Annotated in this window: 60 protein-coding genes, 1 riboswitch and 1 other annotated feature (1 of these 62 only partly in view); of the genes, 13 read left to right on the top strand and 47 right to left on the bottom strand. The window is 45.3% G+C overall.

Going from position 1 to position 57,420, the window contains the following annotated elements; all coding sequences use genetic code 11:
* The 7 genes from rpsA to prsW form a co-directional block, all read right to left on the bottom strand.
* A protein-coding gene (rpsA, locus tag HMPREF0083_RS06065) for a 30S ribosomal protein S1 (RefSeq protein ID WP_021620263.1) crosses the window boundary here: on the bottom strand, positions 1 to 561 show its beginning. Its footprint begins 621 nt before the window's first position; the window shows 561 of its 1,182 coding nt (coding positions 1-561); the start codon lies at positions 559 to 561; the stop codon falls past the left edge of the window.
* 212 nt (positions 562 to 773) lie between these two features.
* Positions 774 to 1,385, bottom strand: coding sequence for a lysophospholipid acyltransferase family protein (locus HMPREF0083_RS06060; RefSeq protein WP_021620262.1), 612 nt, complete (start codon positions 1,383 to 1,385; stop codon positions 774 to 776).
* 3 nt (positions 1,386 to 1,388) lie between these two features.
* Entirely contained in the window at positions 1,389 to 2,060 is a 672-nt protein-coding gene (gene cmk / locus HMPREF0083_RS06055) for a (d)CMP kinase (protein WP_021620261.1), read from the bottom strand.
* 191 nt (positions 2,061 to 2,251) lie between these two features.
* The gene (locus HMPREF0083_RS06050; protein WP_040301663.1) at positions 2,252 to 2,443 is read right to left on the bottom strand and encodes a hypothetical protein; all 192 of its coding nucleotides are present in this window, start codon (positions 2,441 to 2,443) and stop codon (positions 2,252 to 2,254) included.
* Between the two features lie 59 nt (positions 2,444 to 2,502).
* Positions 2,503 to 3,852 (bottom strand): germination protein YpeB, encoded by a 1,350-nt coding sequence (gene ypeB / locus HMPREF0083_RS06045; RefSeq protein ID WP_040301662.1) that lies wholly within the window; start codon positions 3,850 to 3,852, stop codon positions 2,503 to 2,505.
* A gap of 134 nt (positions 3,853 to 3,986) precedes the next feature.
* Positions 3,987 to 4,154, bottom strand: a complete 168-nt coding sequence (locus HMPREF0083_RS28670; protein ID WP_167331543.1) for a hypothetical protein — start codon at positions 4,152 to 4,154, stop codon at positions 3,987 to 3,989.
* Positions 4,151 to 4,849, bottom strand: a complete 699-nt coding sequence (prsW, locus tag HMPREF0083_RS06040) for a glutamic-type intramembrane protease PrsW (RefSeq protein ID WP_021620256.1) — start codon at positions 4,847 to 4,849, stop codon at positions 4,151 to 4,153. Before prsW ends, HMPREF0083_RS28670 begins: the two co-directional genes overlap by 4 nt.
* Positions 4,850 to 5,239: 390 nt before the next feature.
* Between prsW and HMPREF0083_RS06035 the strand changes: the two genes are divergently transcribed.
* Together HMPREF0083_RS06035 and HMPREF0083_RS06030 are read left to right on the top strand one after the other, a co-directional pair.
* Positions 5,240 to 5,650 (top strand): hypothetical protein, encoded by a 411-nt coding sequence (locus tag HMPREF0083_RS06035; protein WP_021620254.1) that lies wholly within the window; start codon positions 5,240 to 5,242, stop codon positions 5,648 to 5,650.
* Positions 5,651 to 5,717: 67 nt separating this feature from the next.
* Positions 5,718 to 5,897 (top strand): hypothetical protein, encoded by a 180-nt coding sequence (locus HMPREF0083_RS06030; RefSeq protein WP_040301660.1) that lies wholly within the window; start codon positions 5,718 to 5,720, stop codon positions 5,895 to 5,897.
* Between the two features lie 135 nt (positions 5,898 to 6,032).
* Here the strand turns inward: HMPREF0083_RS06030 and HMPREF0083_RS06025 are convergent, their stop codons facing one another.
* The 14 genes from HMPREF0083_RS06025 to HMPREF0083_RS05965 form a co-directional block, all read right to left on the bottom strand.
* Positions 6,033 to 6,992, bottom strand: a complete 960-nt coding sequence (locus HMPREF0083_RS06025) for an asparaginase (protein ID WP_021620252.1) — start codon at positions 6,990 to 6,992, stop codon at positions 6,033 to 6,035.
* A 219-nt stretch (positions 6,993 to 7,211) separates the two neighbouring features.
* Entirely contained in the window at positions 7,212 to 8,516 is a 1,305-nt protein-coding gene (locus tag HMPREF0083_RS06020) for a Glu/Leu/Phe/Val family dehydrogenase (protein ID WP_021620251.1), read from the bottom strand.
* 60 nt (positions 8,517 to 8,576) lie between these two features.
* On the bottom strand, positions 8,577 to 10,103 hold the full coding sequence (locus HMPREF0083_RS06015; RefSeq protein ID WP_021620250.1) for a DnaB-like helicase C-terminal domain-containing protein: 1,527 nt from the start codon (positions 10,101 to 10,103) through the stop codon (positions 8,577 to 8,579).
* A gap of 155 nt (positions 10,104 to 10,258) precedes the next feature.
* Positions 10,259 to 10,855, bottom strand: coding sequence for a genetic competence negative regulator (locus tag HMPREF0083_RS06010; RefSeq protein WP_021620249.1), 597 nt, complete (start codon positions 10,853 to 10,855; stop codon positions 10,259 to 10,261).
* Between the two features lie 199 nt (positions 10,856 to 11,054).
* The gene (locus HMPREF0083_RS27910) at positions 11,055 to 11,192 is read right to left on the bottom strand and encodes a hypothetical protein (RefSeq protein WP_155847225.1); all 138 of its coding nucleotides are present in this window, start codon (positions 11,190 to 11,192) and stop codon (positions 11,055 to 11,057) included.
* A 129-nt stretch (positions 11,193 to 11,321) separates the two neighbouring features.
* On the bottom strand, positions 11,322 to 12,122 hold the full coding sequence (gene yjbM, locus HMPREF0083_RS06005; protein ID WP_040301658.1) for a GTP diphosphokinase: 801 nt from the start codon (positions 12,120 to 12,122) through the stop codon (positions 11,322 to 11,324).
* Positions 12,123 to 12,363: 241 nt separating this feature from the next.
* Complete coding sequence (locus tag HMPREF0083_RS06000) at positions 12,364 to 14,679, bottom strand: thiamine pyrophosphate-dependent enzyme (protein ID WP_021620246.1); 2,316 nt, start codon at positions 14,677 to 14,679, stop codon at positions 12,364 to 12,366.
* 23 nt (positions 14,680 to 14,702) lie between these two features.
* Positions 14,703 to 15,707 (bottom strand): 2-oxoacid:acceptor oxidoreductase family protein, encoded by a 1,005-nt coding sequence (locus tag HMPREF0083_RS05995; protein WP_040301657.1) that lies wholly within the window; start codon positions 15,705 to 15,707, stop codon positions 14,703 to 14,705.
* Between the two features lie 442 nt (positions 15,708 to 16,149).
* Positions 16,150 to 17,055: an NAD(P)/FAD-dependent oxidoreductase gene (locus HMPREF0083_RS05990; RefSeq protein WP_021620244.1), complete on the bottom strand. Its 906-nt coding sequence runs from the start codon at positions 17,053 to 17,055 to the stop codon at positions 16,150 to 16,152.
* A 149-nt stretch (positions 17,056 to 17,204) separates the two neighbouring features.
* Positions 17,205 to 18,875 carry a DNA repair helicase XPB gene (locus HMPREF0083_RS05985; RefSeq protein WP_021620243.1) on the bottom strand — a complete coding sequence of 557 codons (1,671 nt, stop codon included), beginning with the start codon at positions 18,873 to 18,875 and terminating at the stop codon, positions 17,205 to 17,207.
* 169 nt (positions 18,876 to 19,044) lie between these two features.
* Positions 19,045 to 19,698, bottom strand: coding sequence for a LysM peptidoglycan-binding domain-containing protein (locus HMPREF0083_RS05980; RefSeq protein WP_021620242.1), 654 nt, complete (start codon positions 19,696 to 19,698; stop codon positions 19,045 to 19,047).
* The gene (locus HMPREF0083_RS05975; RefSeq protein WP_021620241.1) at positions 19,679 to 20,344 is read right to left on the bottom strand and encodes a CPBP family intramembrane glutamic endopeptidase; all 666 of its coding nucleotides are present in this window, start codon (positions 20,342 to 20,344) and stop codon (positions 19,679 to 19,681) included. Before HMPREF0083_RS05975 ends, HMPREF0083_RS05980 begins: the two co-directional genes overlap by 20 nt.
* Before the next feature lie 27 nt (positions 20,345 to 20,371).
* Positions 20,372 to 21,940: a RecQ family ATP-dependent DNA helicase gene (locus tag HMPREF0083_RS05970; protein WP_021620240.1), complete on the bottom strand. Its 1,569-nt coding sequence runs from the start codon at positions 21,938 to 21,940 to the stop codon at positions 20,372 to 20,374.
* Positions 21,937 to 23,013 (bottom strand): YpbB family protein, encoded by a 1,077-nt coding sequence (locus HMPREF0083_RS05965; protein WP_021620239.1) that lies wholly within the window; start codon positions 23,011 to 23,013, stop codon positions 21,937 to 21,939. Before HMPREF0083_RS05965 ends, HMPREF0083_RS05970 begins: the two co-directional genes overlap by 4 nt.
* Positions 23,014 to 23,220: 207 nt before the next feature.
* Here HMPREF0083_RS05965 and HMPREF0083_RS05960 point away from each other — a divergent pair, with 207 nt between their 5' ends.
* Complete coding sequence (locus tag HMPREF0083_RS05960; protein WP_040301656.1) at positions 23,221 to 23,430, top strand: ferredoxin; 210 nt, start codon at positions 23,221 to 23,223, stop codon at positions 23,428 to 23,430.
* A gap of 86 nt (positions 23,431 to 23,516) precedes the next feature.
* Here the strand turns inward: HMPREF0083_RS05960 and HMPREF0083_RS05955 are convergent, their stop codons facing one another.
* Positions 23,517 to 24,950: a magnesium transporter CorA family protein gene (locus HMPREF0083_RS05955; RefSeq protein WP_021620237.1), complete on the bottom strand. Its 1,434-nt coding sequence runs from the start codon at positions 24,948 to 24,950 to the stop codon at positions 23,517 to 23,519.
* Positions 24,951 to 25,101: 151 nt separating this feature from the next.
* Positions 25,102 to 25,271, top strand: a riboswitch (M-box (ykoK) riboswitch).
* Positions 25,272 to 25,400: 129 nt separating this feature from the next.
* Between HMPREF0083_RS05955 and HMPREF0083_RS05950 the strand changes: the two genes are divergently transcribed.
* Positions 25,401 to 26,369: a magnesium transporter CorA family protein gene (locus tag HMPREF0083_RS05950; protein WP_040301655.1), complete on the top strand. Its 969-nt coding sequence runs from the start codon at positions 25,401 to 25,403 to the stop codon at positions 26,367 to 26,369.
* Between the two features lie 269 nt (positions 26,370 to 26,638).
* Complete coding sequence (locus HMPREF0083_RS29705) at positions 26,639 to 26,764, top strand: hypothetical protein (protein ID WP_262360657.1); 126 nt, start codon at positions 26,639 to 26,641, stop codon at positions 26,762 to 26,764.
* Positions 26,765 to 26,809: 45 nt separating this feature from the next.
* On the opposite strand, the gene HMPREF0083_RS05945 is transcribed toward HMPREF0083_RS29705, so the two are convergent.
* A complete protein-coding gene (locus tag HMPREF0083_RS05945; RefSeq protein ID WP_021620233.1) occupies positions 26,810 to 27,601 on the bottom strand; it encodes a DUF92 domain-containing protein in 792 nt (263 codons plus the stop codon).
* A 109-nt stretch (positions 27,602 to 27,710) separates the two neighbouring features.
* Between HMPREF0083_RS05945 and HMPREF0083_RS05940 the strand changes: the two genes are divergently transcribed.
* Positions 27,711 to 28,208 carry an inorganic diphosphatase gene (locus tag HMPREF0083_RS05940; protein WP_040301653.1) on the top strand — a complete coding sequence of 166 codons (498 nt, stop codon included), beginning with the start codon at positions 27,711 to 27,713 and terminating at the stop codon, positions 28,206 to 28,208.
* A gap of 73 nt (positions 28,209 to 28,281) precedes the next feature.
* On the opposite strand, the gene HMPREF0083_RS05935 is transcribed toward HMPREF0083_RS05940, so the two are convergent.
* On the bottom strand, positions 28,282 to 28,710 hold the full coding sequence (locus tag HMPREF0083_RS05935) for a DUF1284 domain-containing protein (RefSeq protein ID WP_081696012.1): 429 nt from the start codon (positions 28,708 to 28,710) through the stop codon (positions 28,282 to 28,284).
* A 316-nt stretch (positions 28,711 to 29,026) separates the two neighbouring features.
* Positions 29,027 to 29,269: a binding site (T-box leader), on the top strand.
* A gap of 102 nt (positions 29,270 to 29,371) precedes the next feature.
* Here HMPREF0083_RS05935 and serA point away from each other — a divergent pair.
* On the top strand, positions 29,372 to 30,955 hold the full coding sequence (gene serA / locus HMPREF0083_RS05930; RefSeq protein ID WP_021620230.1) for a phosphoglycerate dehydrogenase: 1,584 nt from the start codon (positions 29,372 to 29,374) through the stop codon (positions 30,953 to 30,955).
* Positions 30,956 to 31,018: 63 nt separating this feature from the next.
* Here serA and HMPREF0083_RS05925 read toward each other — a convergent pair whose 3' ends face one another.
* Entirely contained in the window at positions 31,019 to 31,498 is a 480-nt protein-coding gene (locus HMPREF0083_RS05925) for a glutathione peroxidase (RefSeq protein WP_040301650.1), read from the bottom strand.
* A 128-nt stretch (positions 31,499 to 31,626) separates the two neighbouring features.
* Complete coding sequence (locus tag HMPREF0083_RS05920; RefSeq protein ID WP_021620228.1) at positions 31,627 to 32,754, bottom strand: HAD family hydrolase; 1,128 nt, start codon at positions 32,752 to 32,754, stop codon at positions 31,627 to 31,629.
* Positions 32,755 to 32,913: 159 nt separating this feature from the next.
* On the opposite strand from HMPREF0083_RS05920, the gene HMPREF0083_RS05915 reads away from it, so the two are divergent.
* A complete protein-coding gene (locus HMPREF0083_RS05915; protein WP_021620227.1) occupies positions 32,914 to 33,636 on the top strand; it encodes an SDR family oxidoreductase in 723 nt (240 codons plus the stop codon).
* A 24-nt stretch (positions 33,637 to 33,660) separates the two neighbouring features.
* Positions 33,661 to 34,368, top strand: coding sequence for a peptidylprolyl isomerase (locus tag HMPREF0083_RS05910; RefSeq protein WP_021620226.1), 708 nt, complete (start codon positions 33,661 to 33,663; stop codon positions 34,366 to 34,368).
* Positions 34,369 to 34,457: 89 nt separating this feature from the next.
* Here the strand turns inward: HMPREF0083_RS05910 and HMPREF0083_RS05905 are convergent, their stop codons facing one another.
* The 5 genes from HMPREF0083_RS05905 to HMPREF0083_RS05885 all read right to left on the bottom strand — a co-directional run bounded on the left by HMPREF0083_RS05905 (position 34,458) and on the right by HMPREF0083_RS05885 (position 39,456).
* Positions 34,458 to 34,838, bottom strand: a complete 381-nt coding sequence (locus tag HMPREF0083_RS05905; protein ID WP_370952929.1) for a hotdog fold thioesterase — start codon at positions 34,836 to 34,838, stop codon at positions 34,458 to 34,460.
* A 41-nt stretch (positions 34,839 to 34,879) separates the two neighbouring features.
* The gene (locus tag HMPREF0083_RS05900) at positions 34,880 to 35,290 is read right to left on the bottom strand and encodes a MarR family winged helix-turn-helix transcriptional regulator (RefSeq protein WP_021620224.1); all 411 of its coding nucleotides are present in this window, start codon (positions 35,288 to 35,290) and stop codon (positions 34,880 to 34,882) included.
* A gap of 141 nt (positions 35,291 to 35,431) precedes the next feature.
* Complete coding sequence (locus HMPREF0083_RS05895) at positions 35,432 to 36,883, bottom strand: sensor histidine kinase (protein WP_245191317.1); 1,452 nt, start codon at positions 36,881 to 36,883, stop codon at positions 35,432 to 35,434.
* The gene (locus HMPREF0083_RS05890) at positions 36,871 to 37,584 is read right to left on the bottom strand and encodes a response regulator transcription factor (protein ID WP_148315885.1); all 714 of its coding nucleotides are present in this window, start codon (positions 37,582 to 37,584) and stop codon (positions 36,871 to 36,873) included. Before HMPREF0083_RS05890 ends, HMPREF0083_RS05895 begins: the two co-directional genes overlap by 13 nt.
* Positions 37,585 to 38,085: 501 nt before the next feature.
* Entirely contained in the window at positions 38,086 to 39,456 is a 1,371-nt protein-coding gene (locus tag HMPREF0083_RS05885) for a gluzincin family metallopeptidase (protein ID WP_021620221.1), read from the bottom strand.
* A gap of 135 nt (positions 39,457 to 39,591) precedes the next feature.
* Between HMPREF0083_RS05885 and HMPREF0083_RS05880 the strand changes: the two genes are divergently transcribed.
* Positions 39,592 to 39,996 carry an acyl-CoA thioesterase gene (locus tag HMPREF0083_RS05880; protein ID WP_021620220.1) on the top strand — a complete coding sequence of 135 codons (405 nt, stop codon included), beginning with the start codon at positions 39,592 to 39,594 and terminating at the stop codon, positions 39,994 to 39,996.
* 88 nt (positions 39,997 to 40,084) lie between these two features.
* On the opposite strand, the gene HMPREF0083_RS05875 is transcribed toward HMPREF0083_RS05880, so the two are convergent.
* The 3 genes from HMPREF0083_RS05875 to HMPREF0083_RS05865 are packed head-to-tail and all read right to left on the bottom strand — an operon-like array spanning position 40,085 to position 43,803.
* Positions 40,085 to 41,290, bottom strand: coding sequence for a DEAD/DEAH box helicase (locus HMPREF0083_RS05875; RefSeq protein WP_021620219.1), 1,206 nt, complete (start codon positions 41,288 to 41,290; stop codon positions 40,085 to 40,087).
* Positions 41,287 to 43,089, bottom strand: coding sequence for a sensor histidine kinase (locus HMPREF0083_RS05870; RefSeq protein WP_021620218.1), 1,803 nt, complete (start codon positions 43,087 to 43,089; stop codon positions 41,287 to 41,289). The genes HMPREF0083_RS05875 and HMPREF0083_RS05870 overlap by 4 nt, the downstream gene beginning before the upstream one ends.
* A complete protein-coding gene (locus tag HMPREF0083_RS05865) occupies positions 43,090 to 43,803 on the bottom strand; it encodes a response regulator transcription factor (RefSeq protein WP_021620217.1) in 714 nt (237 codons plus the stop codon). It abuts the gene before it with no gap.
* Between the two features lie 183 nt (positions 43,804 to 43,986).
* On the opposite strand from HMPREF0083_RS05865, the gene HMPREF0083_RS05860 reads away from it, so the two are divergent.
* Positions 43,987 to 44,217 (top strand): hypothetical protein, encoded by a 231-nt coding sequence (locus HMPREF0083_RS05860; RefSeq protein WP_021620216.1) that lies wholly within the window; start codon positions 43,987 to 43,989, stop codon positions 44,215 to 44,217.
* A gap of 60 nt (positions 44,218 to 44,277) precedes the next feature.
* Here the strand turns inward: HMPREF0083_RS05860 and ccsB are convergent, their stop codons facing one another.
* Genes ccsB through HMPREF0083_RS05845 form a run of 3 tightly spaced genes read right to left on the bottom strand, consistent with a single transcriptional unit; the run spans position 44,278 to position 47,665 of the window.
* Positions 44,278 to 45,468 (bottom strand): c-type cytochrome biogenesis protein CcsB, encoded by a 1,191-nt coding sequence (gene ccsB / locus HMPREF0083_RS05855; RefSeq protein ID WP_040301673.1) that lies wholly within the window; start codon positions 45,466 to 45,468, stop codon positions 44,278 to 44,280.
* Positions 45,469 to 45,494: 26 nt separating this feature from the next.
* Complete coding sequence (gene resB, locus HMPREF0083_RS05850; protein WP_021620214.1) at positions 45,495 to 47,117, bottom strand: cytochrome c biogenesis protein ResB; 1,623 nt, start codon at positions 47,115 to 47,117, stop codon at positions 45,495 to 45,497.
* A 23-nt stretch (positions 47,118 to 47,140) separates the two neighbouring features.
* Positions 47,141 to 47,665, bottom strand: a complete 525-nt coding sequence (locus HMPREF0083_RS05845) for a redoxin domain-containing protein (protein WP_021620213.1) — start codon at positions 47,663 to 47,665, stop codon at positions 47,141 to 47,143.
* Between the two features lie 323 nt (positions 47,666 to 47,988).
* Between HMPREF0083_RS05845 and HMPREF0083_RS05840 the strand changes: the two genes are divergently transcribed.
* Positions 47,989 to 48,183, top strand: a complete 195-nt coding sequence (locus HMPREF0083_RS05840) for a hypothetical protein (protein WP_040301647.1) — start codon at positions 47,989 to 47,991, stop codon at positions 48,181 to 48,183.
* Positions 48,184 to 48,250: 67 nt separating this feature from the next.
* On the opposite strand, the gene HMPREF0083_RS05835 is transcribed toward HMPREF0083_RS05840, so the two are convergent.
* The 10 genes from HMPREF0083_RS05835 to HMPREF0083_RS05790 all read right to left on the bottom strand — a co-directional run bounded on the left by HMPREF0083_RS05835 (position 48,251) and on the right by HMPREF0083_RS05790 (position 56,608).
* Positions 48,251 to 48,964: a pseudouridine synthase gene (locus HMPREF0083_RS05835; protein ID WP_021620211.1), complete on the bottom strand. Its 714-nt coding sequence runs from the start codon at positions 48,962 to 48,964 to the stop codon at positions 48,251 to 48,253.
* Positions 48,965 to 49,056: 92 nt separating this feature from the next.
* Entirely contained in the window at positions 49,057 to 49,590 is a 534-nt protein-coding gene (locus HMPREF0083_RS05830) for a spore maturation protein (RefSeq protein ID WP_021620210.1), read from the bottom strand.
* Positions 49,590 to 50,174 carry a nucleoside recognition domain-containing protein gene (locus tag HMPREF0083_RS05825; protein ID WP_021620209.1) on the bottom strand — a complete coding sequence of 195 codons (585 nt, stop codon included), beginning with the start codon at positions 50,172 to 50,174 and terminating at the stop codon, positions 49,590 to 49,592. The genes HMPREF0083_RS05830 and HMPREF0083_RS05825 overlap by 1 nt, the downstream gene beginning before the upstream one ends.
* A complete protein-coding gene (locus HMPREF0083_RS05820; protein WP_370952927.1) occupies positions 50,175 to 51,278 on the bottom strand; it encodes a D-alanyl-D-alanine carboxypeptidase family protein in 1,104 nt (367 codons plus the stop codon).
* Between the two features lie 295 nt (positions 51,279 to 51,573).
* Positions 51,574 to 53,049: a PH domain-containing protein gene (locus HMPREF0083_RS05815; protein WP_021620207.1), complete on the bottom strand. Its 1,476-nt coding sequence runs from the start codon at positions 53,047 to 53,049 to the stop codon at positions 51,574 to 51,576.
* Entirely contained in the window at positions 53,036 to 53,521 is a 486-nt protein-coding gene (locus HMPREF0083_RS05810) for a PH domain-containing protein (protein WP_040301645.1), read from the bottom strand. Before HMPREF0083_RS05810 ends, HMPREF0083_RS05815 begins: the two co-directional genes overlap by 14 nt.
* A 107-nt stretch (positions 53,522 to 53,628) precedes the next feature.
* Complete coding sequence (scpB, locus tag HMPREF0083_RS05805) at positions 53,629 to 54,216, bottom strand: SMC-Scp complex subunit ScpB (protein ID WP_040301669.1); 588 nt, start codon at positions 54,214 to 54,216, stop codon at positions 53,629 to 53,631.
* Complete coding sequence (locus HMPREF0083_RS05800; RefSeq protein ID WP_021620204.1) at positions 54,216 to 54,971, bottom strand: segregation and condensation protein A; 756 nt, start codon at positions 54,969 to 54,971, stop codon at positions 54,216 to 54,218. Before HMPREF0083_RS05800 ends, scpB begins: the two co-directional genes overlap by 1 nt.
* A gap of 15 nt (positions 54,972 to 54,986) precedes the next feature.
* Entirely contained in the window at positions 54,987 to 55,628 is a 642-nt protein-coding gene (locus HMPREF0083_RS05795) for a site-2 protease family protein (RefSeq protein WP_240961185.1), read from the bottom strand.
* Between the two features lie 542 nt (positions 55,629 to 56,170).
* Positions 56,171 to 56,608, bottom strand: coding sequence for a hypothetical protein (locus HMPREF0083_RS05790; RefSeq protein WP_021620201.1), 438 nt, complete (start codon positions 56,606 to 56,608; stop codon positions 56,171 to 56,173).
* 265 nt (positions 56,609 to 56,873) lie between these two features.
* Here HMPREF0083_RS05790 and HMPREF0083_RS05785 point away from each other — a divergent pair, with 265 nt between their 5' ends.
* Positions 56,874 to 57,368, top strand: coding sequence for a hypothetical protein (locus HMPREF0083_RS05785; RefSeq protein WP_021620199.1), 495 nt, complete (start codon positions 56,874 to 56,876; stop codon positions 57,366 to 57,368).
* Positions 57,369 to 57,420: the final 52 nt, after the last annotated feature.

The following is a 57,420-nucleotide window of genomic DNA, read 5'->3' as shown; positions in this document are numbered from 1 at the left end:
CACCGTCTGCTTTTGTTTGTCTGCTTCGTCTTCAAGCACGGCGCGATGGGAAAGAATCACTTTGTTTTTCTCTTTATCGAGTTCAATCACTTTAATGGAAAGCGTTCTTCCTTTATAATCAGAAAAATCCTCTACAAAGTGGCGCTCCACATGTGAAGCCGGGATAAAACCACGAACGCCCAAATCAACCACAAGGCCACCCTTCACATTGTCGGCAATCGTTGCCTCAAACACTTCACCGGATTCAAACTTGCCAGCAAGCTCATCCCATGCCTTTTCAGCGTCAACCGCACGTTTGGAGACGATCATCTCATCCTTCTCTTGATCAAGACGGATGACCTTTACTTGGATTTCCTGGCCTTCGGAAAGAACATCAGCTACCTTTTCGATATGAAGGCTGGAAACTTCACTAATCGGAAGAATGCCGTCATACTTATAGCCAACATCAATCAAGGCTTGTTTTTCATCCACACGAGAGACAGTGCCGGTTAACACCTGGTTAACCTCAACTCCGCCCAAACCTTGTTGACCATTCATTTCGTTTTGATTTTCCTCTACCATAGACCATACCTCCTTGAAATAAAAGCCATTCAAACAATAAATGCTTCTTACCTCTAAAAGAAACAACAAGCATTTATAGCAAACAGCAGCATATTTATCTTAGCTTACCAAAGTTATATGTACGAATGCTAGTGCCAAACCTGCTAATTTCTGGACTATATATACCCTGATAAGCAAAATACCTTACACTACACAGAAAATAGCACTGAAAGCTACACCTGTGGTTTATGTATATCTAGAATTTTCTGGATTTCACTCCGGATAATTTCGGCGGCGGCCTGTGTACGTTCTGCAGTTTCTTTACCCGCTACCGCCGCGGTTAAATCAATCGGCTGTCCATAAATTATAGTGACGCTGCGAAAAAGGCGATAGGGTCCAATAATCGCTACAGGTACAACCCGTACACCAGATTTCAGTGCAATCATCGCAGCGCCTGGCTGGATGTTGCCTACATTGCCCTGACTTGTCCGATTGCGCTTACCTTCCGGAAAAATGCCAAGCACTTTGCCTTGTTTAGCAAGTTCTAACGATGTACGAATCGCTTGGCGGTCACCGGCCCCACGCTTAACCGGATACGTACCGAAATCCTTAATTAGACTGGAGATGACCGGAATACGAAACAACTCAGCCTTGGCCATAAAATGCACCTGACGCTCTATCCCACAGCCAAGCAGCACAGGATCCCAATTACTGATGTGGTTTGCACAAAGCACAAGACCCTCTCCATCCGGAATATTCTCCTGTCCAATAACCTTCCAACGATAGAAACCTTTAAAAATTCCCCGGAACAATCCGCGAAAAAACGGATATGTTTTACTTTCCATATCTTACGCCCTCTCCCCGATTTTTTCCCGATATAGCGTGACGATGCGATCCACTACTTCATCGATGCTACGTCCGGTTGTATCGAGCCGTATGGCGTCTTCTGCCTGTTTCAGCGGCGCGATTGCCCGCTTACTGTCTTTGCGATCCCTCTCTTCAATATCTCGCAGCAATTCAGCGTAATCAGCATGTACGCCTTTCTTTTCGAATTCTTCCATCCGACGGCGTGCACGCTCCTCGATGGATGCTGTCAAAAAGATTTTCACCTCTGCATCCGGCAACACCGATGTTCCAATATCACGACCGTCCATCACCACATCTTTGTGGCTGGCAATTCGCCGCTGCATATCTACCAGTCTCTCACGCACAAGCGGATAAGCGGCTACTGTCGAAACATGCCTGGTCACTTCCCGGGAACGGATGGCCTCGGATACGTCTTTATCGTCCACGTATACATGCTGTACCCCATTTTTGATTTCAAGCATCAAATCAATTGCATCAAGCATCTCCCGCAGGCTGTGCTCATCTTCTATAGAACATCCGCGGACAAGCGCAGTAAGCGTCACTGCCCTATACATCGCCCCGGTATCCACGTACAATATGCCAAGCCGCTTTGCGACCTGCTGTGCTACGGTGCTTTTACCGGCTCCTGCCGGTCCATCAATTGCAATTTTCATCGTACCATCACATCCCAACTAGGCAAAGAAGAAAGCTAAAATACATCATGCCAGCTTCTTGCTTTCAACCTTTTCTCTCTATGTTTTTTCAAAAAAAAAGCAGGTTGTGCCTGCTTCTTTTTTTGCATATTTGATTCAAAGCGCAGATTTATCCACCAGTGTACTTATTACCTTCATAGTATCATAGGGCCTTAAGGTGATGCAACGCCTTCCATCCGTACCGTGTCGACTAGCCAATATCGGACAGGATCATACGTAAGTAAAGCCTGGCTGACGATAAGCAGCACCCATCCGGCCACAATGGTGATAATCAAGCATGCCTCTACTCGACGGGCCAGGCTGGTAAAACGTTTTTCGTAAGCAGATTCTTCAGCTCGTCTCAAAAGAAATCCTCCCTTCGTTTTCACCAGTATCGCCTGTCCCGCCCTCCCCTTATTCTTCGTTACAATGCATGCGCTTTAATTTTTTCTGCTTTTACCTCTTCGCCAGTAAGCGCATTAATATAAATACGATACCTGTCCTTATCGAATCCGCCGTAGAACTCATAAGAGAATACTTCCTGACCTCTTTCGTCTTCAATTACTGCAAGGCGTGCCTCTTCGACTTTCAAGCCCGCATTCACCTTCTTGCGAGCCTGCGCCTCGGTTATCTTCGGCTTCGGCAGTACACGCGCCTTATGGTTTAGCACATAGCTTTCACTCTGGAATCCTGATATATTTCCTTTATCAAGCGCTACCTTTACCGTAATCGTATCTGGATATACGCGGACATTACCCTGCCTGTAGGCGTACGTAAAGACGGCAAGATTTTCATACTCGCTATAGGAAACGGCTTCCATAGATCGATATCCCCGTTCGTTCAGATACGCGTCTGCATGGCGTTTGGCTTCCTCGATTCCAAGCTTTCGGCCATCGATTTTACGCTCGTCGAGCATCCAGACGACCTGACCACCCTTTTTGGCCACATCTACGTTAATGGGGGCTGAATTATCCTTGCGCACAATATGGACGCTGAACGATTGATAATCTCGTCCATTTCCGTTATCCACTACTTTTGCTTCTTTTATTTGCTCAGGTTTCAGTTTTGCAAATGCAAGTGCTTTACGCTTGGCTTCCTCAGCGCTAATTGGCGTCCCCTTAATGGACTGGATTTTTAGCTTACGAGACGTATTCAGACTTCCGATTCCCGAGCCAAAATCGACATCTTTGTACCTCCCTACGCTGTTATCAACCACTTTAAGGCCATCAATAATCACGTTATCCTGTTTCTTTTCTTCAGTAGCTAATGCTGTCTCTACATCCATCCATCGTAGTTGTTTGTCGAGAATGGCCGTCTGTACAGTCTGCAGTTGACCCTGCATATCCTTGGAATGGCGATAAAGCGTCTGCAGCGTTTTATACTCCTTGTCCGTTAGCGGCTGCTTATCCAAATCACGAACAGCAGTCTGGTAACTGAAATCGGCTACATTAGCAAGAAACTTCTCCGTCTCATTGAACGGCATCAACGTCAAGGGCAGCTGACCTACGTCATTTTGCGCCGAATAAGCGAGGCGCCAAACATTCGTTAAGCTTGGGGTAAGCTGTTGGCGGGAATTGACGGCAATTGTTTTACCAAGCTCGTCCTGAAGCTTATCCATGTGATAGTTCAAATTATGGAATGCCCGCTGATACTGATTTTCCGCCTTAATAAGCACGGAGTTTTTTTCTTGATTTTCCTGGTAGCCCCACATACCTGCTCCTATAACTCCGACCGCAAGAATGGGCGCCAACACGCCTGCCACTTTCCAATACATATCTGCATCACCTTTCCTCTTGTCTTCCAAGCTTACATACGTGTTGGTAGTAGTGTGAGGAAAGGCTTGCCCGTTTATGCAAAAAAAGCGAAAAGGAAGTATCCTTTTCGCTTTCTTTTTTATTTCCGTCCACTCTACAGTTGTTCGGAATAAATATGAAAGTTACGGTCATTGCTGCAAATGCACTGCTTAAATCCTGTCTCGATCCTTCCGTTTTTCTCGCGGCTTCCACGCAGGACATAACGTTCGCCGCACACCGGGCAGTAAATCGTTACTTTATATCGCTCATATTCGGTCGTCATATTTTTTCCGCCTCCTCCTGTTCATAGTGTCGCCTAAAGGCAGCGGCAATAGACCTGTCTAGCGCGTCACTGCTACGTCGAATAGCAACGGACCATAAAATTACCATAAAAGGAATAATTAACCAAGGCCAAATGTTGCTGCCTGCCGTAAGAATAAAATCGTACGTACCATGCAAAAGGATCGGAATCCCCAAACTCATTCCTAAATATATACACTTTCTGTGCGGATCAGCTACAAACTTTGCTTTGCCAAGATAATATCCCATTAACACACCAAACAATCCATGACTTGATACCGGGAGCAACGCTCGGAAAAACGCTGTGGATAATCCATGCGACAGCAGGTAGAAAAAGTTCTCCAATGTCGCGAATCCAAGCGATACCGCCGCCGCATATACGATACCATCGTACGGTTCATTAAACTCTACATGCTTATATACCGTATAATAAATCATAAACCATTTAAAAAATTCTTCGAGAAATCCTGCAAGGAAATACGATTGTGCAAACACGCCCAAATCCAGTTCTTCTTGAAAACCAAACTGAATGACCATTACAGGAAAAACAAGTAAAATACCAGTGATAAAGCTTTTTACCACCATATGTAATGGCTCTGTTTCATATTTGTCTTTTAAATAAAAGTAGCTCAAAATAGCAATACCAGGAGCAAGCGCTGCTCCTAAGGTCGATATCATAGCATTCGACTCCCTTTGTTCTTCCGATTCTCCTTGTTTTATCGTACCATGGAATATGGATGAAAGAAATATTATTACTGAAGGTTATGGTGAGAAATATGCAAGGAGCCACAAGAAAAGTCATCATCCTCAATACAAGTGGGACGATCGCCATGTCCGTTGACGATATTACATACGATTGAACCGTTGCTTCTGACAAATCAGCAATCGTTACCAAAGCGATGTGTTCAAACAACAACCTAGGTGCTGATGCAAATACTGGCAGACGCGTGCATCTTATTTTTTCTAAATAGATGGGTAATCAACAGGCGGGCTCTATGTATTCTTGTTTCAGCGACCAATAATGTTGCTTACGTTAATTGGTGAATCGGGGTAAAGGAGTATACAATTATGCGTAGCATTAACTGGATTCGCATCCTTGCCATCCTTATTTCTTTTCCTATTGGTTTATTAGCTTACTATGTGGCTTTGGAAATGATATATAATCAACCTGTTCATGATGTAAAATCCGTTGCTTTATATGGAGGCATTATTTATTTGATGTTTGGAATACCACTGTATATCGGTCTTTTTGATTTCCTTAAATCGAAAGTGCCTCCATCATCTTTAGGTGTTGTTTATATAAGTTGTATAATTTTGAGTGGAGTTCTGCTAACTTTACTTGTTGTTTTCTTAGCTGACGGAAACGTAAAACAAATTATAAGCCCAGAAGGTAATTTGTTTGGAATTTTATATATTGTAACAGGTGTTGCCTTTGGCTCTATGTGCTTATTGGAAAGGAAAATATACAAAACTATCTGATTGCTTTTTCAAAGCCTCTTTTATCGTAAAAAATAAAATGATTTTAATACAGAAAGGAATGGATAGCATGACGCATAAGAATAAAAACACAGATGCTAAACAAAATACACCTACCATGGTCAATGAGTTAGAAAGAACCATTACTGCAGATGAGCTGGCCAACTCTGAAAATACAGTAATTGGAGACGAAAAAGGAGCTTCTGAAAAAAAAGAGGATGATTGTGGAACTTGTAGATCTGGCCTTTAAATTAAAAATATACGAATCATAGAAGATGGCGGCTTCTTATTGGGCCGTTCTCTTGTTTATATTTCTAACATCCATCTTTCGTAAAGTTCAATAATACATAAAAAGGGAGGATTTAACCTCCTCCCTTCTCGCTAATTAGAACACTTCTTTAATATCATCTATATCACTCGCCAGAAGCACAGCAAGCCTCATTCTTGCTTTTTTGCTATCATAATCCTTTCCTAACATTACCCCTTTTGTATACAGGTCATATGCGCTTCCCGGATAATCATAAGTCGTGTAAACATGGCCCTCTTCTGCGCTTGTAGTAATAACCACTTGCACACCATTCTTTATAGCCCGCTCAATACCGTCCATCATTTTAGGAGCAACCTGTCCCCTGCCTACGCCTTCAAGAACAATTCCTTTTGCACCACTTTGAATTGCTGCATCAATAAATTTACTATCCGCTTCAATGTAGCACTTTATGATATCAACTGGAGGGATTTCTTTAACAATGTTAAAACTTTCATTGCATACAGGTTTTTGATAAATTTTTACTACATCATTATCAATAATGCCAAAATATCCAAAGCCAAACACATCAAATCCCTGAATATTGGATGCATGAACTTTCTTTACATATTTAGCGGAGAATATACGCTCATTAAATACAACAACCACTCCTGAACCTCTTAATGTTTCATCACAGGCAGTGTAAATAGCGTGCCTGATATTTATATACACATCATTACTTAAATCCTCTAGTGATCGTTGTGAGCCAGTTAAAACAACGGTTCTTTCGTCGCTAATAACTAAGTCCAAAAAATATGCCGTTTCCTCCATAGTATCCGTACCATGAGTGACAACAATGCCATCAACTGATTCATCCTTAAAGATTTTTTCAATATGACTTTTTAATTCCAACAGTTCATTAAACCCTATGTGCATAGAAGGTAATTGAAAGGCCGAATCAACGACAACTTCTATATTTTTGGGCAAATTGCACATATCAGCTAATTCTTGACCAGATAATTCTCCAGAAGATAACATTCCTTTTTCATTTGCCTTACTTGCAATTGTTCCACCTGTGGTTAACAAAACTACTTTACGCATTTAATCCTCCATTAATTTGAAAAAGATTATTATGGTTTTATGCGAATTTATTGTATCATTATTTTAGTTTCAAGATAGAACTTTATCGGTAATATCATGCTCATTCTTAATATGTAATACACTTTATCACACCTGTTGATTATCCATAAAATAGAAATTCAAGGATAAAAAATCCCCTACAAATGATATTGTAGAGGATTTTTTCGTTTATTTTAACGGTTATACCCAGCCGCGGAACTGGCTTGCTTCCGCCATCTTGCGTACGCCCACCATATAAGCGGCTAGACGCATGTTTACATCGCGGGACACGTGCGTATTATATACATTTTCAAACGCACGTACAAGCACTTCGCGCAGACGGCTTTCCACTTCTTCTTCCGTCCAGTAATAGCCCTGGTTATTCTGCACCCATTCAAAATACGATACGGTTACTCCACCTGAGCTTGCCAGCACGTCTGGAACAAGCAGAATGCCCCGCTCAGTCAAGATGCGTGTCGCCTCCAGCGTTGTCGGTCCATTTGCCGCTTCAACTACGATGCTCGCTTTAATGTTATGTGCATTGGATGCCGTAATCTGATTCTCGATTGCGGCTGGTACCAGAATATCGCAGTCCAGCTCAAGTAATTCTTTGTTGGAGATTGTGTTGCTGAACAGTTTTGTTACCGTACCGAACGAATCGCGACGATCCAGCAGGTATTCGATATCCAGTCCATTTTCGTCGTGCAATGCACCATATGCATCAGAGATAGCAATAACTTTTGCTCCGGCATCATGCATGAATTTCGCAAGGAAACTACCCGCATTACCGAAACCTTGTACGACAACACGCGCACCTTTCAAATCAATGCCTTTTTTCTTAGCTGCCTCTGCAATACAAATCGTTACGCCTTTAGCGGTTGCCGTTTCACGACCTTGCGATCCGCCGAGCACAATCGGTTTACCTGTGATGAAGCCTGGAGAATCAAACTCACGGATGCTGCTGTATTCATCCATCATCCATGCCATAATTTGCGAGTTAGTGAATACGTCCGGAGCAGGGATGTCTTTTGTTGGTCCTACAATTTGGCTGATAGCGCGTACGTATCCACGGCTTAAACGCTCCAATTCACGGAACGACATCTCACGCGGATCGCAGATGATGCCACCTTTACCGCCACCATACGGCAAATCAACGATACCGCACTTTAAACTCATCCAAATCGAAAGCGCTTTTACTTCGCCTTCTGATACTTCTGGATGGAAACGAACACCACCCTTTGTTGGCCCAACCGCATCATTATGCTGAGCCCGGTAACCAGTAAACACCCTCGTCTCGCCATTGTCCATCCGCACCGGGATACGTACAGTGAACATGCGCATCGGTTCCTTCAAGAGCTCATACATCTCTTTCGGATATCCCATTTTGTCAAGGGCTTCAGCAATCACCGTCTGTGTTGACTTCAGCACATCCAGGTTCTCTTGCTGCTGCTCTGCGCTCCCATTCGCAGAAGCAGTTGATTCGGTTACCACGTCTTTTTCTCCCATTTTTTACCACCTCGAAAAATTCATAAGTCTGTCAAGACATAGCAAGTATAACTCTTTCCTCTACGTTTTGGAAGGCGTAAAGCTGGCTTTTTCTTTATTAAATAAAAATGGAAGCTTGCCCAGCGAGCCATTGCGGTTTTTATTCATACGAATAACAATCTCCTCCTGCTTATGCTCCCGTTCGCCTTTACTTCGCTCAAATACGAGCAGAACATCAACCGAAGCTTCCACCGTCCCCGGCATTCTGTCTCCCTCACCGTTGCTTTTTAACGAGGAAACCACAATGGGAATATCCCATTTTCGCGACCACTGATGAAGCATGTATGCCACTAATGCTTCATTTTCTCCTGGCATTAAGCGTCCGTCTTTGTCACGCACCGGCACACGCTGAATATGATCAATAAATACTACCGGGGCCGTACCAAGCGATTTCGTTATTTGTTCCACACAATCCTCAATATCATACAGAGACGTATCAAATTTGCCTTCGATCGTGAATAAATGGTTAGCAATCTTTTTGTATTCTTGATTTGCCTGCTGAACTTTCTCTGCTTCCACTTGTCCTGTCAATACTTCTTCCGTAGATACATCAAGGAAGCGAGCCATCGAACGGGCCCACAGCTCAAACGCTGTCATATCCCATGTCACATAAACAACCGGAACCTCATGTTGCGCAATTTGATCTGCCATCTGGCGCATAAACATGGACTTGCCGCTTGATACGTACCCTTCAATCATATACAATCCGCCACGCATACCTCCAAGCAGCAGATCGTCAAGCTCCGAAAAACCGGTTTTTATTCCGTTCCCTTCATGTTTATAGCGCTGACAATATTCTTCCATAAACACAACCAAATTTTTTGCATCAGAGGCGATGGGTTCCTTAATCGTCTCCTCTACCGCCTGCCTTAAAAGTCGCATGAACTTTGGCTTCGGTTCCTTGATTTCATTAAAAAACATATTGATATTACGAATACCTTCCGGCAAATATGGAATATATACTTCTTCCGCCTTACCTTGTAGCATGCCCTGAATTCGCTTGCTCTCACGTCGGCTTGATTCATCATTCGGATAACAGATAAATACTCGTTTTCCTTTTAAAAGGTGGGCATGAGCTTCCTTAAACACATTGTACTCTGGCACACATATAGCAGCAACTTCGGCCTGCTCAAGCGTTAGTACATCAAACACATCACGGCACAATATCACCTCATCAGCTTCTTCGATGACAGCCTGATTGAAAAAAATATCCGTTTTTCCAAGCAACATTTTATTATGCGGCTTCACCTCCTGAATCGGCTGTCCCAATAAATCAACTACATGACCCGCCTCGTTATAAATCGGAAATACAAGATGATTGATGAAATAGCCGCTCAGTTTGCTCTGCGAGGCGTTAAATCCGATTTGGGGACCCTCAAAGCCAATATGGTATTTCTCCGCCGTTTCCAGTTCAATTCCTTTACGCTTCAAAAATGAGATAGCATTAGGTGACAAGCTTTTTTCATAATAGCTGACAAGCTCTTCAAGATTCACATTAGACAGACTTGGTGCAAGGTTCGTTCCTTCTATGCTTTTCAATCGTTCCACTCTCCCTCCCCCCTGCTATTGTGGTGCCATTGATGAAATTTTGCATATTCTCTATTCCTTACCACTTCTGCCCTGTCTCGTAACCCAAAAGCCGCAAGTCTCTATAATAATAGAAAAGCGCATGGCAATATGCCACACGCTTCATACTATGCGAGTTAGTCGAAATAACGGCAAAGAACCTTTACCGCATCACTATCCACAACGACTTTACCATACTCTTGCAGAACATGCTTAGTCAGTGTGGAAGCTTCACCGTATTCAGACAATACTGCTATAAAGTCGTCATACTCATCTTTCGCTAAATCGACTTCTTCAAATACGAGGTAATAACGCCCATTATAAGCATATGCGCTTCCCCCGTCGATTACCTTAGCATTGATTCGATGGGCTAGTTCGATTAAGTGTTCAAAATCGTAGAACACATAAACCACATCATCGCTCTCCTCTAGTGTAACCTGCATTTCATATATGTCATCGTAGTCCAGATCCTCAGCGTCATCATGCGCTTCGGTCTTACCCCGTGTTACGATTACAACCATGCCTTGAGCCGGCAGGGAGAAAACTTCGACGGCTACGGGTCCGTTCACTGTAAAACCCACTTCGTCTTGAGCCTGATCCATCATGTCATTGAAAAGTTCATGCACTTTTGGTATATCGCGCCACATATCATCCTTTTCAATTCCCCGTTCAATCAGGTCATCGAAAGTTAAGAAAATCCTTATTTTATCCTGATTTAGACGTTCAACGCGCATTATGACCCCTCCCTCCGCAAATTCGGTGGTAGTATTAGAATACGTTACAGGATTGTTTTTTGTTCAAAAAATAGTGGGATTTTTTTAATGATAACACGGAGTGAAAGCAAGGTACAAGGTATTAAAAACAAAAAGACCGTCTTCCATAATCGGATGCACGGCCCTTTCTGACTGCACCTGTTAGACGTCGTACTACACCTTATACCTTAAGCATAGAGATGCCCCATACCATCACGATGGCGATGATGGCCCCAATAATGAAGGAAAGTAGCATGCCCGCACCGTAGGAATTCGGTTCATCCTCACAGTATTCCTTGATCTCATCCCGATTCAACATGTGCATTCCCTCCTCTGTCGACTGTATCACCTTCATAGTATGGACACTTCACTTACATGCTATGATTAAGAAAAAATCGCGGGTATTGCCGCCCGTCCTTTTTCCACAAAAAAGCCGGAGCACGTACTCCTACTCGCGTGTCCTAACCTCCTGAATCTTTGCCCGGATCGTACGCGAGAGCTGACGGAGCTCGCTTACGTCGCCACGCGCCCGCATCTGACGAAATTCATTTTGGAACTCTGTTGCTTCTACGACAAAGCCGCGCTGATATAGATTCTGAATCCCTTGCAAAATCCGCGAAACAATATTCGACTTATATTCGAACATTTGTTGGGCATCACGGATTTCGTCACGAATTTCCGACATTTCTGTATCCAGCAAATACGCAGCTTCGGCCGTCGTACGCAAACGTTCTCTTATATCTTCGGGAATATTGCCTTCATACTTATAATTCAAGGAATGCTCGATGGTCGCCCAGAAATTCATTGCTAGCGTTCGTATTTGGATTTCGGCCAGTATTTCTTTTTCTCCCTGCGCAGTATGCACAGGATATTTAATGATAATGTGATGGCTGCGGTAGCCGCTCGGTTTTTCGTTTTTTATGTAGTCTTTCTCGTAGACGAGGGTCATATCTTTACCGCTACGCTGGCGGACCAATTCCGCTACTCGGTCGATATCCTGGACGAACTGGCACATAATCCGAATACCCGTAATATCTTCGACTTCCTCAAGCCGGTCCAACGGAATGCCTAATTTGTTCGCCTTTTCCAAGATGCTTGAAATCTTTTTGATGCGACCTGTCACGAATTCAATGGGCGAATATTCATTTCTCTTTTTTAATTCTTTACGAATACCCCTAAATTTCACCTTCAATTCCTCGACCGCTTGTTCATAAGGGATCAGGAATTCTTCCCAGCTTCTATCATCCACCAGACTGCTTCCCCCTTCAACTGCCGCTATCCTTCTGTATTTTACCATACTCTACTTAAAAATAAATTGTGAAATTCGCTTCATCATCCTCCTTTCTACTATATAAATAAAGGATAAAGAATATTACAGACAAACAAAAAAAGACTCGTCACTTGTATGTGTCGAGTCTTCCTCATATGATATTTTCTCACTTAACGAAAAGAATAAAGCAGTTGCGCTATGATATGCTATCCTGATTTCCTTACAAATATTCGCTCTCATGCTTCGCTTTTAAACGGCGCCATCTGCGATCGACTTCTCCGGCGAAAGAGGCTAGCATCTCTGCGTACTCCGGCTTAGTCATGTGCTTTGTTTTACCCATCAGCGAAAGCCAATCTTGTACTTCAATCCGCTTGTTCTTCGCTTCTGGATCGTACGTAATATTCGTAATACCATTTTCTATTTCATACAGCGGGAAGAAACAAGAGTGAACTGCAGCTTCAACAATATTTTGGCCCTGCTCGTCAGCCGACTTCCAATTAAGCGGGCAAGCAATAAGAATTTTTCCGTATACCATACCGACATTTTGCGCATACCATTGAGCTTTGGCCGCTTTCTTCAACAAATCCTGCGGGAATGCTTCCGTACCTGTGAATACATATGGAATGTTAGTGGCTGCCATTATTTGAGCCGTATCTTTATGGTGAAACGCTTTGCCCCCTTGTGTCTTGCCGACACCTGAAGTCGATGTCATATGCCCCATTGGCGTAGAGTACGATAACTGACTGCCTGTATTCATGTATCCTTCATTATCATACTCCAGCACAATCATTCTATGATTACGGAGAGCTGTACCGATAGCCGGTCCCATCCCAATATCCATACCACCGTCTCCGGTTACCATAACGAAAGTAAAATCATCTGCTACTTGGATCTCGCCCCGGCGCTTGCGCTCATAGAACATCTCGACAGCACCTGATAATGTGGCCGCGCCATTCTGGAACAAGTTGTGGATGTACGTCTGCTTATGCGAACTGTACGGATACCCTGTTGTAACTACCATCGCACAGCCAGTCTGGAACAGTACGACAATATCCCCTTCGATACCCTTAAAGAATAATTCCAATCCAGGGAAAATACCGCAGCCCGGACAGGCTCCATGACCTGGAGCAATGCGTTTTGGCTTGCCGGTAAGCGCACGCAGTGGCGGAATTTTGACATTTAGTTTACCAGTCTGTTCATTCGGTGTCACTTGAATGAGGCCTGACTTGAATGCTTCCCCATGCAGCGGCGCAAGCACTCGCTTCGGTGCAAGTTCAGGATCTCCCGGCGTATGTCCAAAATAATCAAATGGAATCGGTGCTAAGCCTAACTCTGCTGCCTCGATGGCCAGGTCAAAAAATGCTTCTGCATCGTCATGATAAAAATCTTTGCCACCGACACCGAAAATACGGCTTACTACAACGGTTTCATTCCCCTTTATCTCTTGAAGCGTAGCTTTTAGTTCATGAGTTAAATTACCGCCATGTCCTCCATAGGAATCGGCACGTTCCCCAATCATAATCGCCTTTAGATTTTTACAAGCTTCCTGAATTTCCTTAGCTGGCCATGGTCGAATCATATTCGGACTCACTACACCTGCCTTGATGCCTTTAGCTCTTAATTGATCGGCTACGTCTTTGGCCGTTTCAGCAGCGGAATTGAGAAGAAAAACCGCTACTTCTGCATCCTCCATGCGATAAAGATCAAGCATTTCATATTTACGTCCAGAGATTTTCTCGTATTCATCCGCTACCTGTTTAAATACCTCGCCGGCACGATACATCGCTTCTGATTGTTGATAGTTGTTGTTAATCAAATCCGGGTCGTTCATGTACGGACCAATTGTGATCGGATTTTCCGGATCAAGCGCGTGTACATACCCTGACGGCATTTCACCCACAAAGCTCTGTACCGTGCTCCGATCGGCAAAATATTGAACACGACGCTTTTGATGCGAAGTAAAAAATCCATCATACGCCACCATTACAGGCAAGCGAACGTCAGCATGCTCAGCTACACGAAGTGCGATAATATTCATGTCATATACCGCTTGCGGATCACGCGCCAAAAGAATCGGCCAGCCAATGTTCAACCCATAGTATAAATCGGAATGATCGCCGCGAATGTCCAACGGGCCGCTAATCGCGCGTGTAACCAGGTTAAGTACCATCGGAAAGCGTGTTCCTGACTGCACCGGTAACTGCTCAAGCATATACAGAAAACCGTTTGCGCTTGTCGCGTTGAACACACGCCCGCCTGCGGCAGCCGCACCATAACAGACACCTGCCGAACCATGCTCCCCATCGGCCGAGATCAGTACGATGTCGTGTTCGCCGCGCGTTTTCATCATATCAAGATATTGCGCTACCTCGGTAGAAGGCGTAATCGGAAAATATCCCATTAGATGATAGTTGATTTGTGCGGCAGCCATCGCAGCCATTTCATTTCCGGACTCAAAAGTCAAGCTTTGCTCTGGCATGGTTTCTTTTATTGCCGCCGTAAGCGCCGCTTTTTCCCTGTCGTATTCAATCGCCATTCTAATCCATCCCCTTTTCCCAGTTAATTAGCAGCCAGTACAAACTTCTGCGGCACACGATGCTCCTCGGCGTATCCGATATCTTCACGAAGCTCCGTCAGCGCTTCGACCGGACAGGCCTGCACGCATTTTAGACAGCCTTTACAATATTGATAATCAATGCCCGAGAGAAACATCTGCGGACGTCCCTTCTTGTCAGCACCTTCCTCCCATACGAAGCAAAAATCCGGACAAACCGTGTCACAAGCAGCGCAGTGGATGCATTTTCCGGCATGATACTCCGGCAGGAATCCCTGTCGACTTCCGCTCAAATCCTTTAGAATACTGTTACCCGGATTAGTAATGACACCGCCGAGTGGCTGTGTTTCATAGCCAAGCATCGGTTGTGGACGAACAAAATCTTTACCTGCCGATCCTTCCGGCACCTCATATGTTTTGAACGCTACTTCACAATATCCGCGATCAAACGTGCGTAAATTTGGCTCAACCATATGAGGGTATTTCTTTTCAAACGTCTTGCGTATAACATTTCGCATCGCTTCCGGATCAAGAAAATCGCAAATTTTGAATAACGCTCCAAGCATTGCAGTATTTACTTTGGTCTTCTCTTCAACCGCAATCCCCAACGCATCAATCGTGGCCAATGTGCCGTATTCCAGATGAAGTTCTTCACGCACCTCATCAAATTCGCGGGTGGTATTAACAAGCACAATGCCATGTGCATCCAATCCAGAAACGACATTGATTGTCTTGTAGAGCGCTTCATGAAATACCCCTACTACATGCGGACGCTCAATCGGACTGGCAGCACGAATCTGCACATCCGTATCACTGAAGCGAATAAACGATTTTACTGGCGATCCTTTTTTCTCCGAACCGTACGAAGAAAAATTCATTCCGTTAAGTCCCAGCCCCAGCACTCCGGCTTCTGCCAGCATTTTCCCCGCCAGGTTTGCTCCCAATCCTCCAATGGATTCGAGTCGAATCTCATAAAAACCCAGCTCATTCCTCTTCGGAAGTATAGACATTTTTATTCCTCCCCATTTCCCAGCACCCATACAGGTATCTGTTTTTGGCGAAACACATGTTATCCCATATTATTTCAGTGTCCATTCCACACAGATCAAAAATTAGAATTGTCTAATATCTTCAATTCAAAAAAATTATAACAGGTATTTTTTTACTAAGCAACAGAATTTAATATTTTTGAACAAATTAACTTTTATTCATCATTAAATCGCTTAATCCCCTAATAAATTAGTCATAATAAATTGACTGAATTTAATGAAATATACCGAAACAGATATATAACAGATATTTTAAAAATAATATAACAGTGTATATTTAACACTATTCGCACGTTAAATACTTGACAAAACGAAAAGTCTGGACATGCCAGACTTCTGATAAAATCTTATTTTCCAAGCTGCTGTAATACAACAAATTAAAATTGTACCAATACAGTAGCTGTTATGATTCTTGAAGACTTTTATGAATCCAAATCGCAGCCTGTGCACCATCCCCGATAGCGACTGCTAACAGTTGCGAGTGTGCTGCTACGTCTCCCGCAGCCCATATATGACGCACATTTGTTTCTTTTGTTCGACCATCTACAGGAATGTGTCCATTCTCCAAACGTTCTACTCCAAGCATCTTGGCGATATCCGATTCGGCCTTATTCCCTCCAAAAGCAATAAACCCTTTCTGCGCCTCAACATTTCGCTCTCCTGTCAGCTGAATGCTGGACAGCATCTGTTCGCCTCCTGTCTGCACTTTCAGTATCGGACCTTCTACCAGCCTGATATCGGATTCGATGCACTTCCGTTTCCAGTGCTCGGACAGCGGGCGCTCTCCCGGCTCGTGATTCACATACGTTAAATCATCCGTCCAATAGCGCAGTACGCAAGCCATAGCAGCTCCTGCATTCCCTGCACCCAGCACAACTGCTTTCGAATTTCTGATTTCATACCCGTCGCAATCCGGACATACATATACAGCCGTACCGAGCACTTGTCTTATCCCTTCTATCTCGTCAGGAATCCGGTCTGTTATCCCGGTACTAATTAATAACCTCCTGGCAGTGACGCGCTCCCCTGTCTCCAATTCTAACTCAAACTCTTCACCCTTATTCCATGCCCGGCTTACCCTTCCTTCGTTAAACTCCACCCCGACCTCTGCGGCCTGTTTTCGCCCTCGTTCGCGAAGCTCCGGGCCGCTAATACCGCCGGGAAAGCCGAGGATATTACCATAGCGACGAGCCAGTGGAGACCGTCCTCCTTCCGCATCAATAACCACAATGCGATGCATATAACGCCCAAGCTGAAGAGCGGCCTGTAACCCAGCGATGCCGCCGCCGATAATCGCACAATCATACATAAATGTTTCTCTCCTTCTCAAGTATAGAAATTACTCTCTACTTGGTTTACCCATTATGCACTGCTTTCACAAGATAATAGGTACCAAAAAATCTGTGACAGCAAAAACGGGCGAGAACTATCCGTTCTCCCCCGTTTTACATCGTCATATCATGACAGCGTACGTTCAATTACATGCAAATTGTATTCGTATCCTTGCTCTACAAGAAACATCTGACGTCGGTGCGCATATTGCTCTTCCTTCGATTCCGCCGAGACAAGCGAATAAAAATGCGCCGTCCGTCCGTCTTTTTTCGGACGCAAAATCCTGCCAAGCCGCTGTGCCTCTTCCTGGCGCGAGCCAAATGTGCCGGAAACCTGGACAGCGACGCTTGCGTCAGGCAAATCAATCGCAAAATTGGCGACACGCGATACGACCAGCATATCAACCTCCCCGCGACGGAATTTTCCGTACAACGTCTCCCGTTCTTCCTGCGGGGTTTTCCCTGTGATGAGCGGTGCCTTCAGCTCTTGGGCTAATGTTTCCAATTGTGATACATACTGGCCGATAATAAGAATTTGTTCTCCTTCATGCCGCTTAAGCACCTCTTTGACTATCGGTGTCTTACCTGGATTTTCAGCTGCGATACGAAACTTCTGTCGCTCTCCCGCTCCCATGTACTCTATCTTACGGGACGCAGAAAGCGGGATACGAATCTCTGTACAAGCTGCATTTGCAATGAACCCCCGTTCTTCAAGTTGCTTCCAGGGCAGCTCATATTTTTTCGGGCCGATGAGGCTGAACACATCATCCGCGCGGCCATCCTCCCGCACCAGTGTAGCAGTCAGTCCGAGCCGTCGTTTGGCTTGAATGTCGGCAGTCATACGAAATACCGGAGCAGGCAACAGATGTACTTCATCATAAATAATCAGACCCCAGTCACGTTCATGAAACAATGACAAATGAGGAAACTCTCCGCTCTCCGCCGAGCGGTGTGTAATCATCTGATACGTACTGACAGTAACGGGACAAACCTGCTTTTCCTGGCCAGTATACATACCAATTTGTTCTTCTGTCAGCGTTGTGCGGGCGAGCATCTCCTTTTTCCATTGTTTTACCGATACAGTGCTACTGGTAAGCACTAACGTCGCCATACCGAATCGAACCATTGTTTCAATACCAACAAGCGTTTTTCCCGCTCCGCAAGGTAAAACAATGACACCATTCCCGCCAGATATGCTCCCCCCTGCATAAAAAGCGTCAACCGCAGCTTTCTGATAATCACGAAGCATAAATCCCCTCTGCTCACACAAAGCCATATCCACTCGCTCACCATCTGTATATCCGGCCATATCCTGCACGGGATAGCCAAGCTTCAATAACGATTGCTTGATGGCCCCGCGCCAGGCAAACGGTATAACCGCCTCACGTTCATTTATACGGCGTCCAATGAGGTTTGCAATGGATACATAACTCAGAATATCCTTCATAATTTGCGGTTCAGCCGCCGCAAGCACCAATTCCTCTCCACGTATGAAAAGCTGCAGCTGGCCGAACCTCGACATCGTTCGCTTAATCTCGTCTCTAACAGCAGCTGGCACAGGAAACTTGGCGTACCTTTCTAATACGTCAAGCACCGTCTCGGCGCGAAATCCTAATGCCGCAGCATTCCATAAGGATAATGGTGTCAATCGGTACGTATGAATATAATCCGGGCTTTTTATAAGTTCTGCAAACGGGGTCAACGCATCGCGAACCTCGCTGTATTTCGGATGTCGCACTTCAAGGAGCAACGTACGGTCCCCCTGAACAATCAACGGATTTTCCGTCTGCTTCATCATTCATTCTCCTTTTCTTCCAGTGCTTCCTTTTGTTGTAGTGTATCCAAAATTAAGAAAAACTTACGGGCGTTGCTGCTCGGAAGAACGCATATGTGGCTTTCTTGCTTTACAGTTCTATATACGTTCTTAATATATTTAAAAAAACAGGCGCCGTTTGGCGTCTGTTTTTTTACCGGGGCGGAATCGGTACCTTGATGACCGAACCGGCGTACAATTTTTCTATGCCATTATACCTTGCAAGATACGATTGATATTTTGCTGTTCCATAATACATAACAGAAATCCCGTATAATGTATCCCCTTTTTGTACCCTGTGCCTCAGAATCTTCCTTTGCTTCTTTGCGACAGGTGCGGCTTTTGCCGGTGAAGCCTGCGCCGCAGCCGGTTTAACAGAAGGTTTCTGCTGAACAGGGATGACTGGCTTCCCTACTTCAGGAGCCGGTTTGTTCGCTTCACTTGGTTTTGTCTGAGATGTCGGAACGGAAGGCGCAGGTAGCTTATTTTCATGTACAGACGGCTTAGATGGCACCTTTTGTTCGGATGGCGCTTTCGTCTGTGTCTGTGCCACAGACGGTTCGCTGCGCACCGTGTACCACCAGAAAACAAGCCCGCCGAGCGCAAGGAGTACAAGCGCTCCTGCAATATAGTACGGCGCAAGACGCACAGGCGGCTTCGGATGTACCGAACTGCGTGGCGGCAATGTGCCTGTAGGTATCTTCTCAGGCTGTTTTTCCGCCTCAGGCAGCTGCTCCGTCTCCTTTTGTTCTACCAGTTTTCGCAACATGTCAGCCTGATCGAAATGACTATCTTGTTTCTCGCTCATCGGCATCCCCATTTTCTGCATTTTCGTTTCTCTCTTCCGTATTCGCCTCCGGGAGAGATTCTCCTTCCTTCCGTGAAAGAAACCACCCTTTCTTTACAAAACATCCAAGGATGAAGTCTACCAAAAAGTGCGCCCAGACCACACTCCAAACACTTCCCGTTCTATCAAACAACCATCCAAACAGCAAACTGATACAAAAAACAACAACCGTCATGACCCACTTCTTAAGATAACGTACGTGGACAAGCGCAAACAGCACACTTGTCCACCATAGACCAAGACCAGGCTGAATTACCGCACGAAATAAAAATTCTTCCGTTACGGCTACTACAAGGCATACGAGTGCAATATGCCAGATAGGCAAATCGCGAAACAACAGTTCATTCAACCCACCATCGTCAAATGTTTCTGGTGGTAACCATATAATTAATATAATCTCGATCACAATGACTAGGAGCGCGACCAGTGTTCCGTATACAAGCACCTCTATCCAATTTGGCGCAAGAAAGCGGGCATGCCAACCTGTTCCGGGAAGAATATAAAAGAAATACAGCCCGGCAACACCAAACGCAAAAAGAATCGCCTGAGAAATATATACGTTTAATGCCAATGTTCGGCTATCTAAATGTGCATATCGCGGATCCATTTCGTTTTCGCTTCCCCTCCTCTACCATTAAGAAATGGGTAACAGACGATCTAATTCCTGCCGCCATTCCCAATGTTCCTCTAGCTGCTCTTCTTCCGCTGGCATCTGACGCTCGTATAGCGCCATGTCAATGCCGCACCGATCACAGCAGCTGGCCAGCGATGTACAATGCTCCTGAGAAAAGTATTTCCCTAGCGTTTCCCTGCGGCAAACCGGTTCTGTCAGCCAACGCCGCATCTCTTCTAGCTTGCGATATCTCTCATCCCGGCGATGAAAAACGGTGCGAACAAGGGATGCGTACCGATCCGGAAATGCCTCTGAAACCTCAAACACCCATCCATCCTTCGTACGATGGGGCTGATATAACCAGTTCATCTTCTCCATATGATAAAGCAGAATCGATACATGCTGTTCTTCAAGTCCCCAGCACGCAAGCGCCTCCTGCTTATCCACGCGAACTTCTTGTCCACGTAACGTTCCTAGGAAGGCGGCAAATCCGTTCATCTGCTTCTCATTAGGATACTCCTCGGCGATGAGCTGCCCCGGCAGAAATCCATCATCCGGCGCCGACAATAGACAAGCATAGCCAGGCGCCCCATCCCGGCTTACACGCCCCACTTCCTGTAGGTACGACTCGATATCAGGGGGGGTATGGTAATGCAGCACAAATCGGATATCCGGTTTGTCAATCCCCATGCCGAATGCATTCGTAGCGAACACAACATCCAATTCCCCTTGCAAAAATTGTTGTTGAATTAATAGACGTTCTTCCGCCATCATTCCCCCATGATAAAATGCGCAGTGGGTAATTCCTCGCATCTGCGAAAGCTGAAATGCCCGCTCTGCACCATGGCGCGAACGGAAATACACCAATCCAGGGCCTTTCAATGTTCGCAGCTTCTCAAATAGAATCGACTCTTTCTCCCGCTCATCAGCCGCAAACGCAACATCATAACAAATATTCTCCCTGTTAACCGATTGTAATACAATATGCTTGGTTGGAATCGAGAGCTGAAGACAAATATCCTGCTGTACCGCTTCGGTCGCTGTCGCCGTCAGCGCCAGTACCGGTGGATTTCCAAGCTTACGGATACAATTATGTAACCGCTGATAATCCGTCCGAAAATCATGGCCCCATTGGGAGATACAGTGTGCTTCGTCAACAACAAACAAGGAAACTGGTACACAGGCAAGCTGTTCCATAAAGCCTTCCTGCTGTAATTTCTCGGGAGAAATATATAATATTTTTACGTTTTTATCCATAACCTGCTGCAATTTCCACCGCTGTTCTTCGAGCGATTGCGCGCTATTAATGTACTCCGCATGCTGAATTCCTTGGCGACGTAAATGACGCACCTGATCTGCCATTAATGAGATGAGAGGCGAGATGACTATCGTCATTCCTTCAAGCATTAGAGCAGGCAACTGGTAGCAAATCGATTTTCCTCCGCCTGTCGCAAGAATGCCGAGCGCATTCTCGCCTAAAAGCGGATAACGGATAATATCCAGCTGTCCGGGACGAAATTCCTCATGTCCAAAATAGCGTGTAAGCGCCTTATACAGCGATTGCTCCTGTACTTGAGTCAGTTGAATCATAATCGTCCACCTCCCTGCAAAGCGCGTACGGACGCAAGGCGAATTTCAAGGAAGCTATATTCATCACCGACCTCACGTCGGATTTCGCTGATTTTTTTCAAACCTTTTTCTCTCATAACCGCTTGTATTCGTTTGATTTTCTTATAAGAGACAAACCTTTGTATATCAAAATCAGGGTCCGCAATAGCGATTTCAACTAGATGATCTTCGATAGTACCAGGCTTTAGACCCCGACGATGCACGACTTGCTCGAATGAATATCCCTTATTAAGAAGCGAACGTGTCTGCTGGGCTGTGCGGGTTAATCCCGCCTCACCTGCCCGTTTGTCAGCCAGTTTCATAAGTAATGGATAGGAACTTGACTCCATGCATACAAGCTGTTCCGCAGCCAGCCGGATAATGTGCATGGTCACAGCCCCTTCTGCTGTATGAAGAGTATCTGCTAACTGCCGATATGTTAGACCAGCTCGTGCTTTACCACTTAAACGTCGAAGAATAAGCTGTCGTTCCTCGTCATTACGCTCTTCCATCCAACGTGCGATTTCCTGCTTAACCTGTGATACGAGCATCCGTCTATCCGGATTATCCAAAAGTACCCGCTTTACTTCTTGCTGTAATTCCCGTTGTTCTATTACCGGGTAGAACAGCGTCTCCCCTTCGGCCAGATATGAAGCCGTCTGCACGAACAAGGAAAGCTTTTTCCAGAAGCGAACCGCACGCACCTTTTCATGTACAGATGTGATTGCATTCAGACACGCTTCATAGTGAAATGTTCTTTCACGCTTCTGTAGCTCTTCTTTCCCGACCATGGAGCAGCATACCCCTTCTTTCACACCGGGATGTACCTCAATCCATCCACGCTCAATCAGCGTATTTAAACGATTGCGCACCTCATCGGCAGATATGCCCTGCATCACACCATATAGCATGGATGTACCAAACAAAGCAGCATCAGCAATCACCTGATTATTTTTTCGTCCTCGAAGCAAGTGCACGATTGCCTGGGGTGTGCGTTCCCCGTGAAACCTTGACGCCGCTACAAGAAACAAACCTTCCTCAAACTCAACATTCATTTTATCGTTTTCATCCCTTTGACTGGGGTAAATAATTGATACATCTATTATAGTGTACCGTTCCCTTAGGCGAAGAGGAAGATATGTTTTTCTAGTCCTTTCATTATTTTTTATGAACCATCTTGATATTCATAAGTACAATGTTTAAAATGATTTATGAGAAGTGGACAAATATCTTTTCTCAGAAACTCTGGAGGTGAAGAGAGAATGACAACGTGGGTGGACAAAGACACTTGTATTGCTTGCGGAGCTTGTGGTGCAACTGCTCCTGATGTATTTGATTACGATGATGAAGGCATCGCTTTCAACAAAATCGACGACAATACTAACACTGCTGAAATCCCGGATATCCTATTTGATGATGTTCGTGATGCATGTGAAGGTTGCCCGACTGATTCCATCAAAGTGGAAGAATAGGAAGCAGCCTATTTGGACTTGTATTTTTTAGCAACAACAAAAGCCTAGCCTCCTACAGCTAGGCTTTTTCTGATAGATTTTCATCTTCATTTCCAGGTACGAACAAGTTCCTGTATCCATCTCACCAGCGCAATAACGCCCATTACCGCAGCGACTATTAGCCCGCTAAATGTAACAAATAGCGCAATATATTCGAAGAAAGAATATTTGAGCATCTTGCCCCAATCTATATTCCCTTTCAGATCATCAATAACCTGGTTCATCCCGTAAATTCCGCCGATGACAGTGTAAATCGTAAGGATCATTAATAAATGATTATTTCTTCTTGAAGTGAACTTTTCTTGGTATTGAAATAACCTGCCTAGTGTACTCTTAACATCTTCATATAAATCGTTATTCCGGAATACGATACGAAGCAAACCAAAAAGCTCCTTGCCTTGCGTTTGGGATACCGTTTCCACAAAAAAGTATTTCGCATCGAACTCAGTAATGGAACGAATTAATTCTCCGATATCCTTATTATCCTTGTCGACTTGTACTGCCGGGTATTGCACCGAAAGTTTTAACAACACGATTTTATGAAAAAAATTCAGAAGCAAACTGTAATAATATTCGCCATACATCTGGTCGGCTAACTTATCTGCCCTCTCCTGCGTTTCTTTCGTCAAGCAAATGAACGCATCATCATCAACGACAAAGTACGTATATGGTGCCCAGCGACTATATACATGCGTGCGGCAATATTCCTTGATATATTGCATATTGTGCGCACTCACGTATGGCCTCCCTTCCGCGTCCATCCCATTTAATTGTCCGGCCCGGTACACATCTACCACGCTCAATTCCTCTCCTTCCGCAACCATAAAAAACGCCTGGGCATACATTCGCTCATCCACGAAAAATGACAATGTTTCGAAATAGGCTTTATCCGAATTGACGAAATCAAGGTACGGCTTAATGGCAGGAACTACTTCCATGAAAAGAAAGCTTTCCACTTCCTGATACTCCGCTCCCCGACAGCAAACAACCGGATAATCTTTCCTCTTAAGTACATTCTCCAATTGTCTAAACTGCTTAATAAACTCCAGTGCCTGCGTATATGTAAGCTCTTCTTTGGCAAGTTCGATGCACAGCGTAACGAACCCGAGATTAAATGGACACAATGTAATGTCAACTGAATGAAGTATAAAACCTAGTTCGATTTCATTAAAGCGCACTTTGGCATCCATCTCCACCCTCAAGGAATAACGCTGAAACCCTATCTCCTCTTCAGAGTGTGGAAACAAAATGCTACTGGCAAACGGCAAATAATAGCGCTCCAGACCTCGATGGGAAACACGATGCGACGAACCGTAATATTTCCCCTCTTGCTCTTCTTGGTCCAAATGAAAATAGTCGAATCCGCTTTCTTTGAGTTCTTTTTGCAGGGAAAGCTGACAGCCTTCCCTGATAGAAAAAGGAAACAAGAATTGGCAGAGCGCCGCATCTATCTTTTTTTCTTGAACTTGTGGTTTGTCCATAGCTTTCCTCCGACATGTTCTACAAAACATAGCTCAATAATCAGTATTACCACCAAACTCAACTCCATGAAACCGAGTCTATAAAACCGGAAAAAGACATTTGACAACTTCCCTGATTGCTTATATCCTAGAGTGTGTTGAAAATATTCATAACCATTCTCGTTAGGCGAGGCTCCAGTTCAAACACAGGCCACTGCCCGGAAACGTCGAAAGACGCCAATGGGTAGAACAGGTATTGCCGGATTAAGGCTCTACTTAAGGTGGCTGAGTTCCCGGAACTCTACGTTGCTCTGTGCCAAAGCTCAACCAGGGAGAATGAAAGGATCGTACGAATTTTTCTTTCGTATGCGTTCCTGCTTTGTGTTTGCAGCTTAGAACCAAAGTCTCTTCTGGGTATACTACGTACAGGAGGGACTTTTTTTATGAGAATGGAAAGGGGGAGGGATCGCCTTGATTAAGACATATTTCTACAACCATTCCAGCCAGGAAATGCTCCACGATGTGGACTTAAATAAAATCGACGAGTTTCTTCATTCCAGTGAAGACTTGCTCTGGATTGATTTGTTTAATACAAGCAATCAGGAACTGCATTATGTGGCCAAATTGTTCAACTTTCACCCGCTGGCTATCGAAGACTGCCTACAGCACAGCCCACGGGCAAAAGTTGACGACTATGAAGATTATCATTTCTTCGTATTCCATGCACTGCGCTACCATGAGGAAAGCGATAATGAGATTACAACAATTGAATTGAACGTATTTATGGGTCCGAATTACGTTGTAACGATTCATAAGCGTCCGATGCCGACAATTGGACGAATTGCCGCCGCTTGCCTAAAAAGCAAGGAGTACATGAATCGTGGAGCGGATTATCTGCTGTATTCAATTATTGACGGGATTACGGATGAGTACTTCCCGATTCTCGATCGTATCAGTATCCGGATTGATGAAGTCGAGGACGAAATGTACGAACATGATATGGAACTGGTAACCGAAGAGTTTCTTGCTCTAAAGCGGACCCTGATTCTCATACGGCGCGTTATCCTGCCACAGAAGCGGGTATTTGCCACCACCAATGGGCACTGGCAGTTCCCGATTCAGGAAGATAACGTACCGTTCTATATCGATTTGAAAGATCACCTTGAGCGAATCGCCGACTCGACAGAGACGTTTAAAGATCTGGTAAACAGCGCACTTGAAACGTATTATTCCATCGTCAGCGCAAAAACAACAGAGAATCTAAACATCCTGACAGCCATTTCAACAATTATGCTACCGTTGACTTTCTTGACCGGATTTTTTGGCATGAACGTACCCCTTCCCTTCCAGGATTCACCTTATATGACCGTCGCTATCCTGCTTCTGTTAGCTTCGCTATCCTGGTGGATGTGGTGGTTCTTACGCAAGAAATTCATGTAAAAATTAGCACGCAAAAACAAACCAATCTCCCTCATGGCTATCGTTCTCGTATTAGAGGAATCGCGAGAGAGTCTATATAGAACATTTTTTGAAGAAATCCAGGCAAAGCGCACAGGCGTTAGCCTGGATTTTTATATGGATAATCAACAAGTATGAAATTACCTGAATCATCAATTAAATAGGGCAATTTTCATAGTCAAATGTTGCACGTACACAAAACTATTGTGTATAATAAAATTATGACAATCTATCAGCCGGGAGGCATGTGTATGCGAAAGCCACGGAGAACCGGACGTATTGAAAAAGTAACGGAATTGCTGTACATGATGGGTGTTTTATCACAAGAAGAGCGCGATCAAATGAAAAAGACGTCAGTACGGCCAATGAAAACATAAAAAGGAGCGACATGCAATCGCTCCTTTTTATGTTCTATTCCATTTTCAACTCCACCAAACGGCGATCGCTCCGCCCACAAGTGATGACAGTATGTTCACCATATCATTTGTACACCATGCATACCCTTTTATGACACGGGTCGGCTGACTGCAATGCTCTGTACGCTCCGTCTCCTTCCCACATACTTCACAGTAATACATCCGCTGCCAGACTGCACCAATTGCACTATCCGCCAAACTTCCCGCCATACCGCCACAGGCTCCGGCGGCAATATATGAAAATATCCACTCCTTCTGTATCAGCCACACCAAAAGTGTTGCCAAGCTCCCAATAAAAAGGCCCCCTGCAAGCGAAGCTAAAAGCCCCAGACTGCTTACACCGCCCGATATGCCAGGTTCAACCCTACGCCCCGTAAGCACATGGCGTGGTTTTCCTCTGGACAGCACGCCGATTTCGGTAGCCCATGTATCGCTTGTAACAGCAGCTATCACACCGATGTAGAACATATACCATCCGTATGCCCCACCTAGAAAAAAGGCACCGGCCACCGCCACAAGCCCAAGGCCACCGTTCGCTACTACTTGCAGCCAATCACGCGTTCCAGTCTTCGCAAATAAATCTTCTACGCCTTTTTTTGCCTCTTTCTTTCGATGCGATAACAAGCTTGATGAAATGAAAAATGCAAGTAAAAGGCCGTACCATCGTATATCGCCAAGCGCATATATTAGCGTGCCAAGCAACGCTGCAGCGACTGCTCCACTGACCGAAAGCGACCGTTTCGCATAGGCTGCTCCCACGATGAACAAGCTGCAAATACATCCGATTAGAAAATCCATCTCCTGTCTTCTCCTTACGATATTCTTTTCTTATGAAATGGAACTTGCTATAATGAATCAGTATCCCCTGGTGGACAACCCAACAATAGAAAATAAAGGAGGAATCTTCATGGCTTTTGAAAACAAAGTAGTTGACGTATTCGTAGAAATTCCGGCTGGAAGCCAGAATAAATATGAATTCGACAAAGAAGCAGGTGTATTCCGACTGGACCGTGTACTTTTCGCTCCTATGCATTATCCAACTGAGTATGGTTATTTGGAAAACACGCTCGCACTTGATGGAGATCCGTTGGATGCGCTCGTGTTGACTACATTCCCAACCTTTCCGGGCTGCGTCATTTCCACCCGCATTATCGGAGTTCTCGTTATGTCCGACGACAAAGGTCAGGACGAGAAATTACTGGGCGTGCCAGTTGATGATCCACGCTGGAATGACGTAAAATCCTTAGACGATATCCCTGCACACATCACGAAAGAAATTTCGTACTTCTTTGAACGCTATAAAGATCTTGAGAACAAAGAAACAAAAATCGAAGGTTGGGAAGGCGCAGAAAAAGCGGCCCAGCTTATCGAAGAATGCATCCAACGCTACGCGGAAACCAAGTAATTCAGGCCGCATAGCCGTACATACGGAAAGCCTCCCAAAACGGGAGGTTTTCCTTCTTATCCGTCTTTTCTGTCTATTCTGAAATGCCGTGTGCCGCCCTCAGTTTGCGAATACCTTCTTTGCATACTCCATAGGAAAGCCATGAGCAACCGGCACACAGCTCATCTAAGTCATCTGGTCTCACCATACTGGCCGTGCGACGGACAAGCCATTTTTTACGGTACGTCGCATCAGATTCCAGATCAAGATGGTAGATGACCCTTGCATCCATTTGTTTCACATGTGTATCCGAATCCTCATCAGCTTCACACTTCATCTCGCCTCGATGCGGACAAGCACTGCACGCTTCATCAAAGCCAATCGTTATTTCTAGCCAAATATCACTCTCTGGATCCCGGATTTGCTGGACAATTTCACTCATTTTTTCCACAAATGAAGGGCTATATCCCATGCCTTGAAAGCCATGCACGCACAGCAAATGATGGCCGCGCAGTTTTCTAATCTCCACTCTGTATGCCCTCCCCCTGCGTTATATATAATTCATGATATCCTATTACTTTATCATGCAGCTCTTAATTTCGCACGAGTTTACACGATTTACTCAGCATCAAAATCTATACTTTCATAATTTTTTAACGAACCAGTTACGTAAAACAGCTTTACATCTGTGCGGCAACTTGGTAGAATTAAAAATAAAGATTCGAGCTAAAACCGAACATTAACAAAAGAAAAATAAAAAATGTTAAGTTTTTAACCATAAAACACTTGACTCCTTTGTTTTAACATGGTAAATTAATCTCAGACAACAAACAATATTCATACTAGCGAAGACGGAGAGAGATTGCAGACGCGATTCCCCAGAGAGCCGGTGGTTGCTGTGAACCGGTGAATCCCCTGCTTTTTGAGCGCTCCAGAGCTGTCAGGCTGAACCGGAAGAAGTAGGCCTGAACGGAAGCCCCGTTACGGGCAACGGTCCTCTTGATTAGGACCGGTAGAGGCCGTTGTTGCGAGATAGCGGCGAATGAGGGTGGTACCGCGAAATCAAGCCTTTCGTCCCTCACTGCAAGATACAAGAATGCAGTGAGCACGACGAAGGGCTTTTTTATTACCAAAAAATATATTTCAGGGGAAAAGGCGCCTAGCGCCGCGGAGGTGTAGATTACATGTTTAAAGTATTAGTTAGCGACCCATTGAGCGAATTCGGAATTCAGAAACTATTGGACGCAGAAGATGTGCAAGTAGACCGCAAAACAGGGCTTTCTGAAGCAGAATTGATTAGCATTATTGGAGAGTACGATGCATTACTCGTACGCAGCCAGACAAAAGTAACGCCCGCCATTATCGAGGCTGGCAAAAAGTTAAAAGCGATCGGTCGTGCAGGTGTTGGTGTGGACAATATCGACCTGGCTGCTGCGACTAATGCAGGTGTTGTTGTTATTAATGCTCCAGACGGAAATACAATTTCTACCGCTGAACATTCTTTTGCAATGATTATGGGACTTGCCCGTCGCATTCCGCCAGCATACAAGAAACTCATGGATGGCGAATGGGACCGCAAATCATTCACAGGCGTAGAATTAAATAATAAAGTACTCGGTATTGTTGGCCTAGGACGTATCGGCGCCGAGGTTGCCAAACGTGCAAAAGCGTTCAATATGACAGTTGTCGCATTCGATCCATTCTTGACCCAAGAGCGCGCTGATAAACTGGGCGTAAAATTCGGTACACTCGAAGATGTCGTAAAACAGGCAGACTTCATTACTGTGCATACGCCGCTTACAAAAGATACGAAATACATTATTAACACAAAAGAATTTGAAAAAATGAAGGATGGTGTACGCATCGTAAACTGTGCACGCGGCGGCATTATTAATGAAAAGGCGTTGTACGAAGCGATCATAAGCGGAAAAGTAGCGGGCGCCGCACTTGATGTTTTTGAGGAGGAGCCGCCGCTGGACAATCCATTGTTGAAGTTGCCGCAGGTCATCGCGACACCTCACCTGGGCGCTTCTACTGTAGAGGCACAGGAAAACGTAGCAATTGACGTATCTGAAGAAATCCTGCATATCCTGCACGATGAACCGTTCAAAAATGCGGTCAACCTGCCGTCTATCCCGGCTACTGTTCTGGAAAAAGTGAAACCATACTTCGAACTGAACGAAAAACTTGGCTCCTTCATCGCACAAATCGCGGTAGGCGGCCTAAAAGAAGTCATCGTAACTTATTCCGGTGAATTGAATGATTTCGACACGGCAGCATTGACCCGTACGACGTTGAAAGGTATCCTTGCCTATCATCTTGGTGCAGCGGCTAACTATGTCAACGCTCCATCTCTGGCGAAAAATCGCGATATTCATGTCACAGAGCAGAAGTCTACGTACGGCGGCGGATTCAGTAACCTTGTTACCGTTACACTAAAAACAAACCAGGAAGAAAGAACAGTCGCCGGTACGCTATTGAACGGCTATGGCCCACGCATTGTCAAAATCGACGGCTATTCCATCGATCTTGTACCACAGGGCAACCTGCTGCTTGTACACCATAATGACCGTCCTGGCGCCATCGGCCGCGTAGGCACTCTCCTTGGCAATAACGATGTAAACATCGCAACGATGCAAGTAGGTCGCCGTGATATCGGTGGACAGGCAATTATGCTTCTAACCGTGGATAAAGAAGTGAGTCCTGATGTGCTCGATACATTGGGTGAACTAAACGAAATCAAAAGTGTAACACAAATCGAACTGTAGAATTTAATCGTTTATCCCCCTTTCCTCTTATGTGAAGAAAGGGGGATTTAGTTTATCGTATGATTATTCTGCTAACAGGCGTTCAACGTCTTCTGCCATGCTTTTCGGATTGGTGGTGGGGGCATATCGCTTTACAACATCCCCCTTTTTGTTTACTAGAAACTTCGTGAAGTTCCATTTCACTTCTTTGGAAAGAAATCCTGGCGCATGTTTTGTTAAATATTGAAACAACGGATGAGCATTCGAACCTTTAACATCGATTTTTGCAAACAGTGGAAACGTAACACCGTAATTTACCTCGCAAAATTGCTCAACTTCCTCATTTGTTCCTGGTTCCTGCCCCATGAATTGATTACTTGGAAACCCCAATACTTCCAGTCCCCGGGCATGGTATTTTTCATATAGCTCCTGCAAGTCTTTATACTGTGGCGTAAAACCGCATTTGCTGGCTGTGTTCACGATCAACAACACACGCCCCTTATAATCCGACAGCTTCTTGTCTTCCCCACGAATGGTTTTCGCTTCATATACATATACGCTCATGTTCATTCTCCTTTCATACTTTCTTCTATACGGCCTACTTTCCCCTGACATATGCCTTTCCTTCTACTCCTGCCCCCATTTCAAGAAAAAACGCGCAGACTTTTATCGCCTGCGCGCCCTCTCTACCTTTACAGAATAGTCAGAAGATATGTCATATCATCAAGAATATAATCAGCCTGCAATTCTTCAAACTTGGCGCGCGCTTCTTGTCCAGTCAGACCAGTCAGCGTAGCGGCAAATTTGCAGCCAATGCTGCGAGCCGCCATGTAGTCGGCCACTGAATCTCCTACTACAAGAATTTCTTCGCCGTTCTTAATCGGTAAATCCAGACTAAAGCATTCATCGTCGTGGCAATCCATGCCAAGCATTCCTTTAATGTAACAGTACGGCTGTGGTTTGGCGAGCGGCGCACGCTCTGGATAACGCCTTTCTGCATCCAACACATCACTCGCTGTTACGATGCGATTCGGATTAAAATATTGCAGCAAGCCCATTGCTTTTAGTGGTTCTATCGTTTCGATACGCGGACGGCCTGTACCGATGCCGAGGTCATAGCCACGACTCTTCAGTTCAGCCAATACCTCTGCCATTTTCGCTGGCTCCACAATCGGGATTTCATCATCAAGAAACCCTTTCTTTCCTTCCTGATATACGGAGCGGCCAATCGAATCAGCTGCCAGGCGGTCGCCGAGATACCATTCCTGGAATGTCTCCTGGCACAAATCCCACAGTTTACTGTTGCGTGAGAAGATATCCGTCTCAATTCCAGTTTTCTTCCGTACAATCTCGTTCAAATATACGAGCAATGCTTGCTTCTCTGCTGTGCTTTTCTCGAAGTCGGCTACGAATGCGGCGTAATCAACCGTAAAATCCGCACCTTGTGCTAATTGTTTTACTTGTGCAATCGCTTCACGGTGAATTTGTGACGTAAGAATCGTGCGAACCTCTTCTGGCTTCGTCTTGTACAATTTAGCCAACAGGCACACCAGTTGATAGGAGAATGCTAGATATACCATATCCCAGTTAGCGTTAATTCCCCGCGTCTTAACAAAATCCAGCATGCTATCATCAGCGAACACTTCAGCACGCACACGACGGATTGTATCTTCTTGTGGCGCCGGATCAAATGTATCGCCGCCAATGCCTACATACTTCGGACTGTACAGCATCTCCCACACAGTTAGTGCCGAAGCATCGAAATAACGCTCCTCACTTAGTAAAACCCCGTCCACATCAAATAAAATCGTACGAAACATTTCTCTTCTCCAGCTCCTCCAACTCGTATAATCTGTGATTGAATAATAATCGGACTTAACACGAACATTTTATCATACTTTAGATAAAATAATCGCCTTTTTCCGTAAATTTCGTCATTCAAAAAGTATGGTAAAATAAAGAGAAAGGAGGCGAAAGAAATGGAATTGCAATCCTTACATAACAAGGTTGCACTCATTACGGGCGCGAGCAAAGGAATCGGTCGGGCCATGAGTACCCTGTTTGCGGAAAAGGGCGCTACCGTCTATGCTATTGCTCGAAGTGCCGAACTGCTCAAGGAACTGGCGAACGAAGCAGGTAACAAAAAAGGCCGGATTATCCCTGCTCCATGTGATGTTACGAACGCAGGGGCCATTGAGGAACTTATCGGACAAATCGTACGTAAGAAAGAGCACATCGATGTGCTTATCAACAATGCCGGTCTTGGCCATTTCGGGGCCATTCACGAACTCACGGAAGCTCAATGGGACGAGATGATGGATGTCAACCTAAAGGGTGTATTCCTCTGTACAAAATATACTGCACCACACATGATAAAACGGCAAAGTGGCCATATTATCAATATTTCAAGTGTTGCAGGGACCGTCGCGTTTCCGGGCGGTAGCGGCTACTGCGCATCCAAATTCGGCCTGATGGCATTCACCGATGTGTTAACGCAGGAGCTAAAACCCCACAATGTCAAAGTATCCGTTATCTGCCCTGGTTCAGTGCAGACGCATTTCGGACAAAATGATCCGAAAGATTATGCACTGCGTCCGGAAGAAGTAGCATATATGGCTTATCAGATGGCAGCAGCCCCGGAACATATCATTATGAACCAGCTGATTATGCGCCCGGTCGTACCACGGCAACTGCAAAAATAACTTAAGGAAAGTTAGAGGAACGATATGAAGAAAAAAGGTATTCTACTAACAACACTTGCCCTTGCGGCGATTATAGGAACGACAACCGCTTGCTCATCTGATAAGGGAGGAGCACAGCAAAATCCGCCTGCCACAAAAGAGGCACAGCAATCCTTCAAGCAATGGGACAAGCCACCTGCTATGCAGATTGATGAGAATAAAACATATATTGCTCATGTAGAAACGAATAAAGGAAAATTCTCTATTGAACTGTTTGCAAAGGACGCACCGAAGACCGTCAACAACTTCGTATTCCTTTCACGGGAGAAATTTTATGATGGGATCGTCTTTCATCGGATTATCAAAGATTTTATGATTCAAACGGGAGATCCGCTTGCTAAAGGCAGCGTACAGGCATTAAAAGATAACCCACAAATCGGCTCAGGAAGTCCCGGATACAGATTCGAAGATGAATTGGCAAAGAGACATACGTATGAAAAAGGAATTATAGCCATGGCAAACTCAGGTCCAAATACGAATGGAAGCCAATTTTTTATTGTCAATGGAAAAAGTCCTTCTGTTGATTATCTAAATAAGAAAGCGCCTAATTACACAACCTTCGGAAAAATAGTGGACGGAATGGATACTATAGATAAAATCTCTAGTATACCTGTTAGCCCAAGTATGTCAGGGGAACCTAGCTTCCCAGAAGAAGATGTGTTTATCAAAACAATCACAATTGAGGAAAAATAATTAGAAAAACATTGGGGATAGACGTTGGAAACACTATGCGTTCTAATCGAAAAAAGAGGCTAGATTCTTTTCCAACGTCAGATCTCCTTTTACTGCTTCTGCTTTATAATCGCAACCGTGCAGCGCGATACGCAAATGAGCTTCTCATCCTCATCCACAATTTTAATATCCCATACCATCGTAGTTCGGCCTTTGTGTAGCGGCGTAGCAATGGCGGTTACGATGCCGTCCTGTTTGCCCCGGATATGGTTAGCATTAATCTCAAGTCCAACCGCCATCTCATTCTCCTGGTCGATAAGATTCCATGTTCCCATGCTGGCCACTGTCTCAGCTAACACGACGGAAGCGCCTCCGTGCAGCCGCCCGAACGGCTGGTGTGTATTTGAATTCACCGGCATCGTTGCTGTTACCCGCTCCGGTGTCATCTCCCCTAGCTCAATTCCTAATGGTCCCATAATCGTATCTTTCATATCCTTCATCCGCATTTCATTCCCTCCTTCGTTGATTTCCTTTATTGCAAACCAAGACGGCTTAACATATTTTTCAATACGTCAGCCTCTTCCTGTGTAAAATTGGCTAGAATCGTACGGTTAATGTCTTCCATCTCTTTTTTAAGCTTTTTCTCCAATGTACGTCCCTTTTCGGTAATATGGATACGGTTCATCCGCCGATCTTTCGGATCGGGGCGCCTTTCTACTAATTCACTATGGGTAAGCCGGTCCAACAGACCGGTTATCGTCGCCGAATCCAGCCGCATCCGCTCACCCAGCTCCACTCCGTGTTGCCCGTCCTTCTCCCACAACAGGTGTAATAAAGCGTACTGTACCGGCGTCACACCATGTCGCAGCAACGCAGCCTTACTTATTTGATAGACACGTTGATGGGCTTTGCCGACTAAAAATACAACACAATCTTCAAGCACCTCCTCAGGCCTCCTTTTTCATTCTATTCTGAACTTAACACAAAAAAAGTATCTTGTATACAACTAACTTGCGTAAAAACAAATAATGGGTCTATCGTGTACGGATACTTTTTCCGAAACGAAAGACCCTGTCGATTATTATTACTCTGTCTCACCTGGCAACCATACTGTAAATTTTGTGCCTTCACCTACTTTACTTTCCACGGCAATCGTTCCATGATGTAGCATTACCAGTTCTTTAACAATCGCCAGGCCGAGACCTGTGCCCATTTCTTTGCGGGAACGGACCCGATCAACCTTGAAAAACCGTTCCCAAATAAGCTCTACATCATGCTCGGAAATCCCAACGCCTGTATCCTCTACGCATACCTCTATACCACCGGATTTCTCCCGCGCCCGTAAGGTAACAGCTCCTTGCTCAGTGAACTTCAATGCATTGTTCACCAGATTGATAAAAATCTGCTCGATACGGTGAGGATCAGCAATAATTGCAGGCAGCGGATCTGCCACATCCAGATGCAAATTCAAATTCCGCTTGGACGCTTCTTCTTTAAACATGAAGACGATGCGACGCAAAAACGAATCCATATCGATCGGCCGCTTTACCAGATTTACTTCATGCTTCTCAAGACGAACCAGTTCAAGCAAATCATTGATAAGCCGGCTCATATGCATTGTCTCTTTGTACATTACATCGTAATACTTTTGGCGCGACGCCTCATCAACGACCAATCCGTCCTGCAATGCTTCCAGGAATCCCTGCATCGCAGTAAGCGGCGTTCTCAGCTCATGAGATACGTTAGCAAAAAAGTCCTGGCGGGTTTTTTCAAAACCGGTTCGCTCCGTTTCTATGTGGTCAAGCGTGCTGGCCATTCGATTGATCGTCCGCGCCAGGTCACCGATTTCATCTTCCGTTTCTACGATAACACGCTGTTTGTAATTGCCTCGTTCAATTTGCAGCGCAACATCATCAATGCGTTTTAATGGCCGGGAAATCGTCCAGGAGAGATAGGATACCATCGCTGTACACAGCAGAATGCCCAGCAATGTTGCCCACACGATCATCTCCCGCATATTTCCAATCGTCTCTTCAATCCCCTCTACCGGTGCATGCAATACAATACCGCCGAACACTTCATCCTTTTGTCCCCACGGCACGACTACTGACATCATCGGCTTGGTCAAGCCTTCAAATTTCAAATCCTGCACTACGTCCTTCCCCTGCATAACCTGCTCTACGATAGAACGTGCTACAGACTTACCAATGAACACTTCATCCTGCGTCGAGGTAGAGATAATCTGGCCCTGTCGATTAAACACCCAAATACGGGTGTCGAATGTCTGATCAAGAAACGCCAGCATCGCCGCTGTCTGATCTGCCTGTACAGGGTAATTCTGAATAGCCAGATTTACTTTTTTTGCTTTACGCAGCAGTTCTTCCTTCGTACCATCATATATGTAATTCTTGGCCAATACCGACATGGAGAGGCCAAGCGCTCCAAGCCCCAGCAATACTGTCACCATGTAACTAAGCAGGAGCTTACGGAAAATACTTTTACTGATTCCGAACCAATCTTTCACTATGCGGAGCACGATGCTTCCACCTCGAACTTATAACCCACACCCCACACTGTATGAATACATTCATAGGAGAGCTGCGCCAAATGCTGCCGAATCTTTTTGACATGCACATCTACCGTGCGAATATCACCGAAAAAGTCATATCCCCAGATTTGTTCTAACAGTTGCTCCCGGGTAAATACGCTGCCCTGCGAACGGGCAAGAAAGACAAGTAAATCAAATTCTTTAGGACGAAACTGCACTTTTTCTCCCGCAACGGTCACCTGACGTCCCTGCAAATCAATGTGAAGATCCTGAAATTGCAAAACATTGCTTGGCACCGTATCCTTTTCTTCTATTGAACGCGGCTGCATTCGACGAAAAATTGCTTTGATTCGTGCAACAAGCTCTCTTGGACTGAATGGCTTGGTCACATAATCATCAGCCCCAAGCTCAAGACCAAGCACTCGGTCAAACTCTTCCCCTTTTGCAGATAACATAATTATAGGCGTATCCATTATTTTACGAATTTCCCGGCATGCCTCGTATCCATCCATTTTTGGCATCATCACATCAAGGATGATCGCGTCCGGCTTCTCTACCTCTGCAAGCCGTACTGCTTCTTCCCCGTTATGCGCTTCTACTAAATCGATTTGCTGCTGGGCAAAATACAAACGAATGATTTCTAGTACGTTCACATCATCGTCAGCAACAAGCACCTTTGTTCCGTTCACGCTATCTTCCTCCTCCATTCCGTACGCGCACCGAATACGGAATACAGCTTTGCAAGCCTTTTCTTCTTCTCTATCCGTTAGTATACCATATTTTTTGTGCACATTTTGCAAGTCTGGAATGTCTATCTACAGCATTCGTAAATAGAAAAAGAGTCGTGTCCGGGCTGAAGGACTGAAATTTTTTTTGACTATTAAAATAACCGGTACAAATGTACCGGTTATTCTAGGAAGAAGAAGCGTGAAGCTTATATTATTTTTTTAATGGTTAACATTTTTAGTAATTGGTTGGTTTTCCTATGCTATAGACGGTAGGGTTTTGCTGTGGTATCGTACAGGCGTTTTGCTCGTTTATTGGTCTTTTGATGTCATTTCATTTTCTTCATCACATAAGCAGCATACCGTCCATTTAAGGCTTTTGCTCACCTCCTGATGCTTTTACTTTACAGGAAAATTGTAACCATATCGTGTCATAGCTAAGAACTTTTTTTGATAAAAATGTGATCAATTTGTGTTCTTATCAGAAATCCATCGTTTTACGCGCGCTTCAAGCTCATGTTCGTTTATACCAAGATGCTTCTCCAAATATTCATCTGTCAACCTTGTTGTGACCTTTTTCCACTTGTAGTTCGCATCCTTATCTTCGAATGGAATATCATCTTTAATCTTATACCACGGTGTATTGCTATATGATGCGATCAGCTCCTGCAACGTATCTTCTCCATACATCTCTACAATGTAGCGTACCGTATTATAGGAAAATGCATATTCCTGCTGCTGCTTACGGCCATTGACGCCAAACCCATTCTCGCCGAGACGTTCACTGGCGGTCAGACTGGACAAATTAATCTCACGCAGGCGCCGCTGCCCGGACTCCCCATCAAAAACGTATGACATATTATCATCACTATAATACATGGCCATCCCTTCCATTAGCCATACAGGTACATATGGGGGCAATTGTGGAAATTGATAAAGATGTACGATTTCATGCTTAAGCGTCGTGTACACTGAACCATCCTGTGACGAATTCTGTAGTGCTTCGAAATTCAAGGAAATAAACTGGTTTGTTACCTTATAGCCGGCAGCATTGAGGAAATATTGGCCTGAAGCTGTTGCCACCGTATGCCCACCCTGCCATAAATTTTCTTCAGGGTATACAAGTACAGGATAGGGAGGGTTGCCCTTAATACTCAATCGCCTGCCTATTTCCACGTAAGCGCGTTCTGTTTTTTCCATAATGGCAGGCATATCGTTTTCATTTTTATCATGGTAAAGAAATAGGAAATTCTCTGTTTTTTTTGTTTTTGTCTCCCCTATCTCAAAAAACGCAGGTGAATCGATTGGTATATAACGAGTAACTTTCCACATGCCCTGCTCTGTCTGCTTTACGTCAAAAGAACGCTCCATCGTATACCATTCACTTTTTTTTCCGCCCCTATACCGATACTTCACTTCCGTTTTAAGACCTTTTAGCGAACATTCAGCCCCATTCTGGATTAGATTTCCTGCCCCCTTCAATTTTATTCGTACGTCTAATATCGGAGCCATGGCTAACCTTTGTGCCATATTTTCCTGTCCACTATGTTCCATTATGTTATCCATCTGCTGCGGATTTTGACTTCCTACCGCCTTTGACCAAGCATCCAGCATCTGTTGGATCTCACGATACGCTTCTCCTCTTGCCGATTTTTCACTGAGCACATCCAGCTTATCTTCCGCCAATACAGAAGCAATCCACTCGTTCTCCTGAAGATCATGTACAATGCCTGCAAGTATGGCGCTTGGATTTTCTTCTTTATTTATCGTGAAAAAACCGCTCAAGAGGAGAAGCGACAAAAGAAAGAGCAAACCAAGTTTTCTCAGCGCTTTCATTCGTTTGCATTCACCTCTAATTTTTATATATCATCCATCTTCATTACCACCTACCCGGTAAGCAAAACGAAAGTTGGCATATCTTTCACAAGAAGGTACAATGAAGAGAAAAGTTGATATGCAGGAGGGAAAACAGTGGAAGCCTCATTAGAGATTATTGTTCGTTCTACGGAAATCGATGTAAATGGCCATGTCAATAACGCTAAATACCTGGAATACCTAGAGTGGGGACGTGAAGAATGGTATGAACAGGCGAACCTGCCTTACAATACATTTCTTGAGCTTGGCATTCAAACCGTTACTGTTAACATTACGATCAATTACCGCAAAGAGTGCATACAAAATGATCGGCTTACCATTACAACCAGACCGGAGAGGCTGGGGAGAACAAGCTATACATTAAAACAGGAAATCTATAACCAGCGAAACGAACTGGTAGCAGATGCGCTTGTCACAAGCGTAACGATGGACAGTAATACACGTACAAGCCGTCCAGTTCCCGAGGAGTTGGCACGCCTGTTCGCCCATTCGGCTTCATAAATTAAGAGAAGCTCGCAGGCGCCCTCGCCCGCCCCTTTTCAACAAAGAAATGAAATGGCCGATCCCTGATAGGATCGGCTGTTTTTGTCTACTTTCTCCTAGTATGCTTTTTTGTTTTGATGTTCGGTTTCTTTTTGAACGGAGGACGGGAGGAAGGTTTCTTAGGCGGCACAAGCTCACCACGGAATAGCATCTGTTCCTGAATTTCAATATGAAGCTGCTTGGCAAGCTTACCTGCCATGAATTTTTCTTTCGGCTCCAAAAGCGTCACTGCCATGCCACCTTTACCCGCACGACCAGTACGGCCCGCACGATGGATGTAGCCATCCGCATCGAACGGCAAGTCAAAGTTAATTACATGCGTTACATCGTCGATATCAAGGCCCCGGGCCAGCAAGTCTGTCGTAACGAGATACCGAAGTTCACCTTTACGAATCTTGTTCATGGCCTGCTCTCGTTCCGCCTTTTTCGTTTCGCTATGAATACCGGCGATAGCCACTTCTTTGGCAGCAAGCCAGTTTGCAATATCGCCTACCAGATGCAACTTCTTCACGAAAATGAGCGCACGCTCCGGCTGTAGTGCCTGTAACAACCGACGCAGCGTTTCGAATTTTTCCCGCTCCGGTGTTACAATAAAATAGTGTTCGATAAGCTTGGGCAAGCGAGACTTCTCCTGAATTTTGATAACTTTCAGCTCTTCTTCTGTCCACTTGCTCCCCCACTCTTCTACCATAGGCGAAATCGTGGCCGAAAATACAGACAGCTTCCTTGTGCGTGGTGTGCGTTGCATGACCGCTTCGACTTCACGGACGGCGCCTGATTCAAGCATCTGATCCGCCTCATCAATAACAAGCCTTTTCACTTCATGGACTTTTAGCTTTTTCTTCTCAATCAGATCATAGATGCGGCCCGGTGAACCGATAATGATGTGCGGTTTTTGCTTCAGCTTTTCAATCTGGCGCTTAATATCTACACCGCCCATAATAATTTGAAACCGAATATTCGTCCCTCTACATAAAGCTTCCAATACATGACGAATTTGTACGGTTAACTCACGGGTAGGTGCGAGAATAAGCGCCTGGGTTGTGGAAGCGTCCGCATGAATCTCTTGCAGAAGCGGAAGCAAATAGGCAAGCGTTTTGCCTGTACCTGTCTGCGATTCGCCGACCACGCTGTAACCCGCCAGTTGAAGCGGGATAGCTTGCTGCTGAATCGGTGTAGGGATTTTAATGTTTATCTCAGCGAGCCCTTCCAGTAGAAAAGGGGCAAGCCCGCTCTCAGCAAATGTTTTCATCCGCGTTTTCCTTCCTCAGGCTGAACCGGCAACTGAATGGAGAATGTTGTCCCTTCTCCCAGCTTGCTACGCACGCCAATCGTTCCCTGGTGGCCCTCTACAATATTTTTTACAATCGACAATCCAAGACCTGTACCGGCGCGTCCGCGCGTCCGCGCTTTGTCGGCCTTGTAGAAACGCTCGAACACAAACGGTAAATCCTCGGCCGGAATCCCGCTTCCTGTGTCTTCTATTTCAATTGTATATGTTCCATCTTTAAAGAGCGTACGGAGTGTAATCGTTCCTCCTTCACCCGTATGACGAATGGCATTGTCTATAAGATTGGTAAGTACTTGCTCCATCCTGTCGGCATCGAATTGGAACACGCCATCCTCTGCTTGCCAATCCATCTGTAAATGAATTCCCTGCTCTTTTGCTACACCGTTAAATTTACGAATAATCTTATCCTCCAGCTGGAGCAGGTTTCCTGACTGGATTTCAAGCTGAATGTGTCCAGCCTCCATACGGCCCAAATCTAGCAATTCATTCACAAGCCGGGACATACGCAATGACTCGTCATAAATAATCTGTGCAAGCTCCTTTTTCTCTTCCTCCGACTGGGCCACATCATCAACAATCGCCTCGCTGTATCCTTGCAGCATAACGAGTGGAGTACGCAATTCATGCGATACGTTGGCAAGAAAATCCTTGCGCAGCTTATCCAGACGACGTTCCTGTGTCATATCACGCAAAACGGCTACTGCTCCGCGCACCTGCTGGTCATCATACAATGGAGCCATAACGACAGCATAAATACGTCCTTGTATGATAACATCTGCTACCACTTCTTTTTGATGCTTCAGGACTTGCTCCAAAATGGATTTCATCGAAGGGGGAAGGCCCTCTCTCCCTCCTTCGTTCTGCTCGTACTTCCATGCCTTCATTAATTCATCGGCAGGCGGGTTGGTAACAATCATGCGACCCGTATTGTCGAAAGTCATGACACCGTCCACCATACTGCTCAGTACGCTGGCCAGCTGTTCTTTCTCGCGGGATAGTGCCACAATCAAATCGTTCAGACGCTTTGCCATATGATTAATTGTAGCGGCCAGATCACCGATTTCATCATTCGTTCGGATGGAAATCTGTGTAGAGAAATCCCCCTGCGCATACAAATCCGCCGCTTTTTTCATCGAGCGCAACGGTTGGGTGACACGTGATGATAGGAAAAAAGCGAAAAACGTTGACAATACGATACCGATGGCTGCCGCATAGAAAATTAGCCGCGTGGTCTTATATGTCGTCTCTCGAAGCTCCTTCATCGTCTGATACAAAATCAATTCATTTTTGAGCGTCGAAGAATGGAGCGGAACGGCTACGGCGACAAACTCCTCATAATGCGGAAGGGTGCTGCCTTGCTCGATAACCGGAAAGAAATCACGCGTTACCGCAATGCGATCATTAATCTGTGCCTGCTTAAGCACCGGATGCTTCAGAAACTCTTCCGCTCTCACCTCTGGTATGGAAGCGTCCCTCGGGGCGTTTTTTCCTTGTACATAGTTACCGAGTGAACCGGTGATAACCATGCGAGTATCATAAACATCTACCAGCTCTTTGGCAATGTTAAGCGTTTTCTCATGATCTTTATAGCTAAGAATGACATGCGCCATATTCTGCGCCAACTGTTTCAGATCTTCTGTGCGCTGCCGCTCATAGAATCCGTCCAGAAAAGACATCAGCGTCAGGCTAAGCACGGTGAGCACAACAGCAACTAATCCGATAATCGTAATCCAGAGCTTAATAACGACCTGGTTTAACACTTACTTCGGCACCTCAAGCTTATACCCGATTCCCCATACAGTCGCGATCATATTAGCCGCGGCAGGAGAAATCTTATTCAATTTCTCGCGCAGACGTTTGATATGAGTATCCACGGTTCTAAGATCGCCGAAGAATTCATAGTGCCATACATCCTTAAGCAAATCCTCGCGGGAAAATACGCGGTCTGGATTACGCGCCAAATAATACAAAAGCTCATATTCCTTCGGCGTCAAGCTGACTTCTTCACCGGATACGGTTACACGGTGGGCATCATGGTCAATAGACAGTTCCGGGAAAACAAGCACATTATGCGAACTGCTTGATGTCGTAAGAAACGCGGTCGCAGATGAACGACGCAATAACGCTTTCACCCGAAATACAACTTCTCGTGGACTGAACGGCTTCACTACATAGTCATCCGTCCCTGACTCGAAGCCTTGAACACGGTTCACTTCCTCACCCTTAGCGGTTAGCATGATAATAGGCGTTGCCTTCTGCTCACGCAGCCGGGTGCATACTTCGATACCGTCAATGCCTGGTAGCATCAGGTCAAGCAAAATCACATCATAATCGTTGGAAAGCGCCATATCCAATGCTTTCTCTCCATCTTCTGCTTCTTCGATAATAAAATCTTCTCTTTCCAAATACATTCTCAGCAGCCGACGAATACGTTCTTCGTCGTCTACTACAAGCACTTTGGCTTGCTGATTCATTTACTCTCACCTCAGTTGACATTTTCAATGCAAAGACTGCTTTTCTGCTTATTTTACCATTTTTAACAGTGAATTGTGGCTATAATCGTTCAAATTATATGTTACCCGGGTTGCAAAATACAAGCTTTTGTTTTAATACACAGTTTCGTGGAAACAATATAAGAGCGAAAGGAGTGAGCTTTTATGAAAAAGCCGGAACAAAATATTCGCTATGATGCCGAAGGTGAAAAAATCGTTCAGCAGGAAATTATGAACGCCTACAATAGTGGCGTCATCGAAGACGATGATACGTATTCGCAGATGGGCGACAACCCGCAAAGCTCCCATCGTCCAGAAAGCCATTATGAAAACCGTACCGAAAATCTGATGCAAGACGACGAACTTGAAGAAAAAAACCCGGACGATTTCGAATAGGAGCGAAAAAGGCGCCCTGCTTGAAAGATGTATAGCAGGGCGCTTTTTCTTATCTTAACATCATGCATAAGAATGAAGACCTGAGATAACAAGGTTAACAAAGACAAGGTTGAACATAACAAGGATGAAACCGATAACAGCCATCCATGCCGATTTCTTGCCCTGCCAGCCCCGCGAGAGACGCAGATGGAGATACGCGCTATAGAACAACCACGTAATAAGCGCCCACACTTCCTTCGGATCCCATCCCCAGAAGCGCCCCCATGCTTCATGTGCCCATATCATCGCGAAAATCAAAGCACCAAGCGTAAAAATCGGAAATCCGATAGCTACAGCCCGGTAGCTAATCTCATCAACCAACTCTGGCTCCAAATCCTGTACCCATTTGCTTGCTACAGCGGAAATTCTCCGACGGAATGCCAGCCGTGCGACACCGTACAGTAGCGTACCGCCAGCCACGGACCAGATCAGTGTATTGAACTTGCGCGCTGCCTGATTCCCTTTCATAAAGGCCGGTGCTTCAAACCACGGTTTCATCTTATCCGTAGTCTCCAGCGTCCCGTCCTTAGGCCCGACAATCGCAGGCATATGATATTTCACCTGTGACTCGACCACCTGGCCGGTCGACATTTGAAACGGCGCCTTAAACGTCGTCTTATATCCTGCCAATTGGAAAGAGAAAACAAGAACAATGAAGGCAATAAGCGCACAGATAACCCACATGACAATTTCCAGCCAGACAGCCGACGCCGAATTTTCTTTCAAATTGACTGTGCGCAGCAAATACATCAGTCCACCGGCGAAGCCGACCGCAAATGCTCCTTCGCCAAGCGCTGCCGTCGACACATGAATTTGCAGCCAGTAGCTCTGCAGCGCGGGGATAAGAGGCGTCACCTCACGTGGAAACACAGCCGCATAGGCGACAACAATTACGCTGAACGGCATGACAAAGGCGCCGATAAGTGGGATGCGGTAAATGAGATATATTCCCAAAAACGCAAGCGTCATCGCGAAGCCAAGGAATTGCATGAACTCAAACATATTGCTCGTAGGAATATGCCCCCCTATGTACCAGCGCATTCCGATAAATACGGCGTGCGCAAGGAAGCCAAGGACCGCCGTCGCATACGCGATGCGGCCGAACCGTTTGCCGTGCCCCTCGGGCGTGCGATTACGGAAGCTTTTGCCCGTCACAGCAACGAAAAACAGAATGGTCGCAATACAATAAAAAATAAATGCGATGGTCAACATAGTATTGCTGAGACCGATGAGATTACTCACGATTGTTTAGCCTCCTTCTCCAATTGCGCGGCAGAGATATGATACCCGTTCGCCTCTAAAATCTTCACAACTTCATTTTTTACACCAAACCAGTTTTTGTTCGTATGCGCAGCTACCAATAGCTTATCCCCTTCCGTCTGGAACCAGATACGGCGATGCTGCCAATAAAAGCCCATCACAAGCCCTATCATACTGATGGCTGCACCGAAGAAAATAACCGGAATACTATTATCCTTGCGTACCATCAAGCCACTCATGTCGACCAGATCCGGCTTAGCGAACGCATACGTTATAATCGGTTCTTTGCCGTCGGCCGTCAACGTATTCCCTAGGAAAATCCATTGTTTCTCGCCGTTCGGCGTCTTAGGTGAAATCGTATTAACGATAAACGCCGGATTGTTCGGTTCAGTCGATTTTGTAATCGGCTGCTTATTCTCATCCAGTGCAAAATCAGGAAAATACTGCAGCACCTGAACCGTTACATCCTTGCTTGCTTTCACTTCTTTTGCCGGCGAAAGCAAATCCAGCTTTACACTGCCCAATGACTGCTTGGTAGCTGTATCCATAAGTTTTAAATTCAACGCCTGTAGTTGATTTTCCTGTTCTCCTGATTGATATAGTAATAATCCTTCGTATTTTAATGGATGGTTTACTTGAATATCATGCTGTGCTACCTGCTTTAATTTCGGTTCCGCACCTGGAATACTGGCATTTTCATTTTCATAGAGTACCGCTTTCGTTTTGTACTCCTTCACGACAACACCATCCAGATCGAGCTTCTCCGGAAATTCATCATCCTGATAATATTCCTTCACAAATTCCACGCTTTTGAGATAATAGTTCGTCTCCGGCACAGGAACGGTTTGCCCTTCACGCACCCATACGTACTGATCAAGATAAAAACCCGGAATCAACCGCATGAGACAGCCTGCCAGAAAAATAATCAGTCCAATATGGTTAATATAGGGGCCCCAACGGCTGAATCTGCCTTTTTCTCCAAGCAGGGCGTTTTGTTCACGACGTACATGATAGCGCTTTTTTTTCAGCGATTCCTCAAGCGCTGCGGCCAGCTGCTCCGCATCTTTACCGGAAGCGTCGAGTTCTGCGTTAACCTTTTGAATCTGCAGGAATTTTTTATCCCGCTTTACACGCTGCTTCTTTAGCGCACGATACAGGGGAACGACACGGTCCAAACTGCATATGACAAGCGAAATTCCGATTCCGAGCATGAGCGCAATAAACCACCATGAAGAATACAAATTATGAAAGCCGAGCTTGTAATAAATAAGACCAAGGGTTCCATACGCCTCCGGATAGTATTGTTCCGCCGGTTTTGGTACCGGAATGTAGCGCTCCTGCGGAAAAATCGTTCCAATGGCTGACGCGATAAGCGTCAATACAATCATTATGACCGCATTCCGCACGGAAGAGAAGAAGTTCCATACGCGATCAACAATCGTTTTCTGATAGACTTGTGAACGACGGGCAGCCCCTTCATAACGCATGTCCAGTTTCTGATTGGCAGCGGTTCCGTCCGCAAGCGGCGCGCCACATGACTCGCACAGTGTCGTTCCGACCGGATTTGCGTGTCCGCATTCACATTTTACATTGTCCAACATGACATCACCTCACCTCATCTTTCTCACGGAACAATCTGCTGCATATTATCCTGGATCGTTTTGTACGACATCGGACCGCCTACGATATGCTTATAGAGCGTTCCATCCGCCCTCACGAAAAAAGTAGATGGCATTTGGCCAATCTGGTATTTACGGGTAATGGCACGAGCTGGGTCCATTAATAAGGGCAGTGCATCCAGCTTATACTGACGGGCAAATGATTGAATCGGAATTTCTGATTCACCTACATTAATGGCAAGAATGACAACATCTTTATTTGCAAACTCTTTCGATGCCCTGTTTAAGTCAGCCATTTCTTCGCGGCAGGGCGGACAATATGTACCCCAAAAGTTCAGCACGACCGCTTTACCTTTTAGCTGACTTAGCTGCACCTTTTCACCGCCGATTTGTTGAGCTACAAAATCGGGTACAGGCTTGCCAACTTGCACGGTCGTCTTATCTTTGAAATAAGCAGTGTAAAACGTCCAGCCGACAGCCAAAACGATGACGGCCAGCACAAACAGCCGCGTTATTTTGCGCGTCTTCATACACAAGCAACCTCCTTAGCATATACAAAAGCTGCCATTTTCATTGTTAAATCAAGGATAACTATACACAATTATAACGGTTATAAAATTTAATACTTCATCTATTTTTTGAACGTTTGGTGACAGCAAACCTTCCTCATAATTCTTACTCCACTAGCTTACCTCACTTTATTTTTCTTGCAAACGTATGAACACTCACGATTCATTTCGCGAAAAACAAATGCATAAATATTTATTTACATATGTATTTATTCGTTGTAGAATTGAATTTATCTTACAGCCGCATCCGGCTGGTACGCTCGAAAAAGAAAAGAGGTGCACGCATGATGATTCCGACGGAAATGCAGTGGAACGCTTTGCTGCAGCGTCACGCAACTGTTACAGTACATGCCAAGGGGCAGCAAGTAACGGGCGATTTATACAACGTAACAGACGAACAAGTAATTCTCATCGTACCGAACAAGCAGGAGCTGTTCGAGGTTATTTCCCGTGCAGACATCGATGATATTAGCTGGTAGTGCAGTGCATAAATATCTAACAACAAAGAAATGGCGATTCTCAGCCATTTTTTTATGCTGTTCTTTCTTATAATGCATATAAGCGAGCCACTTCTTCCGCTGTTAAAGGCCGATATCCTCCTTCAGGTACCCCTTCCAGCGTCAAAAATGCCAACCTTACACGCTTTAATTTTCTGACCGGATGCCCAACCGCTTCACACATCCGTCGGACTTGGCGGTTCCTGCCTTCATGAATGGTAAGACGGATAAGGGTCGTTTTACTTTTCTCATTGAAGCGTAGCCGTACAGCGCCAGCCGGTGCAGTCATCCCATCTTCAAGCGCAATCCCCTGTCTAAGCTGTATAAGTGCGTCTTCCTCCATCCTTCCCCTTACTGTTGCTTCATACACTTTGTCCAATTCATGGCGCGGATGCGTAATGCGGTTAGCGAACTCACCGTCGTTCGTAAGCAGCAGCAAACCGGACGTATCATAATCAAGACGCCCCACCGGGTAAATCCGCTCCTCTATCCCTTTCATTAAATCAAGTACCGTCTTTCGTCCCTGTGGATCAGTAACAGATGTAATATAGCCGGTTGGCTTATTCAACAGAAAATACACATGGTTTTCACGGGCAATTTTTTTCCCGTCCACTTCAATTTCGTCATGGACGGCATCAGCTTTATAACCAAGCTCCTGTATGGTAACACCGTTCACTTTTACACGCCCCGAAACAATCAATTCCTCGCACTTTCTACGTGAAGCCACACCCGCCTGAGCCATAATTTTTTGTAATCGTTCCATTTCTTACCCACCTCCTCTCTCATCATACCTCTCTCTTTATTCAGACACAACGTACAAGCAAAAAACTCCCGTTTCATCAAGGAAACAGGAGTTTATCCAAATACAAGCCACACAACAAGAAGAGAAGCAACTACTCCTACAAAATCTGCCATCAAACCAACCTTAAGTGCATATTTTGTATGGCGCACCGCCACCGCACCGAAGTATACCGTTAATACATAGAGCGTCGTGTCCGTGCTTCCTTGAATGGTGCTCGCCAGACGTCCGATGTACGAATCTGGACCATGCTGAGCGATTAGGTCTGTCGTAATCGCGAGCGAACCCGAACCGGTTATCGGTCGAAGAAGCGAAAGAGGCAGCACTTCCGATGGAAAATGCAGCAAATCAAGCAACGGCCGAAGCGTCTTCAACAACAAATCGAGTGCGCCTGATTCCCGAAATATCGTAATCGCCACCATCATGCCGACAAGAGACGGCATAATGCGAATGGCTGTTCCGAAGCCTCCTTTGGCACCGGATACGAACATATCATACACAGGTACTCTTTTATATAACGCATAGGCGAGCACATAAGATAGAAGCAACGGAATCGCCCATATGGAAGCTTGCCCGACAATCGCATACATTACCGTCTCCGCTCCTTTCGCTGATACCATCTATCGATTACGATGGCGCTACAGGTGGCAATGAATGTGGCAAGCAGTGTTGTACCGACAATGTCCGCAGGATTAGCCGAATTATAATTCATGCGGATTGCGATAATCGTCGTCGGAATCAACGTCATGCTTGACGTGTTCAGCGCCAGCAGTGTACACATCGCCGGTGTGGCCGTATCCGGCTTTGGATTAAGCTTCTGCAGCTCCTGCATCGCCTTAATGCCCATCGGGGTCGCCGCATTGCCCAATCCGAACAAATTGGCCGTCATGTTGGAGAGAATATAGCCGAATGCCGGATGATCTTTCGGTATGGTCGGAAACAGCCAACGAGCTAGCGGGCCGAGCAGGCGGGCCATCTGTTTTAGTAATCCCGCCTCTTCCGCCACTTTCATCACCCCCATCCAAAAAACCAGAATACTAATCAACCCAAATGTAATCGTAACACCCGTTTTGGCTCCTTCGAATATCGCTTTATTAACCGCTTCTGCGCTTCCATTAAAAAACGCAGTCGCAATTCCGATAAGAATCATGCCTGCCCAAATATAATTAACCATCTACATCCCCTCCAGCATCGTTCGTATGAACGACTCCAGATTCGACGTGAAGCGATTGCTGAGCGCCTGTGCCATCGTCTCCTGCTCCATCGTAAGCTTTATTCTTGCTAACACCGATGTACCCAGAGTAATTTCTAGAAACGGCTGGTTGATGTTACGTACAAGCCGTACGTCGACTAATGACTTTTCTTCCTCACTCAGCGGATAGGAGAACGACCGACTGCTGTAATAGGCAAGCACTCCATCCGCTTGCTTTTCTTCTCCCATCCGCTGTTTATCCTTGATAATCTCGGTAAGCGGATAATTGCTGAATCCGTAATCAAGCCAGCTCATCGAATCGTCCCAATCATTAGGTGCATTCAGAACGATGACGGCGAGCTGCTGTCCATTACGGGATGCAGACGAAGCAAGGCAACGCTTTGCAAGTTTTGTGTACCCGGTTTTTACTCCGTCTGCCCCTTTATACAGACGCAACATTTTATTCTTGTTTAATAACTTGCGTTCCCACTTCTCGCCTTCCCACGGAATGCTTTTGACCTCAGCGGAGACAATCTTGCGGAATTCAGGATTACGAAGCGCATACGCGGTTAGTACAGCCATATCCCGCGCGGTAGAATAATGATTATTGCTGTCATCAAGCCCGTGCGGATTTGTGAAATGGCTGGACTGCATGCCTAAATACTCTGCTTTCTCATTCATCAAACGGGCAAAGCCTTCGACCGATCCGCCGACATGTTCAGCGATAGCCACTGCCGCATCGTTACCGGAACGGAGCATTAATCCATACAGCATATCCTCCATTTTCATCTTCTCACCACGTTTCAGATAAATGGAGGAGCCTTCCTTAGCATAGGCCTTGTCTGACGTTGTAACGATATCCTGGCTATTCCCTTCCTCCAGTGCTACGATAGCGGTCATGATTTTCGTCAAGCTTGCGATCCTCATCTTTTTTTCGCCTTGCTTCTCCGCCAGGATCCGGCCACTGGTAACATCAATCAAAACGGCTGTTTCTGCGGATACAGGCGGTGGAGCGGGTTCTGCAGCCTGTACAAGTTGAGGTAGAGCCAGCAAGCTGACAATCAGTACCATCACGAGTTTCCTCACACGAATCCTCCCCATCCTCAACGGTTTGTCCTTTATCCCGCCTTAACGAGCAGTAATTCCTCCCATTGAGTGAAGTTTCACTTTGCAAATCCGGGTCGATGCAGTATCATCACACTGCGGTTTGGTGAATTCTATGAATTCTATATATGTATATGGGCTGTCCACAAGATTATGACCACAACCAACCGCTGCTTTCTTTTATAAAAAAACTCCGCGCATTCATGCGGAAATAGCCTATATGTAAAATAGAAAAGAGCAGAGGCCGATTATAGGCTTCTGCTCTTTATCTATTTCACTACTCTTCTCGTTTACGATCCGTACGTATCCAATCATATAAACGTTGTCCGTCTGTTTCTTCTATATGCTGAACCGCAAGCTTAGCTCCGGACTTACCGGAAACGATAACCGCTGCATACGAAGCAAGGTGAGCAGGACGCTGCCACGGCATTCTCCGCAAATATGCAAACTGAATGCGTCTACGAGGAATGAAACTGGTCGTTTTGGCAATACGGCGACTCCTAAGCACAAGCGTCTTATGTCCATGCATTGCAAAACCCCCAGCCCGATACTGCAACCAGCCGAATAGCACTGCAGGCAGGATAAGCAGAACAGCTCCATAGCGCCATGGATTAGTTGTCCACAGAAAAGTTGCGAAACAAACGGCCAAAGCTATTATTCCCCACCGCAACATATAATAACCTGCAGCCCGGCGCGGCAATGATTGCAAATCTGTCTGCACACAGAAGCCTGGAAGTACACGCTCAATCATCATGAATGCTTCAGTCCGGCGCAGCAATGGGAACAGTACGGTTGTCTCACCCTTAGCTGCTCCGTATCCCGCCGTATCAACCTGAACAGTTACCAGCCCGAAAGGCTGGCGTAGAAGCCCTTCTGTAATGCGAACCGCCTGTACCCGCTTCATCGAAACAGTCAATTGGCGACGCTCAAGCCATCCCCGCGAAATTAGCAGCTTATCCCCTGTCTTTGTCAACGTAAATCCACCGTATTTTAACATCACACCCGCCACGCCTAAAAACCAGGCTACAAGCAAAATGAGAAACGCAAGGATAAGCAGCGCAGAGAGGACGAAATGATTAAAAAAAGCAAAAATCCTGTCGTACGGCAATTCATTGCTTATCTGAGAAAACCCGGCAGCAAACAACGATAGCACTATGCCCAGTCCACCGGATGTAGCACCGTATATGACTAATCGTTTTACAGGCAGCCGATATACGAAGTCAGGCTCTGTCTCCGCGCACTCCCCAGGGCTCGCCTTCGTTTCCTCTCCCTGTACAGCATCTGCATTGGCATTCCGGTTGAACATCAACTCCTGCTTCAACCGTTCTGCTTCCTCCCGTGTGACTGCGGTAAGCACCGCTTCAGGCTTCTCTCCACCAGCTGTTTCTACGGTTACTTTCACTACACCGAACAGCCGATGCAGCAAAGGCTCTGCGAAGTCTACCGTCTGAATGCGCTGCTTGGCAATAAAATTCCGTTTTTTAACAAGTACGCCATGCTCAACCCGCAGTTCACCCTCTTCCACAGAATAACGATATCTACGCCAGGCAAGAAATCCCCACAACAGCGTACCAACGACGATAATTCCTGTGCTGCCAAATCTCCATAGCAAATCCTTCCCCTCGTTCATCTCACCTTTAAAGAGGCTTGATATAAACAAAATAGCGAGCGGAAGCAGCATTTCACGCAAAGCACGCAGTCCTGACAACAGGGCGGCAATAGGGTGCATTCGGCGCGGCTCAGACATCTTCATCAGAAACCCTCGCTAGACGTGCAATCGCATCACGCACTTCATCAGCCACTTCAACGGAAAGAGCTGGAATCTCATGGCTGCCCGCCGCGGTGGAAAACGTCACACCTGCTAGGCCGTAACGCCGCAGGAACGGCCCTTGTTTCGTATCCACGTGCTGCACCCGTACCATCGGAATCACAGTCTGTTTGACGATTAGTACACCACAGCGCAAATGTATTTCATCCTCGTTAATATAGTAGCGCCATCTACGCCAACTGCGTTCCGGCAGTATAATCACTTCTACTATCAAATGTAAAAGCGCTCCTGCAGCTAGCAGCCATACGATAATGCGGGGCATTCCTACCATCAGATGCAATACGACTCCACCCGCGACCACCAGCCACAATGCTGCCGACACGATACCATTTACAAAACGCCATACCCTGGGTGCCCTTCGATCGATTCGTTGCCAGAGCGTTTCATGTTTATCCATATGTACTCCTTTCTTAGCGATGTCCTCACTTCTTTCCTTCCTTTTACGCTTTATCAAAAAGGAAAGTTTCTTGGTTTATAAGAAAAATATCCTGAACGAACCTTCGCTCAGGACGTAGTATCTTCTTTATCTTTTTTATAGAACAAATACGCCTCCTGCTCTACATCCGTCCCTTCCGCTGAAAAATCGGGTGGAGGCGGCAGCTCATCCAGGTTGCGCAAGCCGAAGTACTCAAGGAACTCTTTCGTTGTCCCATATAAAATCGGACGACCTATTGTATCAGCCCGTCCCACCTCTTTAATAAGATTCTTGCTTATGAGACGGGAAATGGAACTCTCGCACTTCACACCACGAATCTCTTCCAGTTCAAGCCGCGTAATCGGTTGCTTATATGCAATAATAGCCATTGTCTCCAGCGCTGCCTGGGACAGCGTAGCATGTGACGGAGTGTAGGCCAGCCTCTCGAAATATTCGGCAAACTCCGGTCTTGTCGTAAACTGATATGCCTGTGCAATCTCGACGATTTGTAACCCGCGCTGCTGTTCTTTGTAGTCATGCTTCATCTCATCCATTAACGCGACCACCTCATGAAGTTCCAAATCCAGAACGGTCGCCAGCTGCTTCGCTTCGATTCCTTCATCACCAGCTACGAACAATAACCCTTCTACAATCGCCTTTAACTTTCCTACATCGATCATATTGCATCCTCCTGCATCCGCGACACCATGATTTCTTTAAACAGTCCATCCTGTTGACAAACGACGGACCGCTTTTTCATCATCTCCAACAGCGCAAGGAATGTTGTTACAATTTCAATTTTCGATTCTTGCTTCTCCAGCAATTGCAAAAAAGATACACGACCGCCCGCAATGGCTAACACCTGTTCGATTTCTTTCATGCGGTCCTTCAATGAAATCTCATCGCGCTGTACTTTCACTGCTTGATCCTTACGATTCACGCGTTTCAACGCTCTTTGCAACGCATCCACCAGGTCATAGATCGTAACATTTGAAATCGGATTTTCTTCCTCGGGAACGAACTGGCTTAAATCCTCTGCTGGTCGCGTGTATACCCTGCTTTGTTCCTTTTCCCGCTCACGGAACGTCTCTGCAAGCTGTTTATATTTTTTGTATTCTAGCAGACGTTGTACCAGTTCTTCCATGGGATCTTCCTCTTCTTCATACGGCTCAATCCCCCACTCGTCAAACATCTGCTCTTCTCGCTTAGGTAGTAACATTTTGCTCTTAATAGCGAGCAGCGTAGCCGCCATAACAAGGAACTCGCTGGCTACATCAAGCTGCAGTTCTTGCATAATGTATAGATGATTCATATATTGGTCGGTAATTTCTACGACCGGTATATCATAAATATCTACTTCTGCCCGGTCGATTAAATGCAACAGCAAATCAAGCGGACCTTCAAACGAATCCAGTTTGATGTCGACTCCCATCAAACGTCCACCTCTCTATCTTATCAAAGAAAACAGTGCGTTCTGTACCCATTCATACGGCTGATACAGCACAATTGAGCCAAGACCAGGAATGAAAATCAGGAGCAACAGCACAAACATACCATATGGCTCCATCCGCTCAAAAAAATGGTCGAAACGCCGTGGCAAAATATAGCGGAAAATTTTCGAACCGTCTAGCGGTGCCACCGGTAGCAAGTTAAATACGAATAGCGCTACATTAATTGCAAAACTCCAGGTAATCGTATTGCTGACTAGTGTAGCCGCCCATGCCGGCCACGCATTCATAATATTCGTTGTCGCCAAGTACCAGCCCGCCTGCAAAAATAAAAAGGCGAGAATCAGATTGGTCAGAGGGCCAGCTATCGCTACAAGCACCATCCCCAGGCGACGGTTGCCACGGAAATGAAACATATTCACCGGAACCGGCCGCGCCCAGCCGAACGGGCCGAATAAAATCATCAGCATACCAATCGGCTCGACGTGGCTAATCGGATTCAACGTCAGACGCCCTTCATTTTTTGCCGTATTATCGCCAAGCTTGTACGCTACAAATGCGTGCGCCCATTCATGAATCGAAAAGGCGATAACAAAGGCAATAATCCGGTATAGCAATGAATCCCAGTCAAAATTAAACAACACCGTTCCCCCTTTTCCTATCATTTTTCTATACGGATATACTTTTTTTGATTCAAGATATCGAACAGCATATATGAAGCCGCAACTCATTCTACCATATGCCTGCAAGATGTAGCAATTCTGCGGTTTTGCCGTTTTATTTTCTATCAAGGATGTTGATTATCCAGTACGATCCAGAGTGGATCGTCATCACACCGTGCCCAGGCGTCGGTTCGTCTCCCACACGGAAGCATAGAGGGCCGCTTTTTGCCTCAGCCAGGCGGGACCGCAAAACATCTGGGTAGACGCGAGGAGGGAGACAATTGCTGTCCTTTTTCGCCTGGCCGGGGCAATCGCTCGAGAATCTTCCACCTTATGAATAATCAACAGGTGTGATTTTATATAAATAATACTTGATATTTCGACATCAACATGATGATTCGAGGAATGCAAATTGTTCAGATTCTACCTTTATGTATGATAATAACAAAGAAGCCCTTCAAGAGATTTTTCTCTCAAAGGACTTCTCAATCTTATTTTACCGCTTTAACTCGATTTGTTCCTTAAGTAGTACCTATAGCTATTGTTAATCTTAAAGTTGCAGGGGTGCTACGGATCGTATAGTTCGTCTCTAATACTGCTCCGGTAAATCCCACACTTACACCATCAGTCAGTACATAATCCCACGCTGGTGCTGTTTTGTTATAGTAAGTACCAAATGATGGATTACTCCAAACACTAGGATTTGGATCAGTTTGGTTAAAATAGGTTCCGCCAGAAAGTTTAGTACCTTCCGTTTTGGCTGTTAATTTTCCTTGATTAATAGTTACAGGTGTAGCAAGTAAATCATATCTCACTTGATATTTAGTAGCCTTTGTATATGTTTTGCCGTTTTTTGTTGTCTTAGAAGCCCACATCCAAATCCATTGGCGAAAATTTGATCCTGCGTTTTCGTTATTATCTCTTGCATCATATATAAGTTGCACTTGACAGTTTGACATGATAGCTCGGTTGGAAGTAGGAGATTCGGACAAAGAAGAGGTTTGGTGCGCCCTGCGCTCCAGCAGAAGAAAGGCCAGTGTGTCTTTTTCTAGTCTCTGATTTTCTCCGTCTTTTCTTACCTCCTACCACAAAAGTTTGTCGATTTGCCAAACCAGATGTATATAGACAAAATATAACAAATCCCTTCTTTTACTGTTAGAATATTTATAAGATTTTTCAATTACTGAAAAAGGCGTTTTATGTACCTTACTTTAGGAGGTTCTTATGAAAAAAATATCGCTTGGTTTTATGTTTCTTTGCCTAGTTTTCTCATTAGTTGCTTGTAATGGTAAAAATACAGAACAGGCAACCTCGGAACAGAACACAGTAATAGAAGAACAAAAGATTTTTTTAGAAGGTGAGTCCACAAATTGGAAGGGAGTTGTAACAGTTATATACAAAGAAAAAATGTTTAATAACGAAAAAGGATACGTAACAAGTGGGGCTATACAACCTAAGAACAAAATGAATCTTACTTATTTGAAATACGATACAAAAATTGAATCCTTAGATGGTGGCCCCGGTAGCGAACTTATAACAAAAGAGCAACTAAGGGAGGATGTTTTTGGTAAATACGTATACGGTGGAAGTAATATTAATTATACATGGGATGAATTTGAACAAAAGATTAGAAAAGCAGAAATAACAATAGAATGGAAAGAAGGGAAAGGAAAAGAAATCAAAAAGGAGATCATTACAACCAAAAGGAGATCTAAATAACTTACACCATGAAAGAAAGTCAACTACCCACCACTTAGATTCTACCGAATCT

The organism is Aneurinibacillus aneurinilyticus ATCC 12856 (assembly GCF_000466385.1).
Classification (GTDB): Bacteria; Bacillota; Bacilli; order Aneurinibacillales; family Aneurinibacillaceae; genus Aneurinibacillus; species Aneurinibacillus aneurinilyticus.
This window is presented reverse-complemented; position numbering and strand designations above follow the sequence as displayed.

Coding starts and splice junctions, on each gene's coding strand:
- HMPREF0083_RS05910 (WP_021620226.1), top strand. CDS start 33,661: ATGAAGAAAAAAGGTATTCTACTAACAACACTTGCCCTTGCGGCGATT.
- HMPREF0083_RS05960 (WP_040301656.1), top strand. CDS start 23,221: ATGACAACGTGGGTGGACAAAGACACTTGTATTGCTTGCGGAGCTTGT.
- HMPREF0083_RS27910 (WP_155847225.1), bottom strand. CDS start 11,192: ATGTTGAATCGGGATGAGATCAAGGAATACTGTGAGGATGAACCGAAT.
- HMPREF0083_RS05990 (WP_021620244.1), bottom strand. CDS start 17,055: ATGTATGATTGTGCGATTATCGGCGGCGGCATCGCTGGGTTACAGGCC.
- HMPREF0083_RS05790 (WP_021620201.1), bottom strand. CDS start 56,608: ATGTCAAACTGTCAAGTGCAACTTATATATGATGCAAGAGATAATAAC.
- HMPREF0083_RS05980 (WP_021620242.1), bottom strand. CDS start 19,698: ATGAGCGAGAAACAAGATAGTCATTTCGATCAGGCTGACATGTTGCGA.
- HMPREF0083_RS06010 (WP_021620249.1), bottom strand. CDS start 10,855: ATGCGCGTTGAACGTCTAAATCAGGATAAAATAAGGATTTTCTTAACT.
- HMPREF0083_RS05920 (WP_021620228.1), bottom strand. CDS start 32,754: ATGTTTCGTACGATTTTATTTGATGTGGACGGGGTTTTACTAAGTGAG.
- HMPREF0083_RS05800 (WP_021620204.1), bottom strand. CDS start 54,971: ATGGGAGTCGACATCAAACTGGATTCGTTTGAAGGTCCGCTTGATTTG.
- HMPREF0083_RS05845 (WP_021620213.1), bottom strand. CDS start 47,665: ATGAAGACGCGCAAAATAACGCGGCTGTTTGTGCTGGCCGTCATCGTT.
- HMPREF0083_RS06060 (WP_021620262.1), bottom strand. CDS start 1,385: ATGGAAAGTAAAACATATCCGTTTTTTCGCGGATTGTTCCGGGGAATT.
- HMPREF0083_RS05885 (WP_021620221.1), bottom strand. CDS start 39,456: ATGAAAGCGCTGAGAAAACTTGGTTTGCTCTTTCTTTTGTCGCTTCTC.
- cmk (WP_021620261.1), bottom strand. CDS start 2,060: ATGAAAATTGCAATTGATGGACCGGCAGGAGCCGGTAAAAGCACCGTA.
- HMPREF0083_RS05825 (WP_021620209.1), bottom strand. CDS start 50,174: ATGGTTAATTATATTTGGGCAGGCATGATTCTTATCGGAATTGCGACT.
- HMPREF0083_RS05965 (WP_021620239.1), bottom strand. CDS start 23,013: ATGAATGTTGAGTTTGAGGAAGGTTTGTTTCTTGTAGCGGCGTCAAGG.
- HMPREF0083_RS05840 (WP_040301647.1), top strand. CDS start 47,989: ATGATGATTCCGACGGAAATGCAGTGGAACGCTTTGCTGCAGCGTCAC.
- HMPREF0083_RS28670 (WP_167331543.1), bottom strand. CDS start 4,154: ATGACGACCGAATATGAGCGATATAAAGTAACGATTTACTGCCCGGTG.
- HMPREF0083_RS05815 (WP_021620207.1), bottom strand. CDS start 53,049: ATGAAGATGTCTGAGCCGCGCCGAATGCACCCTATTGCCGCCCTGTTG.
- HMPREF0083_RS05875 (WP_021620219.1), bottom strand. CDS start 41,290: ATGAAAACATTTGCTGAGAGCGGGCTTGCCCCTTTTCTACTGGAAGGG.
- prsW (WP_021620256.1), bottom strand. CDS start 4,849: ATGATATCGACCTTAGGAGCAGCGCTTGCTCCTGGTATTGCTATTTTG.
- HMPREF0083_RS05925 (WP_040301650.1), bottom strand. CDS start 31,498: ATGAGCGTATATGTATATGAAGCGAAAACCATTCGTGGGGAAGACAAG.
- ccsB (WP_040301673.1), bottom strand. CDS start 45,468: ATGTTGACCATCGCATTTATTTTTTATTGTATTGCGACCATTCTGTTT.
- HMPREF0083_RS05810 (WP_040301645.1), bottom strand. CDS start 53,521: ATGGATAAACATGAAACGCTCTGGCAACGAATCGATCGAAGGGCACCC.
- HMPREF0083_RS05785 (WP_021620199.1), top strand. CDS start 56,874: ATGAAAAAAATATCGCTTGGTTTTATGTTTCTTTGCCTAGTTTTCTCA.
- HMPREF0083_RS05975 (WP_021620241.1), bottom strand. CDS start 20,344: ATGGATCCGCGATATGCACATTTAGATAGCCGAACATTGGCATTAAAC.
- HMPREF0083_RS05940 (WP_040301653.1), top strand. CDS start 27,711: ATGGCTTTTGAAAACAAAGTAGTTGACGTATTCGTAGAAATTCCGGCT.
- HMPREF0083_RS05995 (WP_040301657.1), bottom strand. CDS start 15,707: ATGTCTATACTTCCGAAGAGGAATGAGCTGGGTTTTTATGAGATTCGA.
- HMPREF0083_RS05945 (WP_021620233.1), bottom strand. CDS start 27,601: ATGGATTTTCTAATCGGATGTATTTGCAGCTTGTTCATCGTGGGAGCA.
- serA (WP_021620230.1), top strand. CDS start 29,372: ATGTTTAAAGTATTAGTTAGCGACCCATTGAGCGAATTCGGAATTCAG.
- HMPREF0083_RS05865 (WP_021620217.1), bottom strand. CDS start 43,803: ATGAATCAGCAAGCCAAAGTGCTTGTAGTAGACGACGAAGAACGTATT.
- HMPREF0083_RS06030 (WP_040301660.1), top strand. CDS start 5,718: ATGACGCATAAGAATAAAAACACAGATGCTAAACAAAATACACCTACC.
- HMPREF0083_RS05860 (WP_021620216.1), top strand. CDS start 43,987: ATGAAAAAGCCGGAACAAAATATTCGCTATGATGCCGAAGGTGAAAAA.
- HMPREF0083_RS06025 (WP_021620252.1), bottom strand. CDS start 6,992: ATGCGTAAAGTAGTTTTGTTAACCACAGGTGGAACAATTGCAAGTAAG.
- HMPREF0083_RS05915 (WP_021620227.1), top strand. CDS start 32,914: ATGGAATTGCAATCCTTACATAACAAGGTTGCACTCATTACGGGCGCG.
- HMPREF0083_RS05985 (WP_021620243.1), bottom strand. CDS start 18,875: ATGATGAAGCAGACGGAAAATCCGTTGATTGTTCAGGGGGACCGTACG.
- HMPREF0083_RS05955 (WP_021620237.1), bottom strand. CDS start 24,950: ATGGACAAACCACAAGTTCAAGAAAAAAAGATAGATGCGGCGCTCTGC.
- HMPREF0083_RS05830 (WP_021620210.1), bottom strand. CDS start 49,590: ATGTATGCGATTGTCGGGCAAGCTTCCATATGGGCGATTCCGTTGCTT.
- ypeB (WP_040301662.1), bottom strand. CDS start 3,852: ATGTATTGGAAAGTGGCAGGCGTGTTGGCGCCCATTCTTGCGGTCGGA.
- resB (WP_021620214.1), bottom strand. CDS start 47,117: ATGTTGGACAATGTAAAATGTGAATGCGGACACGCAAATCCGGTCGGA.
- HMPREF0083_RS29705 (WP_262360657.1), top strand. CDS start 26,639: ATGCGAAAGCCACGGAGAACCGGACGTATTGAAAAAGTAACGGAATTG.
- HMPREF0083_RS06020 (WP_021620251.1), bottom strand. CDS start 8,516: ATGGGAGAAAAAGACGTGGTAACCGAATCAACTGCTTCTGCGAATGGG.
- HMPREF0083_RS05970 (WP_021620240.1), bottom strand. CDS start 21,940: ATGATTCAACTGACTCAAGTACAGGAGCAATCGCTGTATAAGGCGCTT.
- HMPREF0083_RS06000 (WP_021620246.1), bottom strand. CDS start 14,679: ATGGCGATTGAATACGACAGGGAAAAAGCGGCGCTTACGGCGGCAATA.
- HMPREF0083_RS06035 (WP_021620254.1), top strand. CDS start 5,240: ATGCGTAGCATTAACTGGATTCGCATCCTTGCCATCCTTATTTCTTTT.
- HMPREF0083_RS05835 (WP_021620211.1), bottom strand. CDS start 48,964: ATGGAACGATTACAAAAAATTATGGCTCAGGCGGGTGTGGCTTCACGT.
- HMPREF0083_RS05905 (WP_370952929.1), bottom strand. CDS start 34,838: ATGAAAGATACGATTATGGGACCATTAGGAATTGAGCTAGGGGAGATG.